General features: G+C 56.3%; 46 protein-coding genes, 3 tRNA genes and 2 pseudogenes (2 of these 51 running past the window's edge). 34 read left to right on the forward strand and 17 right to left on the reverse strand.

Going from position 1 to position 57,671, the window contains the following annotated elements; genetic code table 11:
• The 4 genes from gatC to dinB all read left to right on the forward strand — a co-directional run.
• Positions 1–47, forward strand: partial view of an Asp-tRNA(Asn)/Glu-tRNA(Gln) amidotransferase subunit GatC gene (gatC, locus tag F5897_RS00490; protein WP_183304099.1) — the 3' portion only. Its footprint begins 262 nt before the window's first position; 47 of the gene's 309 nt are visible here — the last part of the coding sequence; its start codon lies off the left edge, out of view; its stop codon occupies positions 45–47.
• Positions 48–49: 2 nt separating this feature from the next.
• The gene (gene gatA, locus F5897_RS00495; RefSeq protein WP_183304100.1) at positions 50–1,570 is read left to right on the forward strand and encodes an Asp-tRNA(Asn)/Glu-tRNA(Gln) amidotransferase subunit GatA; all 1,521 of its coding nucleotides are present in this window, start codon (positions 50–52) and stop codon (positions 1,568–1,570) included.
• 1 nt (position 1,571) lies between these two features.
• Positions 1,572–3,071 (forward strand): Asp-tRNA(Asn)/Glu-tRNA(Gln) amidotransferase subunit GatB, encoded by a 1,500-nt coding sequence (gene gatB, locus F5897_RS00500; protein ID WP_183304101.1) that lies wholly within the window; start codon positions 1,572–1,574, stop codon positions 3,069–3,071.
• 192 nt (positions 3,072–3,263) lie between these two features.
• On the forward strand, positions 3,264–4,502 hold the full coding sequence (gene dinB / locus F5897_RS00505; RefSeq protein WP_183304102.1) for a DNA polymerase IV: 1,239 nt from the start codon (positions 3,264–3,266) through the stop codon (positions 4,500–4,502).
• A gap of 55 nt (positions 4,503–4,557) precedes the next feature.
• Here dinB and F5897_RS00510 read toward each other — a convergent pair whose 3' ends face one another.
• Genes F5897_RS00510 through F5897_RS07965 form a run of 5 tightly spaced genes read right to left on the reverse strand, consistent with a single transcriptional unit; the run spans position 4,558 to position 8,314 of the window.
• Complete coding sequence (locus F5897_RS00510; RefSeq protein WP_183304103.1) at positions 4,558–5,400, reverse strand: DUF2017 family protein; 843 nt, start codon at positions 5,398–5,400, stop codon at positions 4,558–4,560.
• Positions 5,391–5,663: an ATP-dependent Clp protease adaptor ClpS gene (locus F5897_RS00515; protein ID WP_124824000.1), complete on the reverse strand. Its 273-nt coding sequence runs from the start codon at positions 5,661–5,663 to the stop codon at positions 5,391–5,393. Before F5897_RS00515 ends, F5897_RS00510 begins: the two co-directional genes overlap by 10 nt.
• A gap of 18 nt (positions 5,664–5,681) precedes the next feature.
• Positions 5,682–6,356 carry a DedA family protein gene (locus F5897_RS00520; protein WP_124824001.1) on the reverse strand — a complete coding sequence of 225 codons (675 nt, stop codon included), beginning with the start codon at positions 6,354–6,356 and terminating at the stop codon, positions 5,682–5,684.
• 15 nt (positions 6,357–6,371) lie between these two features.
• Positions 6,372–7,487 carry a 3-isopropylmalate dehydrogenase gene (locus tag F5897_RS00525; protein ID WP_183304104.1) on the reverse strand — a complete coding sequence of 372 codons (1,116 nt, stop codon included), beginning with the start codon at positions 7,485–7,487 and terminating at the stop codon, positions 6,372–6,374.
• Between the two features lie 35 nt (positions 7,488–7,522).
• A complete protein-coding gene (locus tag F5897_RS07965; RefSeq protein ID WP_124824003.1) occupies positions 7,523–8,314 on the reverse strand; it encodes a DsbA family protein in 792 nt (263 codons plus the stop codon).
• A gap of 190 nt (positions 8,315–8,504) precedes the next feature.
• Between F5897_RS07965 and thrS the strand changes: the two genes are divergently transcribed.
• The 4 genes from thrS (at position 8,505) to ruvC (ending at position 12,595) form a co-directional block, all read left to right on the forward strand.
• Entirely contained in the window at positions 8,505–10,421 is a 1,917-nt protein-coding gene (gene thrS / locus F5897_RS00535; protein ID WP_221221215.1) for a threonine--tRNA ligase, read from the forward strand.
• A gap of 95 nt (positions 10,422–10,516) precedes the next feature.
• Positions 10,517–11,014, forward strand: a complete 498-nt coding sequence (locus F5897_RS00540; RefSeq protein WP_233574336.1) for an HIT family protein — start codon at positions 10,517–10,519, stop codon at positions 11,012–11,014.
• Positions 11,015–11,082: 68 nt separating this feature from the next.
• Positions 11,083–11,847 (forward strand): YebC/PmpR family DNA-binding transcriptional regulator, encoded by a 765-nt coding sequence (locus F5897_RS00545; RefSeq protein ID WP_124824005.1) that lies wholly within the window; start codon positions 11,083–11,085, stop codon positions 11,845–11,847.
• A 121-nt stretch (positions 11,848–11,968) separates the two neighbouring features.
• A complete protein-coding gene (gene ruvC, locus F5897_RS00550; protein ID WP_183304106.1) occupies positions 11,969–12,595 on the forward strand; it encodes a crossover junction endodeoxyribonuclease RuvC in 627 nt (208 codons plus the stop codon).
• Here ruvC and F5897_RS00555 read toward each other — a convergent pair.
• A complete protein-coding gene (locus tag F5897_RS00555; RefSeq protein ID WP_124824007.1) occupies positions 12,592–13,344 on the reverse strand; it encodes a trimeric intracellular cation channel family protein in 753 nt (250 codons plus the stop codon). The genes ruvC and F5897_RS00555 overlap by 4 nt on opposite strands.
• Before the next feature lie 80 nt (positions 13,345–13,424).
• Here F5897_RS00555 and recO point away from each other — a divergent pair, with 80 nt between their 5' ends.
• From recO to F5897_RS00585, 6 genes are all read left to right on the forward strand, one after another.
• Positions 13,425–14,300: a DNA repair protein RecO gene (gene recO, locus F5897_RS00560; RefSeq protein ID WP_183304107.1), complete on the forward strand. Its 876-nt coding sequence runs from the start codon at positions 13,425–13,427 to the stop codon at positions 14,298–14,300.
• 125 nt (positions 14,301–14,425) lie between these two features.
• Positions 14,426–15,235 (forward strand): isoprenyl transferase, encoded by an 810-nt coding sequence (locus F5897_RS00565; protein WP_183304108.1) that lies wholly within the window; start codon positions 14,426–14,428, stop codon positions 15,233–15,235.
• A gap of 18 nt (positions 15,236–15,253) precedes the next feature.
• The gene (dusB, locus tag F5897_RS00570; protein WP_183304109.1) at positions 15,254–16,459 is read left to right on the forward strand and encodes a tRNA dihydrouridine synthase DusB; all 1,206 of its coding nucleotides are present in this window, start codon (positions 15,254–15,256) and stop codon (positions 16,457–16,459) included.
• A 6-nt stretch (positions 16,460–16,465) separates the two neighbouring features.
• The gene (locus F5897_RS00575; protein WP_183304110.1) at positions 16,466–17,716 is read left to right on the forward strand and encodes a deoxyguanosinetriphosphate triphosphohydrolase; all 1,251 of its coding nucleotides are present in this window, start codon (positions 16,466–16,468) and stop codon (positions 17,714–17,716) included.
• A 13-nt stretch (positions 17,717–17,729) separates the two neighbouring features.
• Positions 17,730–19,598, forward strand: a complete 1,869-nt coding sequence (gene dnaG, locus F5897_RS00580; RefSeq protein WP_183304111.1) for a DNA primase — start codon at positions 17,730–17,732, stop codon at positions 19,596–19,598.
• A gap of 3 nt (positions 19,599–19,601) precedes the next feature.
• Positions 19,602–20,429: an ATP-binding cassette domain-containing protein gene (locus F5897_RS00585; protein ID WP_183304112.1), complete on the forward strand. Its 828-nt coding sequence runs from the start codon at positions 19,602–19,604 to the stop codon at positions 20,427–20,429.
• A 66-nt stretch (positions 20,430–20,495) separates the two neighbouring features.
• Here the strand turns inward: F5897_RS00585 and F5897_RS00590 are convergent, their stop codons facing one another.
• The 4 genes from F5897_RS00590 to F5897_RS00605 all read right to left on the reverse strand — a co-directional run bounded on the left by F5897_RS00590 (position 20,496) and on the right by F5897_RS00605 (position 24,347).
• Positions 20,496–21,275, reverse strand: coding sequence for a hypothetical protein (locus tag F5897_RS00590; RefSeq protein ID WP_183304113.1), 780 nt, complete (start codon positions 21,273–21,275; stop codon positions 20,496–20,498).
• 21 nt (positions 21,276–21,296) lie between these two features.
• Positions 21,297–22,262 (reverse strand): ATP-binding cassette domain-containing protein, encoded by a 966-nt coding sequence (locus F5897_RS00595; RefSeq protein WP_183304114.1) that lies wholly within the window; start codon positions 22,260–22,262, stop codon positions 21,297–21,299.
• A gap of 79 nt (positions 22,263–22,341) precedes the next feature.
• Positions 22,342–23,070, reverse strand: a complete 729-nt coding sequence (locus F5897_RS00600; RefSeq protein ID WP_221221208.1) for a response regulator — start codon at positions 23,068–23,070, stop codon at positions 22,342–22,344.
• A gap of 5 nt (positions 23,071–23,075) precedes the next feature.
• Positions 23,076–24,347 (reverse strand): sensor histidine kinase, encoded by a 1,272-nt coding sequence (locus tag F5897_RS00605; protein ID WP_183304115.1) that lies wholly within the window; start codon positions 24,345–24,347, stop codon positions 23,076–23,078.
• A gap of 102 nt (positions 24,348–24,449) precedes the next feature.
• On the opposite strand from F5897_RS00605, the gene F5897_RS00610 reads away from it, so the two are divergent.
• The 8 genes from F5897_RS00610 (at position 24,450) to clpX (ending at position 29,849) form a co-directional block, all read left to right on the forward strand.
• Positions 24,450–24,523 (forward strand) — tRNA-Gly (locus F5897_RS00610).
• A 171-nt stretch (positions 24,524–24,694) separates the two neighbouring features.
• The gene (locus tag F5897_RS00615; RefSeq protein WP_124824019.1) at positions 24,695–25,174 is read left to right on the forward strand and encodes a Dps family protein; all 480 of its coding nucleotides are present in this window, start codon (positions 24,695–24,697) and stop codon (positions 25,172–25,174) included.
• A gap of 222 nt (positions 25,175–25,396) precedes the next feature.
• Positions 25,397–25,469 (forward strand) — tRNA-Asn (locus F5897_RS00620).
• Between the two features lie 160 nt (positions 25,470–25,629).
• Positions 25,630–25,704, forward strand: a tRNA-Pro gene (locus F5897_RS00625).
• A 57-nt stretch (positions 25,705–25,761) separates the two neighbouring features.
• The gene (tig, locus tag F5897_RS00630) at positions 25,762–27,081 is read left to right on the forward strand and encodes a trigger factor (protein ID WP_183304116.1); all 1,320 of its coding nucleotides are present in this window, start codon (positions 25,762–25,764) and stop codon (positions 27,079–27,081) included.
• A gap of 153 nt (positions 27,082–27,234) precedes the next feature.
• Complete coding sequence (locus F5897_RS00635; protein ID WP_124824021.1) at positions 27,235–27,819, forward strand: ATP-dependent Clp protease proteolytic subunit; 585 nt, start codon at positions 27,235–27,237, stop codon at positions 27,817–27,819.
• A gap of 9 nt (positions 27,820–27,828) precedes the next feature.
• Complete coding sequence (locus F5897_RS00640; RefSeq protein ID WP_246332164.1) at positions 27,829–28,476, forward strand: ATP-dependent Clp protease proteolytic subunit; 648 nt, start codon at positions 27,829–27,831, stop codon at positions 28,474–28,476.
• Positions 28,477–28,571: 95 nt separating this feature from the next.
• Positions 28,572–29,849: an ATP-dependent Clp protease ATP-binding subunit ClpX gene (clpX, locus tag F5897_RS00645; RefSeq protein WP_183304117.1), complete on the forward strand. Its 1,278-nt coding sequence runs from the start codon at positions 28,572–28,574 to the stop codon at positions 29,847–29,849.
• Between the two features lie 10 nt (positions 29,850–29,859).
• Here clpX and F5897_RS00650 read toward each other — a convergent pair whose 3' ends face one another.
• From F5897_RS00650 to F5897_RS00660, 3 genes are all read right to left on the reverse strand, one after another.
• Entirely contained in the window at positions 29,860–30,198 is a 339-nt protein-coding gene (locus tag F5897_RS00650) for a hypothetical protein (protein WP_183304118.1), read from the reverse strand.
• A gap of 23 nt (positions 30,199–30,221) precedes the next feature.
• Positions 30,222–32,831, reverse strand: a complete 2,610-nt coding sequence (gene valS / locus F5897_RS00655; protein WP_183304119.1) for a valine--tRNA ligase — start codon at positions 32,829–32,831, stop codon at positions 30,222–30,224.
• A gap of 85 nt (positions 32,832–32,916) precedes the next feature.
• Positions 32,917–33,516: a TetR family transcriptional regulator gene (locus F5897_RS00660; RefSeq protein WP_183304120.1), complete on the reverse strand. Its 600-nt coding sequence runs from the start codon at positions 33,514–33,516 to the stop codon at positions 32,917–32,919.
• A gap of 88 nt (positions 33,517–33,604) precedes the next feature.
• Here F5897_RS00660 and F5897_RS00665 point away from each other — a divergent pair, with 88 nt between their 5' ends.
• From F5897_RS00665 to F5897_RS00695, 8 genes and pseudogenes are all read left to right on the forward strand, one after another.
• A complete protein-coding gene (locus F5897_RS00665) occupies positions 33,605–35,221 on the forward strand; it encodes an ABC transporter substrate-binding protein (RefSeq protein WP_183304121.1) in 1,617 nt (538 codons plus the stop codon).
• Between the two features lie 30 nt (positions 35,222–35,251).
• A complete protein-coding gene (locus F5897_RS00670; protein ID WP_158608054.1) occupies positions 35,252–36,199 on the forward strand; it encodes an ABC transporter permease subunit in 948 nt (315 codons plus the stop codon).
• The gene (locus tag F5897_RS00675) at positions 36,200–37,012 is read left to right on the forward strand and encodes an ABC transporter permease (protein ID WP_183304122.1); all 813 of its coding nucleotides are present in this window, start codon (positions 36,200–36,202) and stop codon (positions 37,010–37,012) included. It abuts the gene before it with no gap.
• Positions 37,012–37,755, forward strand: a pseudogene (locus F5897_RS07980) (ATP-binding cassette domain-containing protein); the annotation flags it as partial. The gene F5897_RS00675 and the pseudogene F5897_RS07980, both read left to right, overlap by 1 nt.
• A gap of 228 nt (positions 37,756–37,983) precedes the next feature.
• A pseudogene (locus F5897_RS07985) lies at positions 37,984–38,499 on the forward strand (ATP-binding cassette domain-containing protein); the annotation flags it as partial.
• 415 nt (positions 38,500–38,914) lie between these two features.
• A complete protein-coding gene (gene ileS / locus F5897_RS00685) occupies positions 38,915–42,271 on the forward strand; it encodes an isoleucine--tRNA ligase (RefSeq protein ID WP_183304124.1) in 3,357 nt (1,118 codons plus the stop codon).
• Between the two features lie 2 nt (positions 42,272–42,273).
• Complete coding sequence (locus F5897_RS00690; protein WP_246332165.1) at positions 42,274–43,893, forward strand: bifunctional folylpolyglutamate synthase/dihydrofolate synthase; 1,620 nt, start codon at positions 42,274–42,276, stop codon at positions 43,891–43,893.
• Between the two features lie 2 nt (positions 43,894–43,895).
• Entirely contained in the window at positions 43,896–44,390 is a 495-nt protein-coding gene (locus F5897_RS00695; RefSeq protein WP_246332166.1) for a DUF4233 domain-containing protein, read from the forward strand.
• 113 nt (positions 44,391–44,503) lie between these two features.
• Here the strand turns inward: F5897_RS00695 and F5897_RS00700 are convergent, their stop codons facing one another.
• The 3 genes from F5897_RS00700 to F5897_RS00710 form a co-directional block, all read right to left on the reverse strand.
• Positions 44,504–45,724: an ATP/GTP-binding protein gene (locus tag F5897_RS00700; RefSeq protein ID WP_183304125.1), complete on the reverse strand. Its 1,221-nt coding sequence runs from the start codon at positions 45,722–45,724 to the stop codon at positions 44,504–44,506.
• Positions 45,725–45,881: 157 nt separating this feature from the next.
• Positions 45,882–48,263 carry a choice-of-anchor M domain-containing protein gene (locus tag F5897_RS00705; RefSeq protein WP_183304126.1) on the reverse strand — a complete coding sequence of 794 codons (2,382 nt, stop codon included), beginning with the start codon at positions 48,261–48,263 and terminating at the stop codon, positions 45,882–45,884.
• Positions 48,264–48,422: 159 nt separating this feature from the next.
• A complete protein-coding gene (locus F5897_RS00710) occupies positions 48,423–49,643 on the reverse strand; it encodes a hypothetical protein (RefSeq protein ID WP_183304127.1) in 1,221 nt (406 codons plus the stop codon).
• 418 nt (positions 49,644–50,061) lie between these two features.
• Between F5897_RS00710 and ndk the strand changes: the two genes are divergently transcribed.
• Together ndk and uvrB are read left to right on the forward strand one after the other, a co-directional pair.
• A complete protein-coding gene (gene ndk, locus F5897_RS00715) occupies positions 50,062–50,481 on the forward strand; it encodes a nucleoside-diphosphate kinase (RefSeq protein WP_183304128.1) in 420 nt (139 codons plus the stop codon).
• 83 nt (positions 50,482–50,564) lie between these two features.
• Entirely contained in the window at positions 50,565–52,604 is a 2,040-nt protein-coding gene (uvrB, locus tag F5897_RS00720; protein ID WP_183304129.1) for an excinuclease ABC subunit UvrB, read from the forward strand.
• A gap of 26 nt (positions 52,605–52,630) precedes the next feature.
• Here uvrB and F5897_RS00725 read toward each other — a convergent pair whose 3' ends face one another.
• Positions 52,631–53,254, reverse strand: a complete 624-nt coding sequence (locus F5897_RS00725; RefSeq protein ID WP_183304149.1) for a hypothetical protein — start codon at positions 53,252–53,254, stop codon at positions 52,631–52,633.
• Between the two features lie 57 nt (positions 53,255–53,311).
• Here F5897_RS00725 and uvrA point away from each other — a divergent pair, with 57 nt between their 5' ends.
• On the forward strand, positions 53,312–56,221 hold the full coding sequence (uvrA, locus tag F5897_RS00730) for an excinuclease ABC subunit UvrA (RefSeq protein WP_425485640.1): 2,910 nt from the start codon (positions 53,312–53,314) through the stop codon (positions 56,219–56,221).
• Between the two features lie 4 nt (positions 56,222–56,225).
• Positions 56,226–57,671 carry the 5' portion of an excinuclease ABC subunit UvrC gene (uvrC, locus tag F5897_RS00735; protein WP_183304130.1) on the forward strand. It continues 516 nt past the right edge of the window, so 1,446 of the gene's 1,962 nt are visible here — the first part of the coding sequence; its start codon is at positions 56,226–56,228; its stop codon lies off the right edge, out of view.

Raw genomic sequence — 57,671 nt, forward strand, 5'->3', positions numbered from 1 at the left:
CCGCAGGGAAATTCCAGGTCACCGCGATTCTCGGGGAGGAACAGTAAAGATGGATTACACAGCTTTAACTGCCGCTGAAATTTCTGCCGGGCTGCAGGCAGGGGAGTTTACCTCCGAAGCCGTGACGCAGGCGTTTTTGGAGCGAATCGCGGCAACCAACGAGGAGCTTAACTCCTTCCTGCACGTAAACGCCGCAGCGCTTGACGCCGCCCGTGACATCGATAAGCGCCGTGCCGCAGGTGAACAGCTGCCGCCGCTTGCGGGGGTGCCGCTAGCAGTGAAAGACGTGCTGGTGACAACCGATATGCCGTCAACCTCCGGCTCAAAAATTCTTGAGGGGTATATGTCGCCGTTTGACGCAACCGTGGTTGCTAAAGCGCGCGAAGCCGGCATGATTTTGCTCGGCAAAACCAACATGGATGAGTTCGCGATGGGCTCGGCTAACGAGACCTCAGCTTACGGTCCGGTGAAGAACCCTTGGAACCTCAAAAAGGTGCCGGGTGGTTCGGGTGGTGGATCCGCCGCCGCAGTCGCTGCATTGCAGGCACCTCTGGCACTCGGCAGCGACACCGGGGGATCAATCCGGCAGCCTGGCGCTTTAACCGGCACCGTTGGCGTTAAACCAACTTATGGTGGGGTGAGCCGCTACGGTGCGATTGCGATGGCTTCTTCGCTCGACCAGATTGGGCCGTGTGCGCGCACCGTGCTTGATGCCGGACTGCTGCACGACGTTATCTGTGGCTACGACTGGCATGATTCAACCTCGCTGCAGACGCAGTGGCCGTCAATGGCTGCTGCGGCGCGTGAGGGAGCGGATCCTGCAACCCTGCGCGGCGTCAAAATTGGTGTGGTGAAAGAGCTGCTGAGCGAAGCCACTCAGCCTGGCGTGCGCGAGCAGTTTGAAGCTGCGCTGGAGCTGGCGCGGCAGGCCGGTGCGGAAATCGTTGAGGTTTCAGCGCCGCACTTCGAATACTCAGTAGCTGCTTACTACCTGATTATGCCGGCAGAGGTTTCTAGCAACCTGGCGCGCTATGACTCGGTGCGCTTCGGGCTGCGGGTAGAGCCAGAAAACGGCGGCACCGTCGACGAGGTGATGGGCGCGACCCGCGCCGCTGGCTTTGGGGACGAGGTAAAGCGCCGTATTATTTTGGGCACCTACGCGCTGTCTGCGGGTTACTATGATGCCTACTACGGTTCCGCGCAAAAGGTGCGAACCCTGGTGCAGCAAGACTTCAACGCGATGTTTGAGCAGGTTGATGTGGTGGTCGCGCCGACCTCTAACACTACCGCTTGGGATCTGGGCGAGCGCGTCAGTGATCCAATGCTCAACTACCTCAACGACGCCACCACTATTCCGGCAAACCTGGCGGGGCTTCCAGGGCTCAGCCTGCCGGTGGGTCTGGCAGCAGAAGATTCGCTGCCGGTGGGCCTGCAGTTGATGGCGCCACAGTGCGAGGATGCGCGGCTTTACCGCGTCGGTGCGGCTCTAGAAAGTTTGATTACAGCGCGCGACGGGAAACCGTTTGCGGCACAGATGCCAAGCGATTTTGGCGCGGAAGCGGGTGCATAAAATGGCAAAAATTAAGCTGATGGACTATGACAAAGCGCTGGAGTTGTTTGAGCCGGTAATCGGGCTTGAGGTGCATGTCGAGCTGAACACCAAGACTAAGATGTTTTCAGCTGCTCCAAACTTCTTTGGTGGGGAGCCTAACACCAACGTCACCCCGGTTTGCTTGGGGTTGCCGGGCACGCTGCCGGTTGTGAACGAGCAGGCAGTGCGCTACTCAATCTCTCTGGGGTTGGCGCTGGGATGCCAAATCGCTGAGATTAGCGGCTTTGCACGCAAGAACTACTTCTACCCAGACATGGCGAAGGACTACCAGATTTCGCAGTACGATGATCCGATCGCGTATGACGGCTCAGTTGAAATCGAACTGGCGAGCGGGCGCGTTGTGCACGTGCCGATTGAGCGCGCGCACATGGAAGAAGACGCCGGCAAGCTAACCCACGAGGGTGGCGCAACCGGGCGTATTCAGGGCGCAACCCACTCACTGGTTGATTACAACCGCGGCGGTGTGCCGCTGGTGGAGATTGTGACGCGGCCGATTGTTGGCGGCGAAGCGGATACCCCAGAGATCGCAGCAGAGTATGTTGCAACAATTCGCGAGATTGTGAAATCTTTGGGGATTTCAGATGCGCGCATGGAACGCGGCAATATTCGCTGTGATGCAAACGTTTCGCTGCGGCCACGCGGCACCGAAAAATTCGGAATCCGCACCGAGACTAAAAACGTGAACTCACTGCGTTCGATTGAGCGTGCGGTGCGGTTTGAGATTCAGCGGCAGGCACAGATTCTCGCTGATGGCGGGGAAATTCTGCAGGAGACGCGGCACTGGCACGAGGACACAGGGGAGACCAGCCCGGGCCGACCAAAGAGCGATGCTGATGATTACCGCTACTTCCCGGAGCCTGATTTGGCGCCGCTGGCGCCATCTCCGGAATTAGTTGCTGAGCTGCGCGCCGCGTTGCCAGAGCACCCAACTGTGCGCCGCCGCCGACTGCGGGAGCAGTGGGCGTTTAGTGAACTAGAGTTCCGTGATGTGCTGAACGCGGGGCTAATGGACGCGGTTGAAGCCACTGTCGCAGCCGGTGTTACGCCGCAGACCGCGCGGAAGTGGTGGACCGGCGAGATTGCGCGTATCGCTAACGAGCAGGGCGCAGCTGCCGCTGATCTCATCACCCCGGCACAGCTGGCTGAGGTTGTGGAGCTGGTTGATGCCGGAACTCTCAACGACAAGCTCGCGCGCCAGGTTATCGGTGCGATTATTGCGGGTGAGGGCAGCGCTGCAGAAATTGTGGCACAGCGTGGTCTGGCGATCGTGTCTGATGAGGGAGCGCTAACGGCGGCCGTTGACGAGGCACTTGCGGCGCAGCCTGACGTGCTGCAGAAGATTCGTGACGGTAAGGTGCAGGCTGCCGGCGCGATTATTGGCGCGGTGATGAAAGCGATGCAGGGGCAGGCTGATGCTGCTCGGGTGCGGGAGCTAGTGCTGGAGCGCGCTGCGCAGTAGTTCACTGCTCGAATCTGGCGCAGGTAAGCAGCGGCTGCAGATAAACAGGTGATGGGTTTCTGGATAGCAGAGCCCATCACCTGTTTTGCGCGGTGTCGCGAGTGGTTGAGCGCTGTGGCGCTCGCTATTTTCAGGCAAGAAACAGCATAATTAGAACTTGCGTTCGATAGTTTTGTTCGATAAAATTGTGTTATGAAGCAGCGCGTGATTATGCACATCGACATGGATTGTTTCTTCGTGTCGGTAGAACGGTTGTATGACGCACGGCTAATAGGCCGCCCGGTAGCCGTTACCACTGACAACCGTCGTAGTGTGGTGTCGAGTGCGAGTTACGAGGCAAGAAAATACGGTGTTCGCAGCGCGATGCCGACTGTGCGGGCAAAGCAGCAGTGCGCCGAGCTTTTAATAGTGGAGCCGCACATGGAACGCTACCAGGCGGTTTCACGGCGAGTTTTTGAGATTTTTGAGCGTTTTACACCGCTGGTTGAAAGACTCGGTATCGACGAGGGTTTTCTTGATGTCACGGGCAGCCTTAAACTTTTTGGAGAGCCCCGCCACATAGCAGAGCAAATCAGAAGCACTGTGTGGCAAGAGCTCGGGGTGCCGTGTTCGGTCGGTATCGGGCCAAATAAATTTATCGCTAAAATCGCCTCGGTTAAAGCTAAACCTGACGGTGTTTACGAGGTCCCAGCAGCCGTAGCTCTGCATTTTTTGCATCAGCTCCCAGTTACTGAAGTGTATGGGGTGGGCCCTAAAACCGTGCAAAAACTTAACGCACGAGCAATTCACACCGTAGCTGACCTGTATCAGACCCCGCACAGCTCTCTGGTGCGGCTGGTGGGTAAAGCCATGGGTGATAAGCTCTATCAGCTAGCGCGCGGCGTAGACGAGCGGGAGATAGAAATCAGCAGAGACCCTAAAAGTATCAGCAACGAAAGCACCTTTGAGTACGACACTAACGACCCAGCCGAGATTACCGCCGCAATTTCCTTTCTGTCGCAGAAAGTGGCGCGCAGACTGCGTAAAGCTGGGATGCAAGCCGGCAGCATCGGGGTAAACGTCAGATGGCAAGATTTCACCTCCGGAGGCACGCATCTGAGTCTGGCGCAACCTACCAACTCTACCCAGGTGATTTACAACACTGCGATGCAGCTGGTAACGCAGTTCCTGACAGAGGGCCGAAAAGTGAGACTTTTAGGAGTGAGCACCGGAAAACTGGTTAAAGAAAACACCGCAGCGTTACCCCTGTGGGAAGAAGACAACCAGCGCTGGCACAGCATCGACGTTGTAGCTGACCAAATAGCAGAAAAATACGGCTCCGTGCCAATCACAACGGCGCGGCTTTTAGAATCAACGCAGCAGCAAGCAGAGGAAAACCAAAACAGCTTCGGCAACCGCGGACATGCGGGAGGGTTTCGTATCATCGACTGAATTTACTCGCGGTTAAAGCTAAAGAAAGCTGCGGCACATGCTGCGGCACAGGCAGCTAGTCCTCGCTGAGGAAAACCACCGCGGTCGATAACCCGTCAACAAAAATAGTGAGCCAGTCAAGCACCGCCGCGTGATCTGCAGCTAACTCGCCAGCCTCCGCAGCCCGTAGCGGCGACATTCCAGTCTCCGAAATCACCCGTGATGCAACAGACAAACGCACCAAATTTGTGATGCGCGCCCATCTAGCTGCGCCCACCGCATCAAACTCCAGCGTGTAAGGGTGAGTCTTCGCAATCAACTGCTGCAGCTGCTTTTTAACCCGCTCATCAGCCTCAAAATCAGGGTTATCTAAATCTACCTCGCCAGCGTTCTCCTGAATCTCCCGCAGCGTCTGTTCTAACTCCAGATTCTCAGCCAGATCCGCAGCATCCTCCGACCAGTTCTCGTAAAGCTCAGCCTCGTCAAAGGGGGAGTCCGTATCAGTGCTATCCTGCTGCAGCTCATCCTGCAAAAACAAAAAAGCATCGCTGCGTAGCTGCTGCACATCAGCCGCTAGCTGCTCATCAGAATAAAGCATCCCGTTGAGCTCCCCGATAATCATCGCAAGATCCGCCCGATGCTGCAGTAAGAGACCCCGCTCCTGTGTCATCCGCATAAACTTCGCATACTCCGGGTCAGCGGCAGCATCTGGGAAAAGCATCGCCAGGGCCGGATCTGCGGGCGCAGTCTCCGAGCCACCCAGATCCAACCCCGCAAATAGCGGATCCGCATCAGCTGAAATCTGCTGCAAATACTGCTCTAGCATCAAATCCAGCTGTGAAAACAGATTGCTCATAGAGCGCGCCTCGATACGGCGCAGCCGCATCACACAAAGTTCATGATGTAAAGCTAATTCCATGTCGACCCGCTCGCCTCAAGAGGAGCCATCTTCGCTTGCAAACCGTAGCTGTGCAAAGTTGTGACAAGCCGTTGGCAGTCATCCTCGAAACCCGCAAAAACTGTGGCATCACCGAGTCCAGAAATTTTTTCCACCGTGCTTTCAGCGTCGGGAACCGCAAGATGCAGCTCATGCACCAAAACCATGGTGACATACGACGCAAGATTGACGTCGTCATCAAAAATTGTGACCCGCCAGTAGCCGTTTTCGTGTGTCTCAGTCACCGCAGCCTCACAACCTGGTTATTTGGCCGCGCGATGTGCGCGGAACTTCTTGAACAACCACCACATCAGAAGCGCTGCAATGAGCGCCAAAATTACATACTTGAAATAGTCAATAAAACCGCTAACCTCTTGCCAGCGATCCCCGAGCAGATAGCCAGCAGAGACAAAAATTGTGTTCCAAATCAGGCTCCCAGCAGTGGTCAGCAGCGAAAACCGCAGCAGATTCATGCGTTCAACACCGGCAGGAATCGAAATCAAGGAGCGAAAAATCGGCAGCATCCGTCCAAAGAAAACCGCCTTATAGCCATGCTTATTAAACCAGGCAACCGTTTTCTCAACGTCGCTGCCGCTTACCAGCGGCAGCTTGTTAGCCAGCGCCACCATCCGGTCATGCCCCAGCTTCGCGCCAATCCAATAGAGGAACAAAGCGCCCACTAGTGAGCCCGCAGTCGCCCACAAAATAGCTTCAAACGGGCTGAACTTCGCTTCCGGCATTGCCGCAGTGAAACCAGCCAGCGGCAGCAGCACCTCGCTCGGAATCGGCGGGAAAAGATTTTCCACAGCAATTCCGATTGCGACGCCGGGTGCGCCGATGACATTCATGAGGTTGATAATCCAGGTCACGATAGGATCAAGCCAGCTGCCCTCGCCAGCACCGGTGAGCGCGGAAAAAATTGTGCTGTGGAACGTCATCTTCTTTAGCCTCGTCTAATTCAACCGTGCAAGGGCCTGCACCAGCGGCTCAGAAATCACGGTGGTGATAGTTTCAGGGGCGGCAACCAAAGCGGCAATGCGCGCTCCGATTTCTGCAGTGGTCAGCCCCATGCGCGGGCCAGCCAAAGCCGGCAGCTCGGCTAAAACCTGCGCAGTGGCAGCCTCAATCGCTGCGGCGGCTGATCCCTCACCCAAATGCCCCAGCAGCAGTGACAGCGCCAAAATCGCGCCAGCCGGATTCGCTACCTGCTGCCCGGCAATGTCAGGGGCGGAACCGTGAATCGCCTCAAACATGCTCGGAGCCGAACCGTCAAGATTGAGATTAGCGCTGGTTGATACGCCCATACCGCCCTGAATCACCGCCCCCAAATCAGTGACGATATCACCGAAAAGATTGTCTGTCACAACCACGTCAAAACGCTCAGGGCACACCGGCAGATGGAAGCACATAGCGTCAACGTGCACATAATCGACAGTCACCTCGGGGTAGTCTTGACCCACCTCTGCGACAACCTTCGACCACAGCTTACCGGCGGCGACCAGCACGTTAGTTTTGTGGCACAGCGTCAGCTTCTTACGGCGCTGCATCGCCAGCTTAAACGCGTACTCTACCACCCGGCGCACCGCCGCGTAAGTGTTCACAGACTCCTGCACCGCAACCTCAAGCGGCGTGTCAGCGTGCACAGTGAGACCCTCTGCAACATATGCGCCCTCAGTGTTTTCGCGCACGAAAACGATGTCGCACTGCTCTGGCTGCAACCCGGCAATTGGTGTCGGCACCCCTGGGTACAGGCGCACTGGACGCACATTAGCTGCCTGCGTAAAACGCTTGCGCATCTCTAAAATAATCCCGCGCTCGAGAATTCCGGGAGTTACCCGCGGGTCACCCATTGCGCCGAACAAAATCGCGTCAAACTCGGCCAGCTCAGCCGCCGCCTCCTGTAAAAGCTCCCCGGTCGCGAGATAGTGATCGGCTCCCATCGGAAAATACTGTCGCGCCGTACTGAAACCAAACCGTTGCTCGGCTGCATCCAGTACCGCAACCGCGGCCGCAATGACCTCGGGGCCGATACCGTCACCCGGCATAATCGCAATTTTATGAGCTGTCATAGTGCTTCCTTGAGGGTAGGCGCAGAGCTGCGACGTTAGTTAGAGCTGTTTTCGGCAATAAAGGTGCGGAAAGTTTCAAGCGGCTGCGCGCCGGTAATCGGGGTTTGGCCAATAGCAAAGAACGGCACACTGTTCACCCCGAGCTGCTGTGCCAGAGCGGTTTCTTCCACAACTTTTTGTTGCAGCTGTGGATCAGCCAAGCGCTCCTGGAACTTTTGTATGTCAGGAACCCCCGCGGTCTTCGCGAAAGCCACTAGCTCTTGCTCGCTCAGCTCCGGGTGACCATTGGTTGGGGCCTTGTCGAAAACTGCCTCCACAAACTCTTTAAACTTGCCCTGCTCTGCAGCTGCGTGTGCTGCCACTGCGCCCCGGCGGGAACCCTCATCGAAGAATGAAACCACGCGCACCTCGATGCGCATCTTACCGGTTGCAATGTATTCCTTGTGCAGGGTAGGCAGCGTTTCGCGAGTGAACTTGGCGCAGTAAGGGCAGCCCATGTCGATCCACTCCCGCATAACCAGCGGTGCATCAGCTTTGCCGATGGTCATGCTCTCCGGGTGGTTTGCGAGTACGTCATCGAGGCTCTGAGCACCCGCAACCTGTTGCGCAGCCTGCTTTTCGGCAGCGGTTTTGGAGTCAGACGTAGCAGCATCTGAGCTTGCCTCAGCGCTGTGCTGCGCGGTAGCAACAGCTTCGGAATCAGATTTGCTAGCTCCAGCACGCTGCCCGAGCATGAACGCTAAGACTGCCCCCAGTGCGACGATAACTGCCACCAGGACGTAGATAATCTTGATAAATTTCCGTTTAGTCTGTTCCGCTGTTTTCACAACAATAGCCTAGCGGAAAAGCCTTGCACAAAGATGTGTAAGCGGTAAGAAAATATCAGCAATCCCGGGAAATTCGCTGCTGCCGAAGGTAAACCAGAGTAAACTTGAGTGTCTAAACTTAATTATTCGATACGAGGAGTTCTGAGTGGCCGACGGGTTTGCACTTTTCACTGACCGGAACGTTGTCGCGATGCGCGTTAACGGTGAGTTGCGGGATTTAGCGCACACGGTGACAGACACCGACACGGTTGAGCCAGTCACAATCGACTCTCCTGACGGGTTGAATATTTTGCGCCACTCCGCGGCGCACGTGCTGGCGCAGGCGGTGCAGGCGATTAACCCGGAGGCAAAACTGGGCATTGGCCCACCAATCACCGACGGTTTTTACTACGATTTTGATCCTGCGGTGCCGTTTACCCCGGAAGATTTGAAGCAGATTAGTAAAGAAATGCAGCGCATCATTAAACAGGGGCAGCGCTTCGTGCGTCGCGTTGTGACTGAGGATGAAGCGCGGCAAGAACTGGCTGCGGAACCGTACAAGCTCGAACTGATTGGGCTAAAGGGCGCGGGTGACGACAACGAGAGTGTTGAGGTTGGTGGCGCGGAGCTCACCATTTATGACAATGTGGATCCTAAAACCGGCGAGGTTTGCTGGAAAGATTTGTGCCGCGGGCCGCACCTGCCCAACACCCGCATGATTGGTAACGGGTGGGCCTTGCTGCGCAGTGCCGGAGCTTACTGGCGCGGCAGCGAGAAAAACCCGATGCTGCAGCGTATTTATGGCACCGCGTGGCCGAGCAAAGAGGAGCTGCGCGACTATCAGACCCGGCTGGAAGAGGCGGCCAAGCGTGATCACCGCAAACTCGGGGTGGAGCTTGATCTGTTTAGCTTCCCAGATGAGATTGGTTCCGGCCTCGCGGTTTTCCACCCGAAGGGCGGCAAGATCCGCAATGAAATGGAAAATTATCTGCGCGAACAGCTGTTAGCAGCTGACTACGAGCTGGTAAACACTCCGCACATCACCAAGGGACAACTGTTTGAAACCAGTCAGCACCTGAACTGGTACAAAGACGGGATGTTTCCGGCGATGCACCTCGACGAGGTATGTGATGCTGCCGGTAACGTAGTGAAGCCGGGGCAAGATTACTACCTGAAGCCAATGAACTGCCCGTTCCACAACCTGATTTTCCGGGCGCGAGCGCGCAGCTACCGCGAACTGCCGCTGCGCCTTGCCGAATTCGGCACTGTTTACCGTTACGAAAAGAGCGGCACCCTTGCCGGTTTGACTCGGGTGCGCGGTTTGACCCAGGATGACGCGCATATTTATGTCACCGAGGAGCAGGTGGCAGATGAGATTAAGCGGCAGCTGGATTTCGTGTTTGAAACTCTGCGTGGCTACGGCCTCACCGACTTCTACCTGGAGCTGTCAACCCGCGATCCAGAAAAATCAGTGGGCAGCGATGAGCAGTGGCACACCGCCGAAACGATGCTCGCGAAGATCGCTGAGGAATCTGGGCTGGAATTGGTGGCGGATCCGGGCGGCGCCGCGTTTTACGGGCCAAAAATTTCGGTGCAGGCGCGTGACGCCATCGGCCGCACCTGGCAGTTGAGCACCGTGCAGCTCGACTTTAACCAGCCAGAGCTGTTCGAGCTGGAATACGCCGCAGCTGACGGCACCCGCAAGCGGCCAATTATGATTCACCGCGCTCTGCTCGGTTCGATTGAGCGCTTCTTTGCGATTTTGCTGGAGCACTATGCTGGTGCATTCCCAGTGTGGTTGGCTCCGGTGCAGGTTGTCGGGATTCCGGTGGCTGACGAGTTTGCTCCTTATCTCGGCGAGGTTATCGCCGAGCTGAAGCGGCGCGGGGTGCGTGCTGAGCTCGATGACAGCGATGATCGGATGCCGAAGAAGATTCGCACCCACACCAAGGCCAAGGTTCCGTTCCAGCTGATTGCCGGTGCTGACGATCGGCAAGCCGGTGCGGTAAGCTTCCGCTTCCGCGACGGCAGCCAGCTGAACGGGGTGCCAGTCGAGCAGGCCGTGAATCGCATTATGCAAGCGATTGCCGACCACGAGCAGGTAAACACCGCCTGGGAAAAAATCTAGTGACACAGCAGCAGGGCGGCTTTGCCGCTGGGCAAACATGGCAAACTCAGGCGGCGCAGGAGTTTGCTGCGGCCCCAGCTGACGGTTTCAGTCGGCTGTGGGTGCCACACCGCATGGTGTATGTCGCTGATACCACCCAGCCGCAGCAGCATGATTGCCCGTTCTGTGCTGCTCCCGCAGGAGACGATGCGACCGGGTTGATTGTGGCGCGTGGTGAGCACGCCTATGTGCTGCTGAATCTGTTCCCCTACAACGGTGGCCACCTGCTGGTTTGCCCGTACCGGCATATTCCGCTTTACAGCGATGCAACCGCGGCTGAAACCGCGGAAATTGCGGCGCTGACGCAGACTGCAATGCGGGTGCTGGAGCAGGTCTCCGGGTGTCACGGTTTTAACATCGGGATGAACCAGGGCGAGGTTGCGGGCGCTGGAATCGCTGCTCATCTGCACCAGCATGTGGTGCCGAGGTGGCGCGGAGACGCGAATTTTCTGCCGATCATCGGGCAGACTAAAGCACTGCCGGAGCTGCTGGCTGACACTCGCCAAAAGCTGGCCGCGGCCTGGCCGCACGCTGCTGGCAGCGATCCGCAATAAACGCAAACAGCTATCAGCGATCCGCAGTAAAATAGAACGTAATTTTAATTTAGTGAGAAGAGGTTATTGTGGCAGGTCACTCCAAGTGGGCTACAACTAAACACAAGAAAGCAGCGCTTGACGCGAAGCGAGCAAAGGCTTTCGCGAAGCTGACCAAGAACATTGAGGTTGCCGCGCGTGTGGGCGGCCCAGACTTGGAAGGCAACCCGGCGCTGGAGTTGGCGGTGCACAAGGCGAAGAAGCAGTCTGTGCCGAATGACAACATCGAGCGCGCGATTAAGCGCGGCGCCGGCCTCACCGGTGACACCGTAGACTACGAAACCATCATGTACGAAGGCTACGGCCCGAACGGTGTGGCGCTTTTGATTGAGTGTCTCACTGACAACCGCAATCGCGCAGCAACCGAGGTGCGTGTTGCGGTAACCCGTAATGGTGGCAATATGGCAGATCCTGGCAGCGTGTCTTACAACTTCGCGCGCAAGGGTGTTATCACCGTGCCGCAGGAGGGCACCAGCGAAGACGACGTGATGATGGCGGTGTTGGAGGCCGGGGTAGAGGAGCTCACTCCAACCCCGAACGGCGAGGCATTCGAGGTGCTGACTGATCCAAGCAGCCTTGACGATGCCCGCAAAGCTTTGACCGCCGCCGGCATCGAATACGATTCTGCCGAGGTAGAGTTTGTGGCTGACCTGAAGGTTGAGGTTGATGCCGAAACCGCACGGAAGGTTTTCAAGCTGATTGATGCACTGGAAGACAGTGACGATGTGCAGAACGTGTACTCAAACTTTGATATCAGCCCGGCTGTGCAGGCGGAGCTTGAGGCAGACGACTAAAGTGAAAATTTGTGGTGAAGCGGCGCAACCGTGGTGGCTGCGCCGCTTCCTGCTATCACCTGCGGTATTGTGGCAGCTTAAAGCGTACAGTTAGCAGTAACCAACACAGAGGGGGCAGCGAATGACACACGTGCTGGGAATCGACCCGGGGCTCACCCGGCTCGGCATGGGCATTGTGGAGCTGCTGCCGGGGCGGAAGCTAGAGTTCGTGCACGTTGAGGTGCTCACCAGTGCGCCTGACACCCCGTTAGAACGGCGGTTGCTGCACTTGGGCAGCGCAATCGAAAGGATTCTCGCCGGCTCTGAAAAGCCCGCCGCGATTGCGTTGGAACGGGTTTTTGCGCAGTCGAATCTGCCGTCGGTTATGGGGGTCGCACAAATCTCCGGAATTGTGCTGTATCACGCCGCGAAATACGGGGTGCCAATCACGATGTACACTCCTAACGAGGTGAAAAGCCAGGTTACCGGCTATGGTGCAGCCGATAAAACCCAGGTGACACAAATGGTGACTAAAATTCTGCGGCTGGCGCAGCCCCCGAAACCAGCAGATGCCGCGGACGCCTTGGCATTGGCGATTACGCACGCGTGGCAGCTGTCGCGCGGCAAAGCAGCTGCGGCACCGACCCTGCAGCAAGCGGTTGCGAAACAGTTGCGAGGCAGGGCGCAGCAGCAACCAACCGCTGCACAGCTGGCGTGGCAGGCTGCCGAGGCGAAAAACGGCAGACGCCGTCAGAATGGTCGCCGCTAACTCGCTGAAGGTGTGGGATTCGGGCCCTCAGGATCAATCAAAGGCAGCTGATCAAGCGCAATTGTGTGGGTGCGGATCGCGGCAACCGTCTCTTCCACTTCCCGCTGCTTACGCCGGCGTTTACGGTCAAACGCTCGCTGCTCCGGCAAGCTCCACCCAAAGCGCATTGCAAGCAAGCGCAGCACCGCGGTCAGCACCACGCACACCAGTCCGGTGATGGTGACATCGACACCAAAGTGAATCAGCGTCACGGTAATCCCGGAGCCGACTATAGCGGCCACGGCGTAGAGCGATCCAACATGCATCACCGCAATCGGCATATTCAGTAACACGTCACGAATCATGCCGCCGCCAACTGCAGCGGTCACCCCGATTAGCATCGCGGGCAGCTCTGGTAGCCCGAAAGACAGTGCCTTGGTGGTGCCGAGCGCGGTGAAAGCGCCCAGGGTGAGGGCATCTAAAATGTTGATGACCGGGTCAGCTCTGACAAACAGTTTCTGCAGCAACATTCCCACGGTTCCGGCAATTAAACAGGTCAAAAGATAAATGTTGGTGGTGAGTGTCGCCGGAGTGATGTTGAGCAGCACATCACGGATAAAACTGCCGCCAATGCCCACAACGATTGCGATTACCGCGACCCCCAATAAATCTAGGCGTCGAAAGCCGGCGGCGTACATCGCGCCCTGGATACTGCCGAGGGCAACAGCTGCGAGATCCAGTGCGAGGGGAATAGCGAAAGTTTCAGTCACCCCACAATTTTGCCAGGGTTTTTCTGGCAAACAGATAGGAGGCGCGCCGCGGCACAATCACAATGCGTTACGCTGTGCATATGGCAATTTTTCGGGACCGTGCTGTGGTGCTGCGCACACATAAATTGGGGGAGGCGGATCGCATCATTACGCTGCTCACCCAACAGCATGGGCTGCGTCGCGCGGTGGCGCGCGGCGTTAGAAAAACAGCCAGCAGATTTGGTGGCAGGTTGGAGCCGTTTTCCCTCGTCGACGTGCAGTGTTATGAGGGTCGTAGTCTGGACAATGTGAGTCAGGTGGAAACCGGCAAGCTCTACGGGGTCACGCTGTCACAGGATTACGAAGCTTACATGGCAGCTAGCGCAATTTGTGAAACTGCGGTGCAACTCACAGAAAATGAGCAGCACCACAGCCCGGCACACTTTCGTCTGGTAGCGGGAGCGCTCGGGGCTTTAGCCGCGCAACAAGCACCGCCTCCTTTGCTGCTCGCAAGTTATTTGTTGCGTGCGCTGGCAGTGGCGGGATGGGCCGCGCAGTTTCACACCTGTGTGGAGTGCGGCGCAGAGATTTTATGCACCGCTACTCCCGCTGACGCCGCTGATGCCCCCACCGGTGCAGACGCTGGCGTAGCTGCCTCCGCTGGCGGCGCGGTTTTTAGTTTTGAACTCGGCGGTGTGCTGTGCACAAGCTGCGCACAGGGGGAGCTGCAGCAGCAGCAGCAGGAATCTCTGGCAACGCACACCGTGCCACAACCGGATACACCCCCAGCTGCTACTGCGCTGGGTGAGGCTCCCTTCATGAGCGCTGCGGCTTTGCAGCTATTGCAAGCACTGCAACAGGGCGCCTGGGAACAGGCACGAGCCGCAGCTCCGGCGGTGCAGCGCAGTGTGTCGCAAACCGTCGAAAAATACGCGCAGTGGCATCTGGAGCGCCGGCTGCGCTCGCTGCTTGGATAAGCATAGTTAGCTACAATTGTGCTCGGAAAAAGGGCGCTAAGTTATGGTGTGCGATATTGCGACGAGATTCAGGAGCAGCCCGCCTCGATTCAGTAAAATAGAAAGGTTACAGAAAAGAGGGGCACATGGCCGACAGAAAAACCACGCTGCTGCCGGTGGATTGGACAGGGCACACGCCGCCGGCTGAGCTCACCGCCGTTCCAGCGCACGTCGCCATTGTGATGGACGGCAACGGACGCTGGGCAAACAGCCGCGGCCTCACCCGCATCGAGGGGCATAAAGCCGGCGAAAAAGCACTGCTCGACGTGGTTGCCGGAGCCATTCAGGCGGGGGTTAAACACCTCACCGTGTATGCCTTCTCAACCGAAAACTGGCGCCGCTCACCAGAAGAAGTACGCTTCCTGATGGGCTTTAACCGCGACGTGCTGCGCGGCAGACGCGACCAGCTACACGCCTGGAACGTCAGAATGCGCTGGGCTGGCCGTAAACCACGACTCTGGCGCTCCGTGCTGAAAGAACTGCAAACCGCCGAAACGCTCACCAAACACAACACCGGCCTGACACTCACAATGTGCATTAACTACGGCGGTCGCGGCGAGCTCGTCGACGCGGTGCAGCAGATTGCCGCGGCGGCGCAGGCAGGGCGGCTTGATCCACACCGCATCACCGAAAAAACCATTGGCAAATACCTTTACGTTCCGGAGCTGCCGGATGTCGACCTCTTTCTGCGCACATCCGGAGAAATGCGCACCAGTAACTTTTTGATGTGGCAGTCTGTATACGCCGAACTGATGTTTGTCGACACCCCGTGGCCAGACTTTAACCGCGAACAGCTGTGGCAGGCGCTCGCAGCTTTCGGTGGCAGACAACGACGATTTGGGGGCGCGGTGGATCAGCCCGCCCAGCTGCCGTCCCCTCCGGCACCACAGAATTAACCGCAACCGAAGGAAAACATGAATCAAACCGTGCCTCCGAAACCGCTCCGCATTGGTTCACTGGAATTTGATATTCCGGTTGAGCTGGCGCCGATGGCAGGAATCACCAACACCGCTTACCGGCGGCTGTGCCGCGAATACGGTGACGGAGTGTTTGTGAGTGAGATGATTACCAGCCGCGCGCTGGTGGAGCGCACCCCCGCAACACTGCGGTTGATTCAGTTTCACGAGTCTGAGACACCGCGGTCAATGCAGCTTTACGGCGTTGATCCGAAGACCATTGCAGACGCGGTGCGGATGGTGGTGGCGGAGGATCTCGCCGACCATATCGACCTGAACTTCGGCTGCCCGGTGCCGAAGGTGACGCGTAAGGGTGGCGGCTCGGCGCTGCCGTGGAAGCAAGATTTGTTTGCCGCGATCGTGCAGGCTGCGGTGCGTGCTGCGGGTGATGTGCCGCTGACGATTAAAATGCGCAAGGGCGTCGACAGCGACCACCTGACTTTCCAGGACGCCGGAAAAATGGCTGCCGATGCGGGTGTCAGCGCGATTGCTTTGCACGGTCGCACCGCAGCTGATCACTACTCTGGCAAGGCCGACTGGGATGCGATTGCACAGCTGGTGCAGCTGGTTAGGGAGCGCAACCCGGAAATTCCGGTGCTCGGCAACGGCGATATTTGGTGTGCCCAGGACGCCATCGACATGGTGGAGCACACCGACTGCGACGGCGTAGTGGTGGGTCGAGGCTGTCTCGGGCGGCCCTGGCTATTTGGTGATTTAGAGGCGGTGTTCCGTGCGCGCCGGGGTGAAATCACCTGGGAAGAGGCACGGCAGCGCACGGCTGCGCCAGCACTCGGTGAGGTGATGGCTGCGGTGCGGCGGCACACCGAGCTGCTGATTGATTTTTTTGGCGGAGACGAGCGTCACGCTTGCCGTGATATTCGCAAGCACATGGCCTGGTATTTTAAGGGCTACGGCGTGGGCGGCGATGTGCGCCGGGCGCTTGCCGGGGTTGAGTCGCTAGAGCACATGGCAGAAATTTTCGGCACGATGGATCCGCAAATGCAGTATCCGGGAGAGGGTGCTGAAGGCCCGCGCGGGCGTGCCGGGCGGCCGAAGCGTCCGCACTTGCCGGAGGGGTGGCTGGATTCGCGCACCTGTGACAGCGCCAGCTTCAGTGCGCTGCTGGAGGCGGAAACCGACGAAGCTTCAACCAGCGGCGGGTAGACACAGATGAGCATAGTGAACTACGCTGCGGCGGATTTTGAACGCTTTGTGCCTGAGCAACATAGCTCGGGGCGCAGCGATTTTGCGCGCGACCGGGCCCGCTTGATTCATAGCTCTGCGTGGCGCAGGTTGGCGGCAAAAACACAGGTTTTAAGCCCCACCGCCGGGATTGACTTTGCCCGCAACCGGCTCACTCACTCGCTGGAGGTGGCGCAGATTGGCCGCGAGCTGGCGCACGCCTTCGGGGTTAGCGCTGACCTGGTTGATACTGCATGTATGGCACACGATTTGGGGCATCCGCCGTTTGGGCACAACGGTGAGGTGGCTTTGAATGAGTGGATCGATGGCAGCGGCGGTTTCGAGGGCAATGCGCAAACGTTGCGGCTTTTGACCCGGTTAGAGGCTAAACACTTTGATGCTGCTGGGCAGAGCGTAGGGCTGAATTTGACCCGTGCTGCGCTTGATGCAAGCTGCAAGTATCCGTGGCCTAGGCAGGACGCTGACGGCGGCGAGGTGCGTAAAAAATTCGGGTATTTCGATGAGGACGCGCCGGTGTTTGAATGGCTGCGGCAGGGTGCGGTGCCGGGGCAGAAATGTTTTGAGGCGCAGCTGATGGATTTGTCTGACGACATCGCCTATTCGGTGCATGATTTTGAAGACGCAATCGTCAGCGAGTTTCTTGACCCGCAGCTTTTAAGCTGGCGTTCCGGGCACGATGTGCTGCTGCAGGAGGTCGCGGCGTGGGCCGGTGGGAAATTTACGGTTGCGGAGCTCGGGGATGCTTTTGAGCGGCTTGCTGGGCTGCCGACCTGGGTAGCGCAGTGGAGCGGCACGCGGCAGGATGCGGCGAAGCTGAAGAACTTCACCAGCGATCTGATTGGGCGTTTTGCCGGCGCCGCGATTACCAGCACCCGGGAAAGCTACACGGCAGACAGTTTCGCGCGTTACGGTGCGCAGGTTGTGGTGCCGCGCGAGATCCGCGCCGAAATTGCGGTGCTGAAGGGCATCGTCGCCGCCTATGTGATGACCATCGGCAAACGCAAACCGACCTACCGCCGGCAGCGGGAGCTGTTGCAGGAGCTGCTGGAGAAGCTGTGGCAGGAGCCGGAGCATTTAGAGCCGCAGTTTGCCGCTGATTTTGCAGCTGCCGCTGACGACGCTGCGCGGCGGCGGGTGATTGTGGATCAGGTTGCCTGCCTCACCGATCAGGCAGCTATCAGCTGGTATCAGCAACTGTGCCAGGTGCCTTTGGTCTAGTAAGATTTTGACTATGGCAGGACGCATCTCAGAGGCGGATATTGCTGCGGTAAAGGCGCGCAGCAACATTGTCGATGTGATTTCTGACCATGTCACCCTGAAACGCGCCGGGGTTGATTCTTTTAAGGGGCTGTGTCCGTTTCACGATGAGCGCACCCCGAGTTTCACGGTTAGCGTCGGGATGGAGCGCTATCACTGCTTCGGCTGCCAAGAATCTGGTGATGTGATTGCCTTTCTGATGAATCTGCAGCATCTGAGCTTTGTGGAGGCTGTGGAATTTTTGGCGGATCGCGCCGGCTACCAGCTCACCTACGAGCAGAGCGCGGCTGAGCCGCAGGGTCCCTCCAAAACCCGCCTTTACGCGGCGCATCAGGCAGCAAAAGAGTTTTATCAGGCACAGCTTTTTAGTCCTGCCGGCACGGTGGCGCGGGAGTTTTTGCACGGTCGTGGTTTTGATGAGGCGGCGTTGCGGTTCTTCGAGGTCGGGTATGCACCTGATAGCTGGGATGCGCTCACGAAGCACCTGACACAGCAGGGTTTTACCGCCGCGGAGCTGCTCGCCGGAGGTCTGGTGTCGCAGGGTAGCCGCGGGGTTTATGACCGCTTCCGAGGGCGCCCAGTGTGGCCGATTAAAGAAACTACCGGGCAAACTGTGGGTTTCGGGGCGCGCAAAATTTTTGAGACTGATCAGGGGCCGAAATATTTAAACAGCCCGGAGAGCCCGATTTACCATAAATCACGGGTGCTTTACGGCATCGATCTGGCCAAAAAAGCGATGGCCCGAGATAAAAAAGCCGTGATTGTGGAGGGTTACACCGATGTTATGGCGTGCCATTTAGCGGGGGTTCCTTACGCGATTGCTACCTGCGGCACCGCTTTTGGGCCAGATCACATCGCGGTGCTGCGGCGGGTGCTCGGAGATGACGCCGGCGCCGAGGTGATTTTCACCTTCGACCCGGATTCTGCGGGGCAGGCGGCAGCGCTGAAAGCGTACGGGCAGGAGAGCAAATTTAATGCCCAAACCTATGTTGCCAATAATCCTTCCGGGTTGGATCCGAGTGATTTGCGACAGCATCAGGGCGATTCCGCGGTTGCGGTGATGTTTGAAGATAAAACACCGCTTTTTGAGTTTGCGCTGCAGCACGCGATTAACGGCTACGACCTCAACTCTGTCGCTGGCAGGCACCAGGCGATTAACAACGCCTTGCCGATTATTTTGCGGATCCGCGATCGCAGTCTGCAACCGGCCTATTTGCGCGAGTTAGCGCGCATGGTGGGTGTCGATATGGCGGTTGTGAAACAGCAGTTACAGCAGCAACTGCGTGCCGGAGGTTCCGGGGGTGCCGCAGTGGCGGTGCGCGGCGGTGCGCCGCAGCCCGCAGCGCACTACACCCTGGCGAGCCTGCCGCGTGACGAGGATACGCGGCGTGAACGCGACGCTTTGATGGCGATGCTGCAGCGTCCGCAGGATATCGGTGCAGAGCTGCTACGCGAAGCTACCGGTGCTTGGGTTGGTAACTCGGCGTTGCAGCAGGTGCAGCAAGCAATTGCTCGGGCTTTGGCGCAGCAGCAGGCAGTAGCAGGCGCTGCGCTGCAGCCGTGGGTGGAGCAGGTTGCTGCCGTCGCGCTGCCGGAGGTGCAGGTGCTGGTGCGGGAGCTGGCGCTGCAGCCGCTGCCAGAGAAATCTAGTGAAAGGCTCGGGCACTACGCGAAACAGATTGTGATTTCGCTGCTGGTACACGACCTGAACAAAGTGCGGCAGGAATTATTGCTGCGGCTGCAGCGTTTACCCGATAGTGAGATGGAGCAGTCAAGAATCATTCAGCAGCACCTGGTGCAGGTTGACAGCGCCAAAAGGCAGTTACAGGCGGAGATAGGTTAGTTTATGAGTGTGCAAGTTTCAGACCTGACCCTGGCTTATCCGCCGCATGGCGGTGTGCCCGGTTTTGAGGCTTTAAGCGGGGTTACTTTTAGTGTCGCACCGGGTGAAACGCTGGCTGTTTTGGGTGAATCTGGCGCCGGAAAAAGCACCCTTTTAGCGGCGCTGAGCGGGCGCGGCCTGTTAGCTCCGAAGGGGGAGCGGTTGCAGCTAAGCGGTGGCGACGCAACAGTTTTGGGGCGTTCGTTAGCTGGGTTGCGACGCAAAGCTATTGCGGAACTAGCCGCAGAGATTGGCTATATTTCGCAGCAGGCGGGCGCGAGTTTGCCGGGGGAGATGCGGGTTGCTGATATTGTGGCCGCGGGCCCGCGCCGTCGCAACAAAAAAGTTGCCACCGATGCGCTGGCGCGGCTGATCACCACAATGTTTGAAATTGTCGACTTGCCGTTGGAAATGCTCGGTAACTATCCGAGCGAACTGTCTAAAGGGCAGCGGCAGCGGGTTGCGATTATCTCAGAGCTCACCGCCGCACCGCGGCTGTTGATTGCTGACGAGGTCACCAACGGAGTTGATACTAACACACGCCCTAAAATCACCGAACTGCTCAGGTGGTATCGGGAGCAAACCCGCGCCACCATGCTGCTGGTGAGTCACGATATTAGTTTGCTAGAGCAGCTGGCAGACACCGCGTTGGTGTTGCGTGCCGGGCAGGTGGTTGGGTTTGACAGTCTCAACAGTGTGTTCCGTAACGTGAAACACCCATATGTTGCGCAGCTCGCTGACGCTTTGCGCCGTACCGCATACGATGAGGCTGCGGCCCGTCACAAAGAATAATGCGGGGTGGTGAATCCAGCTGCGCCGTGATCCACCACCCAGCAAGGCAGTTACAGTTACCAGGTGTTACTTCGCGTCACGCTTATTATTTACCAGATAAGCTGCGACTAGCAGCAGCACCGCCCAGCCTCCCAGCACTGCGGCATCGAACCACAGCGGCTGGCTATTTTCAAGCACGTGGAAGCCGATTTCGCGGGTGTTACCGACCGCATGGTTGGTGATGTCGTTGATGCGGTTTAACGGTGACAGCAGGGAGAGGAAGCCGAACACCTCGGCGTTGAAAGCCACCACCAAGGAAATGAGGGTCTCAATCACCATCAGCAGCGCCAGCGGGATTGCGATTGCCGCAACTTTGCTGCCGGTGATAACGCCGATGCAAGCCGCCATCAGACTGTAAATGCACACCGTTAGCGCGATTTGCAGCATGAAGTGGGATTCTTCGTTTACGAAGCTGGCGTGTGGGAAGAGCGCCACCAGGAGAATCGAAATTGCGATGCTCACCAGCAGGCACAGTGCCAAGAACAGGTATGACAGGGCCAGGCGGGCGGTGAACCAGCTGCTGCGGTGATGCTGCGTCAAGAAGGCCTGCGCCTGCATTTTGGTGGAAACCTCGCCGGCGACGGTGGCGCCGAGCATGGTGATTGCGATGAGGATGAAGATGCTACCGCCGTTGGCAAAATCTGCCCAGTTGACGGTCACGGTGTCAGCGGTGTTCTCGCGCATCAGCAGGCTGACCAGTAGATACAGCCCTGTCACACCAGCGATGGTGCCGAGCAGTAAAATCCCGTACACGTAGCTGCTGCGCAGTGAGGTGAATTTCTTGAGTTCTGATTTAAAAGCTTTCATTGTAATACCTTGTCTACTGCCTTAGTTGTGAGTCCCGCGGGTAATGCTTGCCGCCTGGGTTTTGTATTCTTGCGCGGTTGCGGTTGCGGCGAGGAAGCGCTCTTCCAGGTTTGCCTGCTGGGTGTAGAGCTTGGTGATCGCAATGCGGTTTTCGAGGGCAATTGCGGCGATTTGGGCGCGCAGCTCTGCCTCGTTCACGGTGCCGCTGACAGTGATCGCAAGCTCTGGGCGGTGTGGATCAGCGGTCGCGGAAATGCCCCGCTGCTGCAGCGCTTGTTGCAGCGCCGCAAGGGAGGCGGTTTCGGCGTGCACGGAGGTGCCGTCAGCCAGGAAGTCAGCCAGCGTGTATGAGCCGATCAGCTCGCCCTTGCCGATAACCACCAGACGGTCAGCGGTCTGCTGCATTTCACCGAGCAGGTGTGAAGACACCAGCACTGCTTTGCCGGCGGCCGCAAACTCGCGGATGGTGTGCCGCATCCAGCTCACGCCTTCCGGGTCTAGCCCGTTTACAGGCTCGTCGAGAATCAGGTGCTGCGGGTCTCCGAGCAGCGCCGCAGCGAGCATTAGCCGCTGCTTCATGCCGAGGGAGTAGCCGCCGGCGCGCTGCTTGATTGCGCTTTCTAGACCCACCATCTCGATGCACTCCCAGACTCGCTTATCGCCGATGCCAGCGCCGTAGGCGAGTGCCTGCAGGTGTGACAGGCCGCTGCGTCCCGGATGGAACCAGGTCGCGTCGAGCATCGCACCAGCGACAGCCGGCTTGTTTGCGAAATCTTTGAAGCTGCCGGTGGATCCGTCAGTGTTGGTGAAGGTCACAGTGCCCGCAGAGGCTTTATCGAGATCCAGCATGGCGCGCATCGTGGTTGATTTACCTGCGCCGTTAGGGCCGAGGAAGCCGGTTACTGTGCCGTCAGGAACCTCGAAGCTGAGGTTTGAGATAGCTTTTTTCTTACCGTAGTATTTGCTGAGATTTTCAACTTTGATCATGCTTCAATTCTCGCGGCTACGCGGGTATGAGCGCCATCGTGACAGAGTATGAAAAACCAGCTCATGCTGTGGTATGAGCCTATTTGCCGGTGAGCAGCTCCTGCGGTGAGACAATTCCCGCGCCGAGCGCAAACAGCACCGCGTGCACCCTGTCGCGCGAGCAGGTTTTGTGCAGAATATTGCCGATGTGGGTTTTCACAGTCGGCAGTGAAATAAACAGCTCCGTGGCGATTTCGTTGTTGGTGTAACCCTTCGCGATGAGAATCAGAATTTCAGTTTCTCGCTGCGTTAGGGTAGCTGCCAGCTCCACCAATCCCGGCAGCGGGGTTAGCTGTCCTGCGGAGCTGTGAGGCTGCTGCGGGTTTTCGCGCAGCGCTGTAATCAGGGTGGCGGTTGCCTGGGGGCTGATAATCGCTGAACTGTCACTGACCGTGCGCACCGCGGTGAGTAGATCCTCCGGCTGCGTATCCTTTAGTAAAAACCCGCTGGCGCCAGCCTGCAACGCACCGAGCACGTAGTTTTCGCTATCGAAGGTGGTGAGAATAATGACCCGCGGTGTTTTGCCGTCGGGATACTGTGCAGTGTCTGCGGTGAGCTGACCGGTTGCCGTGATACCGTCGCAGTCGGGCATTTGCACGTCCATCAAAATTACGTCAACCGGCTGCTGCTGCGCCAGCTCGATAGCTTCGTTGCCGTTGCCCGCTTGCCACGCTACGGTGATGTCGTCTTGCGACTCTAGCACCATCGCAAAACCGGCACGCACCAGCTGTTGATCGTCAACAAGCGCAACTCTAATCAAACTGCTCATAGCTATTATTTTGGCAGGGGGATCCGCAAATCAACGTGGAAACCGCCCGGGAAAGTCAGCGATTCGCCCCAGTAGCACTCGCCGCCGTACAGCAGCACTCGCTCTTTAATACCGGTAAGACCCCGGCCGGCGCCCGGAATTTTGGGTCGCTCGTGGCTGTTGCCGCGAGAATCTGCGGTGATGTGGATCTGTCTCGCCCGATCCTTCGCAGTGCCATAGTCAATCACCAGCCGCGCAATTCCCGGAGACGAGTGTTTTAACGCATTAGTGATGAGCTCCTGCACGATACGGTAAACCGTGAGATCGAGCGCCTCATTAAGCTCCGGCACCTCACCCAGAATCTGAGTTTCGAGCTTCAGCTCCAGGGAGCCCGCCTCTTTAAACAGCTGCTGCAGATTGTGCACCCCGGGGTTGGTGGCGGTTTCGCGCTCCTCCTGGGGGCTGCGCAAAACTGACAGCAGCTGGCGCATTTGAGAGAGCGATTCGCGGCTGATTTCGGAAATGGTGGTGAGGGCCTGCACCGCCTGCTCCGGTGATTTTTTGGCGGCGAAACGGCCGCCGTCAGCCTGCGCGATAACCACAGTCAGCGAGTGGGCGATAATGTCGTGCATTTCGCGCGCGATACGGTTGCGTTCGGTGACCGCCGCGAGCTCCGCTTTGGCTTTCAGATCACTGACCTCTTGGTTGCGCTGGAAAATTGTGCGGCCGAACTGCCAAAACAGCTGAATCAGAGCCGCGATAAACAGCAGCATCACCGCAATCGCGGCAACTCCGACGAGCATTTCTCGCTCCGACAGCGGTGGCAGCTGCATTCCCGTAAGGTGGCGGAGATAGAGATCACCGGCGATGTGGTAGGCGATTGTGAAAAGGGTGCCGGCGTAGATTAAGAACAGCCAGCGCAGGCGTTTGCGCGGCACTTCAGCGGCGATGAAACGGGTTTCGTAACACACCACAACAATCCCCAGAAACACCGGGAAAGTGAGTGACAGTGAGATGATGAAAAGCCCCGCTGCTACCACTCGAATGCCCGGCAGCAGTCGCACCCGCTGCAGCAGCAGCCCAACGTAAGTGATGACGGTGCCGGTTATCAGCGTGAAGCCCATCAGTGGGTAAAAGTTGCGGTACGGGTTGAGCTCCTGGGCGTCACTCATAATTACCGCGCTGAGGTTAAAGCTCATCAGAAAAGGCAGCGCTACCGCCCAGATAATTGCACTCCACCACAGCCGGCGGTTACGATACCAGGGCTGCGGCGGGGCGGTGGGGAGTGCGGTGTTCATGTCTTTTAGCCTACTTGGTGTGGGGCCCGCTTCGGGTCGTGCTGCGGCATGAATTTGTGGAGTTTGCCCTGGAACCGGTAATGCTGTATATTTATTAAGTCCGCGGGTGTAGCTTAATGGTAAAGCCTTGGTCTTCCAAACCAATGACGCGAGTTCGATTCTCGTCACCCGCTCCAAATTAAACCCCGGTTGGAATAATCCGCCGGGGTTTTTCGTTGCACTGGGTATGCTCACAACCAAGTATCAGAGCACGTTCATCGGTCGTGATTAGTAAGTGCTTACTTGCTTGTATGCCCAAAAAATAGGGCGTAGTGTGAGGGTTAATAGCTTTTAGAAAGGAGCTCATCATGGAGCAGCAAACACTTAGCCACGGTATTTCAGCAGAAACCGCAACCGGAGTTTCACTTTTCCTCACCCCGGTGGTGCGTAACCTGATTGCGCTCGCGGTGAACGCCAAGCAGGCGCACTGGCACCTGCGCGGCATGAACTTCATCGCGCTGCACGAGTTTTTGGATCAGTTGCACGATCACGCAAACGACGGCGCTGACGAGGCCGCAGAGCGAATCATCGCCCTTGGCCTGCCGGTTGACGCGCGGCTAGAAACGGTCGCCGCGAAAGCCACCAACCCGACCCTGACCGCAGGCTTCCAGCAGGCAGAAGACGTGCTGCGCGAGATGCTTGCGCAGCTTGACGCCACTCGCGTGGTGCTGCAGCAGGCAATCGACGGCCTCGGTGAGATTGACGCCCCAAGCCAGGATGTCGCCATCGCCCTGACCCAGCAGCTCGATAAAGACCGCTGGTTCCTGAGCGCACACCTGGGCGCCTAAACACGGGTGCTGTAGCGCAGCTGGATGCCAAAAACCAGGAGGTCTAAGACTTCTGGGTGCTGCGACTTAGGCTGCGATTAGCGGTTTGCGGGGTGTGGATCGGGTAGCGCGATCCACACCCCGCAGCAGCTGCTCAGAAAACCAGGTGCGACACACCGTAATCGGCGATTTGCAAACTTTTTGAAAATGGTTGTATAGTTTAAGAGTTGCCAGAAAGCACATTCCCCTGTAGCTCAGTTGGCAGAGCGAGCGGCTGTTAACCGCTAGGTCACTGGTTCGAGCCCAGTCGGGGGAGCGCTAAACTCCGAAATCTGTTTCCGAGTTTATTTCCGCAAGGAAGGCCGTGTTGTAGAAACACACTGCACAGCAATAATAAGGTAAACTTGGTAGGGTTGTGCGAGTGCTGAAAATCAGCAGGCGCAAGCACTGTTCCTAGTCGGTTCGCCGACATTTTTCGGGATGTAGCTCAGCTTGGCTAGAGCGTCCGGTTTGGGTCCGGAAGGCCGCAGGTTCGAATCCTGTCATCCCGACTGGAACGGTGTGAGCACCGCGCATTAATAATAACTAATCAACACGAGAGGTCCACCTTGGCGACTAACAAAGCAGAAAAGCTTACTCCGACTCGCGCTAAGCTGACAGTCAACCTCACAGAGGAAGACCTGAAGCCATTCTTGAAAGACGCGTATCAGGCAATCGCAGAGCAGGTTGCAATTCCTGGCTTCCGTAAGGGTAAAGTTCCTGCCCCAATCATCGACCAGCGCGTTGGCCGCGAGGCAGTTATCCAGGAAGCAGTAAACAAGTCACTCGATCACTTCTTCCAGGCAGCTCTCGAAGAGTCAGGCGAGCGCCCAATGGGTCGCCCAACCGCTGACGTTGAGAAATGGCTTGACGCTAACGATCCAAAGAGCGAACTGGTGCTGGTGTTCGAGGTTGAGGTGCGCCCAGAGTTTAAGCTGCCGAAGTACGAAAAGTACGAGCTTGAGGTGGCTGACGCAGAGGTGGCTGACGACGCAGCCGAGACTGAGCTCAACAAGCTGCGCGAGCGTTTCGGCAAGCTGGTTACCGTAGAGCGCGCTGCTAAGAAAGACGACTACGTCGCAATCGACCTGGTGGCTCGTATCGACGGCAACGAGGTTGATCGGGCAGAGGGCGTGTCATACCAGGTTGGCGCTGGCAACATGCTCGCCGGCATGGATGAAGCGCTGGAGACCCTGACCGCTGGCGAAACCACCACCTTCACCTCACAGCTGCTCGGCGGTGAATATGAGGGCCAGGATGCCGAGGTAGAGGTTACCGTAACCGCTGTGCAGGAGCGCGAGCTGGCAGAGGCAAACGACGAGTTCGCACAGCTGGCAAGCGAGTTCGAGACTCTTGCAGAGCTGGAGGCAGACATCGCAAAGCACGTGCAGCAGAAGGCTGTTTTCGAGCAGGGTGCAGAGGCACGTGACCTGTTTATCGAGAAGCTGATCGCTGACGCGAAGATCCCGGTTTCTGAAGAGCTGGTTGCTGAAGAGGTGGATCGGCACCTCGAGCAGGAAGGCCGCCAGGACGATGCTGAGCACCGCGCTGAGGTGACCGAGCAGGCTGGCAAGCAGCTGCAGCTGCAGTTGCTGCTGGACGCAATCATCGAGGCTGAGAACGTAGAGCCTACCCAGAATGAGCTGAGCGCATACATCATGCAGTCTGCACAGCAGTACGGCATTGAGCCAGGTCAGTTCATTCAGATGCTGAGCCAGGGTGGCCAGATGGGCGCAATCGTTGGCGAGGTAACCCGCAACAAGGCACTGGCTATCGCACTTGCCAAGGTTACCGTGAAAGACAAGAGCGGCAACGTAGTGGATCTCTCAGAGTTCACCCGGGTTGATACCGGTGAAGAGGCCGCAGCTGCAGAAACCGCTGCTGAGTAAACTTAGCTAAGCGTCTTTAAAGGGCAGCAAAGCGTACCGCTTTGCTGCCCTTTACGCTACCGCAGCGCTGCGGTGTATGCTGGCGGCGAACCGCGCAGCATTTTGCACCACAACACTGTAATCTCGAAAGAGTAGAAAAGAACGGAGTGCGCTATGACACAGCAGCAAGCACCTAATACTGTTTTCGATCGTCTCTTAAAAGACCGCATCGTCTGGCTCGGCTCAGAGGTGCGTGACGACAACGCAAACGAGATTTGTGCAAAGATTCTTCTGCTTGCAGCAGAAGATCCGGAATCAGACATTTATCTTTACATCAACTCCCCGGGTGGCTCTATCACCGCGGGCATGGCGATTTATGACACCATGCAGTTTGTGCCAAACGATATCGTGACCGTGGGCATCGGGATGGCAGCTTCGATGGGGCAGTTCCTGCTCACCGCTGGCACCCAGGGTAAACGCTACATCACCCCGAACGCACGCGTGCTATTGCACCAGCCGCACGGTGGCTTCGGCGGCACCGCGAGTGACATCCAGACACAGGCGCAGCTGATTGTGTCGATGAAGAACCGTCTCGCAGAGATTACCGCGAAGAACACCGGCAAAACCGTGGAACAGATTAATGCTGACGGTGACCGTGACCGCTGGTTCACCGCAGAAGAGGCACTTGAGTACGGTTTTGTTGATTATATTCGCGAGAGCGCGAGCGATGTCACTGGCGGCGGCGGAACTAAGAAGTAGGGCAAGGTTATGACTAACGATTTTATTCTTCCAACCGCGGTGCGGCACATGCCTCAGTCACGGTATATTCTGCCGAGCTTTGAGGAGCGTACTGCTTACGGCTATAAGCGGCAAGATCCTTACGCGAAGCTCTTCGAAGATCGCATCATCTTCCTCGGTGTGCAGGTTGATGACGCTTCGGCTGACGACATTATGGCGCAGCTGCTGGTTTTGGAAAGCCAAGACCCAGAGCGTGACATTATGATGTACATCAACTCCCCGGGCGGGTCTTTCACCGCGATGACCGCAATCTACGACACCATGCAGTACATTAAACCGCAGGTGCAGACCGTGTGCCTCGGGCAGGCGGCGTCAGCGGCCGCAGTGCTGCTGGCAGGCGGTGCCCCTGGCAAGCGCTTGGCGCTGCCAAACGCACGGGTGCTGATCCACCAGCCATCTAGCGGCCAAGCAGGTCACGGTCAGGCTTCAGACATCGAGATTCAGGCGGCGGAGATTATGCGGATGCGCGAGTGGCTGGAAGAAACTCTCGCGAAGCACTCCAAGCAGCCTGTTGAGCAGGTCAAAAAAGATATCGATCGTGACAAGATTCTGTCGGCTGCGGAGGCGCTTGAGTACGGTCTGATTGACCAGGTGCTAGAGAGCCGGAAAGCAAAATAGGGCGAGAAGCTGCCGTGTCGTCTCACAACGGCGCGGCAGTTCGCTATTTTGGAGCAGTTTGATTAGGCTCTGAAATACGAACATAAGGAGAACCCGTGGCGCTAATTTCAGACTCCAGCGACTTGCTGAAATGCTCGTTCTGCAGTAAAACACAAAAACAGGTGGGCCAGCTTATCTCTGGTGCCGGTGTTTATATCTGTGACGAGTGCGTGGCAGTGTGCACTGAAATTATTGCCGAGCGCACCGCGGAAGAAGCGGTGAAAGAGGTTAGCGACTCTCCGCTCGCGCTGCTAAAGCCACGGGAGATTGCGGCATTCCTTGACGACTACGTCATTGGGCAAGATCGCGCGAAGCAGGCGCTGGCGGTTGCGGTTTACAACCACTATAAGCGGGTCAAAGCTAGCCGGCAGTTAACCGGAGCCGAGGCGGCCGAGCAGCGCATTGAGTTGCAAAAATCTAACGTGCTGCTGATTGGTCCGACCGGTACCGGAAAAACCTATTTGGCGCAGGCGCTGGCGAAAAAACTGGGCGTACCGTTCTCGGTTGCTGACGCCACCGCGCTAACCGAAGCCGGGTATGTTGGCGAAGACGTGGAAAATGTGCTGCTGGGGCTGTTGCGCGCCGCAGACTTTGACATTAAGAAAGCCGAAACCGGCATTATCTACATCGACGAAATCGATAAAATTGGCCGTAAAGCTGATGGGCCGTCTGTGACCCGTGACGTCTCGGGGGAGGGCGTGCAGCAGGCACTGCTGAAAATATTGGAGGGCACAGTTGCCTCTATCCCGCCCGAGGGCGGCCGCAAAGAACCAAACTCTGAGTACCTGCAGTTAGACACCAGCAACATTCTGTTTATTGTTGCGGGGGCATTTGCGGGGCTTGAAGATATTATCCAAAAACGTTTGGGGCGCGGCGGTATCGGTTTCGGCGCCGAGATTGGCGCCAACATCGACAACGCCAATATTTACAGCCAGGTGGAGCCGGAAGATCTCACTAAGTTTGGCATCATCCCAGAGTTTATTGGGCGCCTACCGGTTGTGACAACCGTGGATCCGCTTGACGAAAACGCGCTCGTGAAGATTCTCACCGAGCCGAAAAACGCGCTTGTGAAACAGTACAAAGAGCTGTTCTCACACGATAATATCGAACTTGATTTCACCCCGGATGCGCTGCGCCAGATCGCCCAGCAGGCACTCGCACGCGGCACCGGAGCGCGCGGGCTGCGCTCAATCATGGAGCGGGTGCTGGCACCGGTAATGTTTCACGCGCCGAGTGATCCTGACATCACGAAGGTGTTAATCACAGCAGACGCGGTAACCGGCAGCGATGAGCCGCGGGTGCTGCGGCGCAAACGCGGCACTAAAACCGCCTAGGCGATGTGCGCTACAGCAGCCAGTCGTCGTCCTCGTCCGCACTGTCAATAACTGCACTGTATGCGGCAGCATCGTGAGCACTGCCGCCGGTAGGAGTCTCCGCGCCGCTGGGCTGGAGCGACCAGGCGGAATCTAAGCTGCGCCACACCGGGGCGCCGTTGTGCAAGGTTAGCACCTGCTCTGGGCGCAGCGTGCAGCTGAGGTAAGCTGCGCCCTCCAGCCAGGTTAGCTTCCAGTATGCGGGTGCTGCTTGCGTAGCTGCGGCGGTGGATCCACCCTCCGCAGTCTCACACGCCAAAATCGCGGCGTGCAGCGGGCGGGGCACCCCGTTTGGGATACTGTGCCCCACCCGCCAACTTGTGCCGAGACGCACTAGCTCTCAACCGGCGCCAGCTCAACGCCGCGAATTTCGACGCTGTCACCGCCTGGCACAACCGTGAGAGTTGTGATCTTGCCGAGCTCTTTAATATCGCTGAGCACTGCCTCAAACTTTGCGGTGAGCTCTGCCGGAGCGGCAATCTCCGCGGTGATTACCGGGGTGCGCTGTGACACCTTCGCCTCGCTTTTCGCGCCGCGAATCCCGATAATCGCGGTGCCGGCAAGCGCCAACAGCTCCGCGTCAGCATCGCTGCCAGCATAGCCTGCGAGAGTGTCTGCGCAAGGCCAGCTCGCGGTGTGCACAGAGCCCTCATTAAACCATGACCACACCTCGGCGGTTGCGAACACCACGAACGGTGCCAGCAGTCGCACCAGAGCGCTCAACGCCAGCCGCAGCGCCGCAATCGCAGACAGCTGCGCGGCACCGGTGCCGTTGTGGGCACGGCCCTTCACCAGCTCCAGATAGTCATCACAGAAAGTCCAGAAGAAGGTTTCGGTGAGGTCTAGTGCCTTCGCATGATCATACTGCTCAAATGCGGCAGTTGCTTGCGCGGTCACCGCCGCCAGCGCCGCCAGCATGCTCTTATCAAGCGGTGCGGTAACCAGCTCCGCCAGCTCAGCGTCACTCTTGCCCGCAACCTCGGTGGCATTAAAGCCCAGCACGAACTTTGCGGCGTTCAAAATTTTAATCGCGAGCCGGCGGCCAATCTTAATTTGCGTCGGACGCTGCGGATCGAAAGCGGCATCAACCCCGAGCTTCGCAGACGCGGCCCAGTAGCGCACCGCGTCAGCGCCATGCTGCTCCAGCAGCCCCAGCGGGGTCACTACGTTGCCCTTCGACTTAGACATTTTCTTGCGATCAGGGTCGAGGATCCACCCTGAAATGCCGGCGTTCAACCACGGCAGCTGGCCGCTCTCAAGCTCGCTGCGCAGCAGAGTGCTGAAAAGCCAGGTGCGGATAATGTCCTGCCCCTGGGGCCGCAAATCAAACGGGTAGACGAGGTTAAACAGCTCCTGATCCTGCTCCCACTTGCCAGCCAGCTGCGGGGTTAGCGACGAAGTTGCCCAGGTGTCCATGACGTCAACCTCGGCGGCAAAACCGCCCGGCACATCGCGCTGTGCAGCGGTGAAGCCAGGTGGCACATCAGTTGATGGATCAACCGGCAGCATTTCTTCGGTCGGCACAATCACGCGGTTATAGTCAATCTCGCCCGCAGCATCGATGCCGTACCACACCGGAATCGGCACTCCGAAGAACCGCTGGCGGCTAATTAGCCAGTCACCGGCTAAACCCTCAACCCAGTTTTCGTAGCGCACCCGCATAAAATCAGGGTGCCAGTTAAGAGCTTTGCCGTGCGCGAGCAGTCGGTTACGCAGCTCAGCATCCTGCGCAGAGTTTTTGATGTACCACTGCCTGGTGGACACAATCTCCAGTGGCTTGTCGCCCTTCTCAAAGAACTTCACAGGGTGGGTGATTTTACGAATCTCACCGGTTAGCTCACCAGATTCTTGTAGCAGTTTGACGATTGTTTCTTTCGCGCTGAACACAGTTTTGCCGGCGAGCTCAGCGTAAGCTGCGAGACCGCGCTCAGAAGTGATAGCCGCCGGCGCGTCAGCGAGAATGCGGCCGTCAAAACCGAGCACGCTGCGCGTTGGCAGCCCCAGCTCACGCCACCAAATCACGTCTGTGACATCACCGAAAGTGCAAATCATCGCAATGCCGGTGCCCTTGTCCGGCTGCGCCAGCTTGTGCGCCACAACCGGCACCTCAACGCCAAACAGCGGTGTGGTGACGGTGGTGCCGAACAGGTTCTGGTAGCGGGCATCGTCAGGGTGTGCCACAAGCGCAACACAGGCAGGAAGCAGCTCTGGGCGAGTGGTGTCAATCGCGATTTTCTCGCCGTCAGGGCGAGTGAAAAGCAGCGTGTGGTAGGCGCCCGGCTGGTCGCGATCCTCCAGCTCTGCCTGCGCAACCGCGGTGCGGAAGGTCACATCCCACAGTGTTGGAGCCTCATCAAGGTAGGCTTCGCCGCGGGCAATGTTGCGCACGAAAGCCAGCTGTGAGGTGCGGATGCTGTCGCTGCTGATGGTGCGGTAAGTCTGCTTCCAGTCAACGCTGAGGCCGAGAGTGCGCCACAGCGCCTCAAACTGTTTCTCATCTTCCAGCGTCAGCTCTTCGCACAGCTCAATAAAATTGCGGCGTGAAATCGGCAGCTGATTGGCCGCTTTGCTGCTCTTGTTGTCGCCGCCGCGCTGCGGTGGCTCGAAGTTTGGGACGTATTCCAGGCTCGGATCGCAGCGCACCCCGTAGTAGTTCTGCACACGGCGCTCGGTTGGGAGGCCGTTGTCGTCCCAGCCCATCGGGTAGAACACTCGCTTGCCGCGCATCCGTTGAAAACGCGCCACGGTGTCGGTGTGGGTGTAAGAAAAAACGTGCCCCACATGGAGGGAGCCTGAAGCGGTCGGAGGCGGAGTGTCGATGCTGTAAACGCTGTCGCGCTCAGCTCCGTCACGGTTGAAAGCGTAGGTTTGCTCCTGATCCCAAATCTCACCCCATTTGGTTTCTAGACCTTCGAGAGCTGGCTTTTCGGGGATCGCTGTCATTTATCCGTCTTCTCCTGGGGCTTAGCGTCAAACACAGCGTTTTCAGCCGGCACGACGATACTGATACTCAAAGAACTATTTTATGTTAAAAATTTGCGAAAGTGGATTCGAGCGGCTCCAACGCGGCTTTCACATGGGCGCTTAAAACTCCGCGATTTGCCCCGCTGTCAGCCCACCCAAGTACGGCACCGGCGAGCGCCCCAACACACATCGAACTCAGCGGCAGCAGTTTTGCGTGGGAGGTGGCGGGGGAGAGCTCCTGTAGGGTCTGGGTGATTGCTTGTGCGACACGCGTAAGGCGCGGCGCGGAGCTTTCGAGCACCGCCACCGGGGAGCCAATCAGCTCATAGTTGTGGTAAACCCAAGGCACGCGGTTGCTGTCCCAGTCGCTGGTGGCAGCCATTGCAGCACCGGTGAGGGCCTCGTGAAAACCGTAACTTTGACTGCGTTGATGCAGCTCGGTGATAAAAGTTGTAATCGCCGCGTCGGTTTGGAGCCAGAAAATATCGCTCTTGACACGGAAGTAATTAAAGAAAGTAGAGCGGCTCGCACCAATCGCACTGGTAATCATCGCCGCGTTGGTGGCCTCGTAGCCGTGAGTCATGAACAGCTCGTAGGCTGCTTCCTGTAAATCAGTGGCGCTTGTGGCCGGAGGACGGCCACGACTACGTTTGTTCTCTTGCACACCTTAAGAATAACAAAGCACTTTTTTATGCACTAGGTACAATAAAGCTGCGGTATGCTTAAGGGGCAACCTAAACACGGAGGTAAATGTGGGTTTTGCAAAGAAAACAAGAAAAGCAGTAATCGCAGCAACAGCAGCTGCAGCATTATTTGGGCTGACCGCCTGCCAAGCAGCAGGCGATAACGCCATGGTTAATACCGCAGCCCCAGTCACCTGGGCAATTGCCGGCAACAATCTCGATGGCGGGCACATGGATCCACACCGCAGCCAGCTGGATGCCAGCGCAATGCTGGGCCGCCTGGTATTGGATTCTCTCACCTACCTGGATGAGTCAGGCACCCTGCAGCCCTGGCTCGCGACCAGCTGGGAAACCAGCGCGGACGGCAAAAAAGTAACGTTCAAACTGCGTGAGGACGTTACCTTCACCGACGGCGAAAAGTTTAATGCCGCCGCGGTGAAAGCAAACTTTGAGCACATTATGGCTGCCGAAACTGAGTCGGCGGCTGCCAACGACATGCTCGGCGGTGACGCTTTCGTGGGTGTTAATGTCATCGACGAATACACCGCCGAGGTGGAGTTCAACCGCCCGTTCGCACCGTTTTTGACGTTCAGCGCAAATAGCAACCTCGGGTTCTACTCACCGCGGGCACTGGCAACCAGCGCTGACAAACTGCCGGCAGCCGATCCAGCAGCATATATCGGCACCGGCCCTTGGAAGCTTGTCGAATACGTAGCGGGTTCCAGCATTAAATACGAACGCAACGAAGCATACACATGGTACCCAGAAGGCTTCAAGCCGCTCGAACAAAACGCTAAAACCCTGGAGGTTGCGCTCGTTGCAGAAGACAATCTGCGGGTTGCTCGCGTGAGCAATGGCGAAGCTCTGCTCGCCTCAGAGCTGTCACCGGTGGCGGTTGAAAACAGTAACCTCAGTGTGCACAAAACCCCTGCGCCGGGGATGCCATACTCACTGTACGTTAACACCACCCAGTTCGGCAGCGACGACAAAGCAGTGCGTAAAGCGCTGGCATTGAGTGTGGATCGTGAAGCAATTGTTGATGCCGTGTTCGGCGGTTCATACGATGCTGCGGGGGCCGTCTTTAGCCCCTCCACACCACTCACAACCGTCGGTGATACTGCGGTGCAGCATGATGTAACCGCCGCTGCAAAACTGCTTGACGAAGCCGGCTGGAAACTGCCAGAGGGCAAAGAAATCAGGGAAAAAGACGGTAAACCGCTGACCCTCAGCTACATTAGCTGGACTCCGCGCAGCGAAGACAAGCAGGCCGTTACTGATCTACTCGTGGATCAGTGGCGTGCGGTCGGCATCGAGGTGAAAAATGAGCTGCTTGAGCCGGGCGACTACAATGAGCGATACGGCGCCGGCACCTTCAACCTCACCGACTGGGCATACGGCTCAACCGACCCGGATATTCTGCGCAACCATCTGCATAGCGAGGGTTTTCAGAACGCCTCATTCGTGAAAAACAGCGAGATTGACGCCAAACTGGAAGCAGCCGCTGCGAGCAGCGATGACGCAGAACGTACTAAGCTGTACGACGAGCTTGCTGCTTGGGTGCAAACCGAAACCCCGATCATTCCGGTTTACACCCCTGCCGCAATCTCTGTCAGCAGCGATAAACTCGTGGGGCTGCACTACGATGCCAACGGCTGGCCGCTGCTGCTCTCAGTCGCGGTTAAGTAACCCCGCATCAACAACTCACGAAGGAACACGGTGAACACGGTTATCGGTACAATACTCGCCAGCATCTGGCAAATTGCGTTAACCGTGTTCATCGCTGTTTCCGTGAGTTTTTTTGCACTGGCCTTGGTGCCTGGTGACCCTGTCGATATCCGGCTCGGGCCGCTTGCTAAAATTCCCGCCGCGCAGCGCGAACAGATCCGCATCGAGCTGGGGCTTAACGAACCGCTGTGGCAGCAGTATCTCACTCACCTCAAAAACTTACTCACCGGCAACCTGGGCTACTCCTACAATCAGCACCTGGAAGTGAGCACAATTATTGCGCGGCAAGCCGGGCACACCCTGCAACTGGCAACCGTGGCGTTGTGTCTCGCTGTTACGCTGGTGCTGCTCGGGCAGGCGCTGCTGCGCTACAAAAAACCCTGGGGGCAACCAGCGGGACTGCGCGACAAAATCTTCAACCTGGTAAACGTCATCCTCACCGCTACCCCTAATTATTGGCTCGGGTTCTTGCTACTGATGCTGTTCTCAGTGTGGCTAAAATGGTTGCCTTCCGGGGGAGTGGGCAGCTGGCAAGCGATTATTCTTCCAGCGGTAACTCTCGCCCTACCCGTCGCCGGAGTGCTGGGGCAACTGGTCAATACCGAGCTGAACGCGGTCGAAAATACCCAGTTTGCGCTGAGCAGTCGCGCCCGCGGTGTCAGTCGCGCCCGGTTCGCTTGGAGTCACGGAACCCTGCACGCGGTGCCTAGCGTCGGCGCCGTCACCGTAAACATCATCGGATCGGTGCTGGGCGGCGCAATCCTCGTCGAAACAGTATTTGCCCGGCCGGGACTCGGCCGAGTTGCCCTCGACGCGGTACTGGCGCGAGACATGCCGGTGGTGCTGGGGTTGGTGGCGCTTTCCGCACTGGTTTTCGCGGTGCTGTCGCAGCTGCTCGGCACGCTCATCACTCTAACCACAAAGCGTCGGGGTCACTAGATGCGCTCCAGAATTCAGACACAGCGAACCGTGAGTCTCGTGCTGAGCCTCGCCGGGCTCTTAATGCTGACACTCACAGTTACCGTACCGCAATTAATTACGGGGGTGGATCCGCTGGCCACCAACACCGCAGCCGTGTTCTCACCACCCAGCGCCGCACACCCCTTCGGCACTGACCAAACCGGGCGCGACGTGTTTAGTCGTGTGATTTACGGCGCCCGCACCACAGTGTTGAGCGCGGTAATAGCAGCTGCCGCCGCCGCGCTTGTGGGAGCCGCTTGGGGCGTGATGCTCGCGTTTCTGCCGCGGTCACTGGGCCAGCTCGGTGCCCGCGTGCTAGATGCCACCATGGCCCTGCCAGACTTTCTCATCGCGTTGCTGATTATGGCGTACACCGGCCCGGGTGCGGTTGGGGTAACTCTCGCCGTCGCGCTCGCAACCATGCCCGGTTACGCGCGTATCGCGCTGCTGCAGGCCCGCTCCGCTATCACCGCGGAGGCACATCAAACCGCTCGGGTGCTGGGCATCGGTAAACTCCGTAGGGCGTTCGTATATGTGCTGCCGGAAACTCTGCGCCCGATTATCGCGGTGGCGGTGCTCGGGGTTGGGTTTGCGGTGCTGATGATTGCGGCTTTGACCTTCTTGGGGTTGGGTTTGACCCCGCCAGATCCAGACTGGGGCGCGATGCTGAGCCAGGGCAAGCTTTTTGTGAATCGCGGCTGGTGGGCAATTGTGTTCCCTGGGCTGGCGCTGCTGGGCACCGTGGCGTTATTCACCGTGCTCGGCAAAAAACTGGAAGCGAGGTGGAGTTGATGGCTGCTCAACCACTGTTACGTCTGGAAAACCTGCGCGTCACCACGTCCACGGGTGAACAGCTGCTCGCAGTTGATGAGTTCACAGTTGCCGCTGGTGAAACAGTGGCGATAATCGGCAACTCGGGAGCTGGTAAATCACTTTTAGCTAAAGCCGCGGTGGGGCTATTACCGCCGGAACTGAGCAGCTCCAGCACCCGCCATGAACTGTGCGGGGTGAGGGTGAGTGCTGCCGCCGGTCATTTTGCGCGGCATCGCAACCGCAGCGCGGTGGGTAGTGAAAACCTGTCGGCAAGCGCAGCAACCCCCGAAGGCAGCATTGACGACATTCGCGCGCTGCATGTCGGCTACATTAACCAGGATGCCCAAGGCGCGATGGATCCGCTGCGCAGCATCTACAACGCAATCTCCGAGCAGCCCCGTGAACAGCGTCGCCGCGCTCCTAAAACACGCAAAAATCAGCCGCCGCATACCCCGCCCTTGAAAGAACTGGCACACCGAGTGCTCAGCAGCGCAGGATTTCAAAACCTAAACGCCAAAGCGGTGGGGCAGCTGTTACAGCGTAAACCGGGAGCCTTCTCCGGAGGAATGCGACAGCGGGCCCTAATCGCCGCCGCGCTCGCGGCACAGCCACAGCTGCTTGTGGCTGACGAGCCCACGAGCGCGCTGGATCCACACATCGCCGCCGCGGTGCTGCGCGAGCTGGTTGCTGCCAGCCACGGTAAAGGATTGCTGCTAATCAGTCATGACCTGGCGGCGGTGCAAGCCCACGCTGATCGAGTGCTGGTGATTGCTGCGGGGCATGTGGTTGAACAGGGAGCAGCAGCCCAGCTGTTAGCTGCCCCAAAACACCCGGTGACCCGCGCGCTGGTTGCCGCAGCCCGCGGCGCCCGCGAACCGCAGCAAATGGCACCACAGTCGCCGCCGCGCAGCAGTGTCGCGCGAGCTGCTGCCGAGTCTACCGTGTCGGAAATGGCCGCGACGCAGGAGCTTGCTACAGAGCAGCCAAACACCGCGCTGGTGCCAGAAAACGCTGCAAATTTTAGCTTCAGTCTGCGGCAGGCAGGATACCACCGCGCGCACCCTGTGCTTGATGAGCTCAGCGTAGCAATCCCTGCAGGGCAGTGCGTCGCCTTTATTGGTCCCAGTGGCAGCGGCAAAAGCACCGCGGCCAAAACCCTGCTGGGGCTGGTACCGCACATCACAGACATGCGCCGCAGCCACAATCCCAAAATCGCGTGGGTGCCACAAGATACCCGCAGCTCTCTGCTGCCGCGCATGAGCGTCAAACAGGTGCTGCGCGAAGCAAAACCACAGGCAACACCCGCAACCCTCACCGAGCTGCTAGCAGCCGTAGAGCTCGACACCGCACTCAACACCAAAGTGGCGCAGCTCTCCGGCGGTCAGGTGCAACGCCTGGCAATCGCCCGCGCTCTCGCGCGTGACCCCGAACTGCTGCTGCTAGACGAACCGGTCAGCGCCCTCGACGCCAGCATCAGGCAAACCATGGTTGCACTGCTGCAGCGCATCCGTTCCCGCCACAACCTCAGCATGCTGCTCATCTCCCACGAACTAAGCAGCGTCGCCCAGCTCGCAGACACAGTCTACGTTTTCGCGGGCGGGAAAATCGTGGAGCGCGGATCCACCACGGCAATATTCGCCCACCCTCAGAGCACCGCCGCCCAGCAGATGCTGCTAGAATATAACTCAATGCGATGAACCGGCAATCACCGGGGAGCACTCGGAAGAACGGAGCCGCCCAAAGCGGCGCCAATTAGACCCGGGCGGGGCAGACACGACACGTCTTAAATTAAGGGGCCGCGAGCAGTTGCCGCGGCAAAGCAGGGTGGTACCGCGGGCATTGAGCTCGTCCCAGCACAACACGATAAATGCTGGAGAGAAAATGACCTTCCCTAAAAAACAAACACCTGAAACTTTCGTTCCGGAGTCGAGCGGCGTCGCCGCAGCCCCAAATTTCCCGCAACTAGAAGAGCGGGTGCTAGCATTCTGGAAACAAGACAACACCTTCAAAGACTCCATTACCGCCCGTGAAGGTCAGGGCGAGTGGGTTTTTAACGATGGTCCGCCGTTCGCAAACGGCCTGCCGCACTACGGCCATCTGCTCACCGGCTACGCCAAAGACGTGTTCCCGCGGTTTCAAACCATGCGTGGTAAAAAAGTCGAGCGGCGCTTCGGCTGGGACACCCACGGGTTGCCGGCCGAGCTGGAAGCGATGAAGCAGCTCGGGCTGACAGAAAAACACCAGATTCTTGAGATGGGCATCGACAAATTCAACGCTAAAGCCCGCGAATCAGTGCTGCAGTACACCCGTGAATGGGAAGACTACGTGACCAGGCAAGCACGCTGGGTGGACTTCGAAAACGACTACAAAACCCTCAACATCGAGTACATGGAGAGCGTCATCTGGGCGTTCGCAGAGCTCTACAAAAAAGGCTTAGCATATCAGGGGCAGCGGATCCTCCCATACTGCTGGCGTGACCAAACACCGCTGTCGAATCACGAGCTGCGTATGGACGATGATGTCTACCAGATGCGGCAAGACCCGAGCGTCACCGTAACCTTCCCGCTGACTGGCCAGAAAGCCGCCGAACTGGGGCTTGAAGGCGTCCGGATGCTCGCCTGGACCACCACTCCCTGGACCTTGCCAACCAACTTCTCAGTAGCAGTCGGGCCAGAGGTCAGCTACGCCGTGGTGCCAGCCGGTCCGCTCGGCGCAGCTGATGGTGGGGCGGCAGGAGAGGCGCAATACCTCGTGGCTGCGGCTCGCGCGACCGCTTACGCCAAAGAACTAGGCTACGCTGATCCAGCAGCATTAACAGCCGCAATCACCCGCACCCTCACCGGCCAAGAGCTTGAATACGTGCAGTACCAGCCGCTGTGGGACACCTTCGCCGACGCCGAGACCTGGGGCACCCAGCATGCCTGGATCATCACCGTCGCCGACTACGTCTCAACCGAAGACGGCACCGGTATCGTGCACCAGGCGCCAGCCTACGGTGAAGACGATATGATCATCAACGAGCGTTACGGCATCCCGGTCATTCTGTCGGTTGACGACGCCGCAGAATTCCTGCCGGTGTTCCAAAACGGGCCGCTCGCAGACATCGTCGGGGTGCAAGCCTTCGCCGCGAACCGCACCATCATCAACGTTTTGAAACAGCAGCAGCGTCTGTTGCGCGAAGCCAGCTATGAGCACAGCTACCCACACTGCTGGCGCTGCCGCACTCCGCTGATGTATAAAGCCGTGTCAAGCTGGTTCGTGCGCGTTACCGAGCTGAAAGACCGGATGCTAGAAACCAATGAGGCTATCAACTGGGTGCCAGCTAACGTCAAGCACGGGCAGTTCGGCAAATGGTTGGAGGGAGCTCGCGACTGGTCAATTAGTCGCAACCGTTTCTGGGGCACCCCGATTCCGGTGTGGGTGAGTGACAATCCTGAGTATCCACACGTCGAAGTTTACGGCTCGCTGGCGGAGCTGGAAGCCGGATTTGGTACGTTGCCACGCAATGAGCAGGGAGAGGTGGATCTGCACCGCCCATACATCGACGAACTGGTGAAACCGAATCCCGCAGATCCGACCGGCCAGAGCAAGCTGCGCCGCATTGAAGACGTGCTCGATGTGTGGTTTGATAGCGGCTCGATGCCGTTTGCCCAGGTGCACTATCCGTTTGAAAATCAGGACTGGTTTGACACCCACCAGCCGGCCGACTTCATCGTGGAGTATATCGGGCAAACCCGCGGCTGGTTCTATGTGCAGCATGTGCTGGCAACCGCACTGTTTGACCGACCAGCATTTAAGAACGTCATCAGCCACGGCATCGTGCTTGGCAGCGACGGCAACAAAATGTCGAAATCGCTGCGCAACTACCCTGACGTGAACGAGGTGTTTGAGCGTGACGGCTCAGACGCGATGCGCTGGTTCCTGATGGCTTCGCCAGTGGTGCGCGGCGGTAACCTCATTGTCACCGAGGCTGGCATCCGTGAGGGCGTGCGGCAATTCCTGCTGCCGCTGTGGAATACCTGGTACTTCTTCAGCCTGTACAGCAACGCCGACGGATGCACCCCGGTGTTCGACACCACCAGCACCGATCCGCTAGACCGGTATATCCTGAGCAAGCTGCGGGTGGCGGTGGCAGACACCGAGGCCGCGCTGGAAAACCTCGACACCACAACCGCAGCCGCGGTGCTGCGAGACTTCGCCGAGGTGCTAACCAACTGGTACGTGCGCGGTAGCCGCGAGCGCTTCTGGGAGGGCACCACCGGGGAGCACGGCAAAGCCGCAAACCAGGCAGCGTTTAACACCCTCTACACAGTTTTAGAGGTGCTGTGCCGTGCTGCTGCGCCGCTGGCGCCGCTGACAACCGAAGATATTTGGCGAGGGCTTACCGGGGGGCGGTCAGTGCACCTGTGCGACTGGCCAGCAGTGGCTGAGCTGCCGCTGGACGCTGAGCTGGTAGCCGCGATGGACGAGATCCGCCAAATTACCTCTCAAGCACTGAGCCTGCGTAAAGCTAAGCAGCTGCGAGTGCGGTTGCCGCTACAGCAGCTGACCGTGGTGAGTGCGCAAGCTGCCGCGCTGCAGCAGTTTGCCGCGATTCTGCGTGACGAGCTGAACGTCCGTGAGGTGCAGTTTATGCAGCTGGAGGCTGACACCGCCGCAAATTACGGCATCACCTCAACACTCAGCGTTAATGCGCGCGCTGCCGGCCCGCGCATCGGCAAAGCAGTGCAGCAGGCGATTAAGGGCGCCAAAACAGGTGACTGGCAAGAGACTGAAACCGGGGTTGTAGCTGGCGGGGTGGAGCTGATTCCGGGCGAGTACGAGCTCACACTCACAACCGCCGGTGCAGCAGCTGACACCGCGTTAGCGCTCACCGCGGGCGGCGGTTTTGTGCTGCTTGACACCGAGGTGACCGCGGAGCTTGCTGCCGAGGGGCTGGCACGTGACGCGGTGCGTGCAATTCAGGAGGCGCGTAAAGCGGCGGGGCTGAACATCAGCGATCGCATCACCCTGGAGCTCACCGCAGAAGACTGGGCGGCAGCGGCGCTGCAGACTCACCAGGAGCTGATTCAGCAGGAGACCCTGGCTAAAACCATTAAGGTTGGCAGTGGATCAGCCGGCGCGCTGCAGACTCAGGCTGCGGCGAGCACTGCGGCCTTTGTGCAGCTCGCTGCCAATGCGCTGGGCACAGAAAAGGCTCCGCTGCTGGTGGAGCTTAGCAAAGCTGGCGAGGCCTAACCATGAGCTTTAATGAGGACGCGTTTCGCGAGGATGACGGTGGCGTGATCCACACCACAGCTGCTGATGAGCAGCAGCAGACCGCAGCTGACCCCTGGGAGACTGCCGCCGCGGCAGCGGGGGTGAGTGCGGATAGCGCGTTGGCTGAGGCGAAAGCCATGGCAAAACTGTTGAATCCGCTGCTCGACGACGATGACGCCGCAGATGACGGCGCAGCTGTGCAGCGGCTGGATGACTCCCTGGATGCTGTGCAACAGAATCTGTTTCAGGCTGAGGCAGAACAGGCAGCGGAGCAGGTTTTCCAGGAGCTGCTGTGCCGTGTGGGAGAAGCTAATCCGCGGCCACGCATCGAACCGGTGCGGCGCTTTGCGGAGCTTGCAGGTTTGCCGCAAGCTAGCTATCCAATCATTCAGGTTGCCGGAACCAATGGTAAAACCTCAACCAGTCGGATTATCGCCGCGATACTACAAGAACACGGCATGCGTACCGGGCTCTTCACTAGCCCGCATCTGCGTGCGTTTACGGAGCGGTTTCAGATTGATCTGGCTCCTATTGACGGGGTGGATTTGGCGCTGGCTTGGCAGAGCCTGCAGCCAGCGTTGGAGGTGGTTGATGCCGAGCTAGATGCTGCCGGGCAGGGGAGAATCACGTTTTTTGAAGCGCTGGCGGTTTTGGCTTTCGCAGCTTTTGCAGATGCTCCGGTCGAAGTCGCTGTGATTGAAGTTGGTATGGGGGGTGAGTGGGACGCCACGAATATCGCTAATGCTGACGTTGCAGTTTTCTCTCCAATTGCCCTTGATCATGTCGGTATTCTTGGTGATACCATCGCCGAGATTGCAGCCACTAAAGCTGGAATTATGAAGCCTGGGGCAGTAGCGGTTACCGCGCAGCAGCCGATAGAAGCTTTTGCTGCATTAGATGCGCGGGCTAAGGAACTAGAGATTCCACTGTTGCGGATCGGTGTGGACGTGGCACTGCGCGCAAATCAGCAGGCAGTTGGTGGACGTCTGGTGACGTTGGAGTCGGCGACAACCGGCGCGGTTTATGATGATTTGCTGGTTAATCTCTGGGGTGCGCACCAGGGTGAAAATGCCGCTTTGGCTGTAGCAGCGGTAGAGGCTTTCCTGGGGCGGGAGCTGGATCGTGAAATTGTGGAGACCGCGCTGGCCGAGGTGACTAGTCCGGGGCGTTTACAACTCGTCGCGAAGTCTCCGGCTGTGCTGGTAGACGCGGCTCATAATCCGCACGGTGTGGCGGCACTGACAGCTGCATTCGAAGAGAATTTTGAGTTTGCTGACGGGGTGTGCGTGGTTGCCGGTGTTCTGGCTGATAAAGACACCCTGGGAGTTTTGCGCGGTTTGGCGCAGCTGGCCGACAGGTTAATTTTGGTGCCAGTGGAGTCGCCGCGCAGTGTCAGTGCTGTGCAGCTTGCGCAATTGGCGCCGCAGCTGGTCACTGCGCAGCTACCTGCAGCAGCGATAACGGTTGCTGAAAACTGCTATCTTGGTTTCGAGCAGGCTCGTGACTGGGCAGCGGCTGGAGCACAGCGCGGAGTTTTGGTTGCTGGCAGCGTGCTGTTGGCTGGCAGCGCCGTGGAAGTTGCAGAGACCGAAGGGTGGTAACAATGATGGATCCGCAGCAGCAATCATCACAAGCAACTGGTGACAGTGCCGGGCAAGGAGAAAAAGAGCCTGCACTAGTGCTGTCGCCATCGGAGCGTATCGGTTATACTACCGCGACTAAACTGTCTGGCGGCTCTCGTCATGGTTCCACTCAGCGGGCGTTGGCGAGCGTGGTGCTGGGCTTCGAGATGGTGATTATTTTCTTGACCGGATTGACGCTTTTCGGGCTTAACGTTTTTCAACCGCGTGAGGCGGGGCTGATCATCGGCGGGGTGGTGTGCCTGATGTGCATTATTGCGTTGGCTTTGATGCGTAATCACGTCGGAATTATTTTGGGGTGGATCGTGCAGCTGTTGCTAGTGATTGGCGGTTTCTGGTTGCCAGCGATTTGGGCGGTTGCCCTGATGTTCGGTGGATTATGGGTTTACTGTATGGTTCGGGGAGCTGCGATTGATAGAGCTCGCGAAGCTTATCAGGCCACTTTATCAGGCGCATAAAGCTTTGTCGGCAGCAGCTGCTCACAGCAGAGAGCACAGCTCTTGAGCTTTTTATAAGGGGTGAGGCCCGCACGAATTGTGCGAGCCTCACCCCTTATAGACTAAATAGTGTTTTAGGATTTGCTGCGTAAGAAAACCCGAGCTCTTTCTGCAGCAGCGAGATCAGCGTAAAATCCCTGCAAAGCGTTTGATAGTAATTTGGCACGTTTTTTGGAGATTGCGCTGTGGTCTTTGAGTTTTGTTCCGAGATGTTTAATCCCGCGTTCCACTCCGGCTGACCCTAAGAGAGATAAGCCCCAACGCAGCGGTGCGGGAAGTATTTTAATTTTTCCGCTCATCAGCGCCAACGCTGCCACACTTGCGCCCTGAATTAACAGGGAGCTGAAAGTTCCTGGAAGATTCAGGCGTTTAGCCCATTTAGCATGCCGTTCGAAGGGCAAGATTGCAGCGAGCGGCAGCAATATTTCTACGCCGTGATTGTGCTGCGCGGCGCTGAGCAGCAGGAAATCTTCCCCGACTGATAACGCTTCTCGTGTCTGGATAAAAGATTCGATAGTTTCCCGCAGATCGGTGAGCTGTGATGCCGCATTTTTGAGCAGTAACTGCTTGAACTGATAGACATCGATTGCTGGAAGTAAATCAGCCTTGGTGAGTGCGAAAATCCAAATCCTCGGAAATTCTAGTAGTGGTTTGCCGTTAGGCAATACCTCATCACGCACCTGCAGCAAACCTGATATATAGGTGTTTAATAGCTGCTGCAGGTAAACAGCTTCTTCGCCTTTGTGCTGTTGTAGTTTCGCTCCATCAACCAGCAGTAAAGCAACCTGTGAGCCAAGCAGCGACCGAAAAACCTCACCTCGGTGCCGCGCTTCTGCCGCATTTGCAGCGGGTTCTTCAAGCCATTCTCCGGGGTAGTCATGCCATACTAAACGCATCGCATCAAAAGGCTTTTCTGAAGCAGGATTTGCGGGAAGATTTTTCTTACGTTTTGAAAACAGTGAGCCTGGAGCTGTTACGGTTTGCTGTTGGGACTCTTCTCGCAGCCTGATTGTGAAAGCGTGAGCGTTCATATTAAGATGCGTGGTGACGGCCGGATATGCTCCAGTGTCTCTTAGCGTCGTGTAGTTATGGTAAAGCTGCGCTGCTTCGCCTTGATTTTCCGCAATCACCGCATAAGGTTTTTGCAGTACGTAGTTTGGTTCCTGGGTGGCGCCATAAAAAGCAGACAGCAGGGTTGTTTTGCCGCTGCGTGCAGTGCCGAAAACCGCAATCTGCTGGGAGTTAGCGCTTTTGGGTTTCAGATTTCGTTTAATATTTAGTGTGGTTTTTTCCATAGCAAAAATCGATTCTGTAGGGGCTTTTATCCAGGTTAAAGGGTATAAAAGTGTAAAAACTGAGAATCGTTCTGTTGCTTTTCAGGTTAATTGTTGTAAAAAATGTTTTTGGGTGTGACCGCTTAACTGCGGGCACACCCAAAAAACGTTTCTGCTTTTAGTGCGCTGTTCTGGTGCGCTTAATGCGCATTACACCAAAACTGCTGAGCGCCAATAGCAGAGCCACCGTGGCAGCTGCCTGGTAGCCGTTTTCACCGGTTTCTGCCAGGCTGCTCATCCCCGCAGCAGCGAGATCTGCGGCGGTTGGAACACACGGTTTACCGGCTTTAGTTTGCCAGACCGTTTTATCACCGGCAGCTCCAACTCGAGGGCCGAAATCGAAGTGGCCGTTGGTTGCTCCTGCGGTGCTGTTGACATTGAAAACCAGCGTTCCGGAGCCGTTTACTGTCTTACCATTATTTAGTACGGTCGTCATTCCGATGGTGACGCGATACTGCCCAGGTGTGTCAAATACCCAGTTTGGGTGCACGTGGGAGTTCCAAGCCAAGGAAACGCTTCCAGAACCTGAGTTATGGGAACCGGAGAACCATTTTTGGCCTACCGTGTTACCGAATCCGCCAGATGTGAACACTTCCATTTTCCCTGGCCCTGAGAATCCGGTGAGGGAAAGAGTTGTGCTGCTGCCTTTGGCTTGTTCGATTAAGCTAGGGTGTTGAGTGTTAACACCGAGCCACGGCACATTCGCTACCTGAGTGGAAGAAATCATCCAGACATCGCTGCCGCCGCTAATCGCTCCGATGCTGCCAGAGGTTTTAGTTTTCCCCGCAGCTCCGATACCGAAACTGATGCTGTTGGGGTTAACCCATGCTGCAGGCGCGGTACGATCATCCTTCAGGCTGCCGTGCAGAGAAATTGGACCAGCGCCACGGATAACCTTAGGGTAGCAGCCGTTGTCTATTTCTGCCGCTGGTTTGGGAGTTAGATTAGCTTGTGGCGGCTGTTGGGTTCCTGCCGTATCGGTTGTCGCAGCGGCAGATGCAGTGTTGTTTGCAGCTGCAGAGTCAGGGCTTTGATTATTTGCGGTAAGTGGCAGGCCGACCACCCATGTGTAGGTTACTTTATCGCTTTCTACCTTGACTCCCTGGGCGTTTTCAGCGGTGGCATGCAATTGCATTGTGTAAACACCCGGTTTCTCAAAAACCCAATGCCCGTGTTCGTGCGCGGGCGTCTTTTGATGCAGTGATGCCCCAGTTCGAACTTCGTATTCGCCATTGTTGAGCGCACTGGTTAAGCCACCTAGTCTTTTGTTCTTTAATAAGAAGACTTTCCCTGGTCCGGTGACCTCGTCAAATTTAAATTCGATATTTCGATAATCTCCGCCGAGTGACAAACTATCCCAACCTGGGAAGAGTAGTTTATCTTGGTTATTGCCGTTTTCGTCTAAGAAATAGCCATTCTGGAGACCAGTCAGCTGCGCTAGAGTACCTTGCAGATCTTGCTGAGCCTCTGGTTTTACCGCAAGAATGACATCCGCTGCAGGGCGGCTAACTGGTGCACCGTTTGAATCATCTAGGACATCCAGTTTAATGCTGTTATTGTGCGCTGTGAGATGGAAAGCATCCACATGACCACTGTCGATAACGGTTTTAGTGGAGTTTGGCGGATATACATCCTCTAAGCTAGGTGCAACCGGGCTGGAATCATCAGTGGGCGGAATTTCTGGGTCAGTTGCGGGGTTATCGCCGTCGTTACCGCTATTAGTGTTGTCATTAGAATTGGAACCGTCGTTAGCGTCATTATTGTCTGGAGTTGCCGCATCATTATTTCCAGCGTCAGGTGTGGAGTCATGATCGTTGACCTGCCACGGAGCTCTGGTGTCAGACTCATTTTTATGAATGAGAATAGCAAGAGTGAATTCGGGTGAGGTTTGTGGTGCTTGATCTTCTCCGATTACCGTGGCGTACGCGGTTATTTTATAGAGTCCGGCGTGTGTGAAGTACCACTGCAAGTGCTTGTGTCCCGGAATCGGGATATCAGTGCCGTTTTCGATAAAGAACTGGCCTCCGGGAAGGAAGGGAATAATCGGAGCTGTCTCGTCACTTGGATTATCAAAAACTGCAATTTTGCCCGGGGCTTCAATGTTTTTAACAGTGACTTTTACATCTGTGCCTTTGCTGTAACCGTGTGCAAAACCAGGATGCATGAAGTTTTCTGGGCCGTCTTCGGTGTTTCCTAGGGCATAGTAGCCTTCTTTTCCGTAGATTCCCAGCGGCGCAAATGAGTAGCTGTCTGAATAGGTGTCCGCGCCGAATACAATTGTTGTTTGGTCGTGTGCGTGCAGCACGTTACGTAAACCATGCTTGATAGCAGTGCTCGGGTTACCATCGCTGTCTGGGTAGACGTAGATGGCATCTGTGTGACCATCTACTAGCTCTGTGCCTCCCTGTGCGTTAGCACTGCTAGTGAAAGGTGCTAGCAGTGCTAATAAGAGAGTTGATACTAGCGTTGTAGCTAGTAATTTAAATCTTTGCAGATTCATTTCACCTCCGTTGTTTGTACATTTTGATACTAATGGTAATCATTATCAATATCAAATAACACGGGGAGTGAAGGGTAAAAAATTACTTTGCCCGAACATTTTAATGTTCAGGCAAAGTAATTTTGAATTTGATTTAGTCTAGCGGTGTTAGAGCTAGTCTTACTTGCGCTTTGTGACACCTAGGGCGGTGCCAGTTGCTGCCAGTAGCAGTGCGCTGAACGCGATGGCTTCATGAGCTGCACCGGTTTTAGCTAGCGTCTTTGGCTTTTCCAGATGCTTTACAGAACCGCTTTGTGCTCCGGAATCTTTGGGGTTGGCGCTTGAGGCTGGGGAGACATCGATGCTAATTGTTGCATCTGCAAAGCGTCCATCGCCGGCAAGACTCACCCGATATTTGACCTGTTCTACTGCTCCGACAAAATTGGATGCTGGGTAAAAGTCAATTTTTCCCTGATTGACCTTAAAAATACCGCCATTAACTTGCAGTTCTGCAACTTCGTTACCCTGCTTATCAAGCAAGTACAAACCCGCAAGCTGATCCAAATTTTCGAGGAACCGATCGTTGGCGAGCACATCCAAACCGATTAATGGTGTCTCAAAGGGAGTGGTAGCACTGTCATGTTCTGCAAAAAGTCGGGAAACTACTGTTACATTGATAGTTGATTCAGTGGCTGAGCCGTTTGATGCGATGACACGGTAGCGGACCTCTGGAACTTTACCGTAGTAGTCGTTGCGCGTATCGAATCTTACTTTTAAGCCAGTCGCGGCTTCGCCGACAACGGTAAATACTCCCTCGGTAAGGGGGTAATCGCCATCAACGACGGTGTTATCCGGTTTTAGAAATTCGATTTTTTCGGCTCGCAAGCCCAAAAGACTGTCATTAGCGAGCACGTCTAGTTCAACAAATCCGGGATAGCGGATGGTGGCGGTATCAGGGTTGGCTGTGATTGATTTCACCGTAACGGAAATTTGCGCGGATGAGCAAGTGCCGTCGGTAAATCTAATCTGGTATTGAACCGGATCAAGCTCACCGGTGTAGCCGTTACGTGTATTGAAGTAAATTTGATTGTCTGCTTTAACTTCAAAAACACCTTTATTTGTAGATATTAGCTTTGTTGTGATACTGTCTTTATTGAGGAGGTAGATTTCTGCCACCTCACGCCCGGCGATGTTATCGTTCTCAATGACGCGGAGTGTTGTTTCGCCTCCGTAAGGAACGCTATATGCGTCAGCAATAGCAATTCCTGCGGTGTCGGTGCAAGCTCCGGTGTTCGCTGCAGCAACTGTAGCGGTGCCGATAATCGCTGAACCTACAATGGCTGATGCTACAACTGCAGCAGCAGCTTTTGGGTATAGCTGATTTAGGGTATACGAGAACATGTTAAATTCCTTGTTCTAGGGGGATAAAAGGGGGGGGGGAATTTAACTCTAACTCGCCGGGCTTTTTATGTCAACGGGAAAACGCGCTAATTTTGCACAAATGTGCAGAGATTGTTTGTAGGTCGCATATTTTCTATTGATTAATAGCCTTTGATTAAAGTGTTACTGTTGATGTTTATTGTCAGTATCTGGGCGTTTGAAGGTTTTTTAGTGAAGTTGCACATTTGGCCACAGCACAGTTTTGCTGTTGGTAGGTGTTTGACTCTTTGCGGAATAATAACGTTTTATAGTGGCACAGGCGAGAGGTTGCTGCGCTTGCTGTTTGAAACTTTTGTTCCCAAATGATTGCTATGCCGGTGCTGTATTGTCAGTTTTCGTGCCGTAAAATAAGTACTGGATTAAGTAATGGAGGAGCCCAGTGTCTGAAGCAACCCTAGTTTTGATTAAACCTGATGGCGTGAAACGTAACCTAACGGGTGAAATTCTGCGGCGAATTGAACAAAAAGGTTACAAAATAACTGCCTTGCAGATGCTGCATGCAACTGAGAAACAGTTAGCGTCACACTACGCTGAACACGCTGGTAAACCATTTTATGAGCCGCTTTTGGAGTTTATGAGCTCCGGTCCGCTGGTCGCTGTGCGAGTTGAGGGCGAGCGAGTTATTGAAGGTTTCCGCGTGCTCGCAGGCACCACTGACCCGACAACAGCTGCCCCCGGCACAATTCGAGGAGATCTGGGGCGTGATTGGGGGCTCAATGTGCAACAAAACTTAGTTCATGGCTCAGATAGTCCCGAATCAGCGGCGCGAGAGCTCGCGCTCTGGTTCGCCACAGCATAAAAATACTGCGCTATCGGGCGCAGCCTCGTCTACAACTGCGTTTAAGTTGAAACAGTGACCCCTTAAGGAAGCGGGAAAGATAGATGCAGCCAGCGCGGTCAGTAAAACCTTTTGAAGTTGTAAGTCAGTATCAGCCAAGCGGTGATCAGCCTAAAGCTATTGCTGAGCTTGCCGCACGGCTTAAAGCGGGCGAAACAGATGTGGTGTTGCTGGGCGCTACTGGCACCGGTAAATCAGCAACAACCGCCTGGCTGATTGAGCAAGTGCAACGCCCCACGCTAGTGTTGGCGCATAACAAAACACTCGCTGCGCAGTTGGCTAATGAGTTTCGGCAATTGTTGCCTCATAATGCTGTCGAATATTTTGTCTCCTACTACGATTATTATCAGCCAGAAGCATATGTGCCGCAGACTGATACTTTTATCGAAAAAGACTCAAACGTTAATGCGGAGGTGGAAAGACTAAGACATTCCACCACAAATTCACTGCTGAGTCGACGTGACGTTGTAGTGGTTTCAACTGTTTCATGCATTTATGGATTAGGTAAACCCGAAGAATACTATGAAGCAATGTTGCCGCTTGCTGTTGGTGATGAAATAGATCGTGAGGTGCTAATCCGCAAGCTCATCAGCATGCAGTACAACCGTAACGATATTGACTTCGTGCGCGGAAATTTTCGAGTCAGAGGTGACGTTATCGAAATTATTCCAATGTATGAAGAACTAGCAGTACGCATTGAAATGTTCGGTGACGAGATTGAAGCGTTGAGCTTTCTCCATCCGGTTACGGGCGAAGTTTTGCGGCAAGTAGATGCGGTGAGTGTGTTTCCGGGATCACACTATGTGGCAAGTGATGCGGTTGTAAAGCGGGCCATCAAACAGATTAGTGAAGAGCTTGAAGAGCGCTCTGCTGAACTGAAAAAACAAGGCAAATTAGTTGAAGAACAAAGACTGCGGATGCGCACCACGTTTGACTTAGAAATGCTGGAGCAGATTGGTTTTTGCAGCGGTATTGAAAATTATTCACGTTATATGGATGGTCGTGCAGCAGGAGAAGCTCCGCACTGCTTACTCGACTATTTCCCAGAAGACTTGCTTGTGGTGATTGATGAATCACACGTCACGGTGCCGCAAATCGGTGCTATGTATGAGGGAGATGCATCACGCAAACGTACGCTCGTTGAGCACGGCTTTCGGTTGCCGAGCGCACTTGATAACCGACCGCTGCGGTTTGATGAGTTTCAGGAGCGTATTGGGCAGGTGGTTTATCTTTCTGCAACGCCTGGTAAATATGAACTGGAGCGTGCCGATGGGGTAGTGGAACAGATTATTCGACCAACCGGTTTGGTGGATCCAAAAATCGTGGTGAAGCCGACGGCGGGACAAATTGATGACCTGTTAGAACAGGTGCGGCAACGTGTTGCCCGTGACGAAAGAGTTTTGGTTACAACTTTGACCAAAAAAATGGCTGAGCAGCTTACCAGCTTCATGGAAGAAGCAGGGGTTAAAGTTCGTTATCTGCATTCTGATGTTGACACACTGCAGCGAGTTGAGCTGCTAAGCCAGCTACGTGCCGGAGTTTTTGATGTCCTGGTTGGCATTAACCTCCTACGTGAGGGGCTTGATTTACCCGAGGTTTCACTGGTCGCCATCTTAGATGCTGATAAAGAAGGGTTCTTGCGTTCAGCAACCAGCCTGATTCAGACTATAGGGCGCGCAGCGCGTAATGTTAGCGGCGAAGTGCATATGTATGCTGATAAAACTACGGCGGCTATGGAGCAGGCGATTGAGGAAACCAATCGTCGCCGCGAGCTGCAACTGTCGTACAACAAAGCGCACGGAATTGATCCACAACCGCTGCGCAAAAAACTCAGTGATATTACGGAAATGTTAGCTCGTGAGGCCGCTGATTCAGACGCTCTAATAAGAGATACCGGAGCTGCGAAACTGCAAAATAAGACAGAGCAGCTATCCGGGACAGCAGAGCTGGAAACGCTTATTGCTGACCTTACTGCGCAAATGTTAGCCGCTAGTGCGGAGCTGAAATTTGAGCTTGCGGCACGGTTGCGTGACGAGGTAAAGGATCTGAAACAGCAACTGCGGCGAGTGCGTCAGGGTATCTAAGCGTATCAACTGTTGCCGGAACCCGTTTAGCGGGTGTAAACATCGAGATGATTTCCAACGGTGCCACGATCATAGATTTTTCCCTGCGCTCCGAACGGGGTGTCGAACACTGTGCCCAGAGGCGCATCTCCTGCTAGCACGATGAAACCAGCGCCATCGGAGACGAATCCAGCATCGCTAACGTGTCGGCCAGGGATCTGCAAGCCCCCGCCTGGCAACACCTGTTGACTATAGTACGTGAATTTGTAACCGCCCCAGTTAATCACCCCGCGGAACATCAAATCATCCAGCGAAAATTGTGCTGGAGCCGGGGCGGCAGCGGCTTTTTTCTCAAGCTCTAAAGCGGTTGCCTCGTGCAACCTGTCTAGCCTTGCAGTTAGCAGCGAGTGGCCTTGAATTTCAAGGGTTTGAGCAGCGTTGTGAGGTGCATACGGCGTCGCAAGTGTTTGCGGTGTAGTCGAAGCGAAGGAGGAGGTTGCAGCCAATATAATTGCTGCCGTCACCGCAACTGTGCCGCGCATACGATGTAGAGTGCCGGTTCCTTGAAATTTAAAAGTATGTCCCTCAAAAGCACTAAAATGATGCGGCACCAACTGGGTTACAGCGGTGCTCTGTATATCTGCCCCTGCGCTCTTGTATTGCTGCCTCATCTTGTTTCAACTCTAGCAGCACACTTTATTTTCGGGGTGCACCGCTACAATGAAAAGGTGAATAAAATAGCTTCGCAGCCGGCTGTTGTGCTTGATCCGCAGCAACAAATTAAAGTCAGTGGTGCACGCGTGCACAATCTACAAAACGTTAGCCTGCAGATCCCTCGGGGGAGTCTGACAGTATTCACCGGGCTCAGCGGGTCGGGCAAATCGAGTCTCGCTTTTGACACGATCTTTGCGGAGGGGCAACGCCGCTATGTGGAGTCTTTGAGTGCCTACGCCCGGCAGTTTTTAGGGCAGGTGGATCGTCCCGACGTGGATTTTATAGAGGGTCTGAGCCCGGCAGTTTCCATTGATCAAAAATCAACTAACCGAAATCCGCGCTCAACTGTGGGCACCATAACTGAAATATATGATTATATGCGACTGTTGTGGGCACGGGTCGGAATTGCGCACTGTGCTGAGTGCGGTGAACTAATTCAGTCGCAAACGGTGCAGCAGATTGCGGATCGCCTTTTGGAGTTACCGGCAGGCACCAGATATCAACTTCTGGCACCGGTCGTCGTGAAGAAAAAAGGCGAATTTGTTGAACTTTTTGCAGAATTAGCCGCGGCAGGTTTTGCACGTGCGATTATCGACGGAGAGTTACATCAACTTGCTGACCCACCAACCCTTAAGAAACAAGACTGGCACTACATTTCGGTGGTGGTTGATCGTTTAGTAGCAAAACCAGAAATTGCTGCGCGGCTGACCGACTCTCTAGAGACCGCTTTACGTCTGACCGGTGGCATAGTTGAGGTTGATTTCCCGACTCGCTCTGGGGAAGCAGCAGCTCGCGAACCTTTGCGCTTCAGCGAACATCGCAGCTGCCCCAATAATCACCCCGTGCAGATAATGGAAGTGGAACCTCGCACCTTTTCATTCAACGCGCCTTTTGGAGCCTGCGCAGAGTGTTCGGGACTCGGCGTGAAAATGCAGGTTGACGAAGAGCTTATCCTAGCTGACCCGGAGCTAACACTGCGTCAGGGTGTGCTGTTACCGTGGGCATCCTCGGGTAAAGGGATGATGCAGTACTACGAGCAGGTGTTAACTGCGCTTGCTGCTGAGCAAGGGTTTGACCTCGACACACCGTGGAAAAAACTCAGCAAAACAGTGCAGAAAATGCTGCTGCACGGGAAAAATTACAAAGTGCGGGTAATGTACAAAAATAAGTACGGACGCGAGGTTAGCTATCGCTCCGGCTTTGAGGGAGTGATACCCTTCGTGGAACGCCGGCACAAAGAATCCGAGAGCGACAGTGCACGCGAACACTGGGCTGCTTTTTTACGCGACGTACCCTGTTCTTCGTGCCAGGGGGCTCGACTGAAGCCTGAAGTGCTGGCAATTACCGTGAATGGAAAATCAATTTCGGCGGTAACTGAGCTGAGCCTTGCTGATGCTCAGGATTTTTTTGCAACAGTAGAGCTGACAGCAAGGGAAGCGAAGATAGCGGCTCAGGTGCTACGTGAAATTCGAGCCCGTTTTGAGTTTTTAGTTGAAGTTGGTTTGGGATATCTAACGTTATCTCGTGCTGCTGGCACTCTTTCCGGGGGCGAAGCGCAGAGGATTCGGTTAGCAACGCAAATTGGATCCGGGCTGACGGGCGTACTGTATGTTTTAGACGAGCCCTCAATCGGCTTACATCAGCGAGATAATCGGCGGCTTATCGAAACTTTGCTGAAATTGCGTAATCTTGGTAACACCTTAATTGTTGTCGAGCATGATGAAGAAACGATTGCCGCAGCAGACTGGATAGTTGATATTGGTCCGGGAGCAGGGGTTGAAGGAGGCACGGTGGTGCACTCCGGCCCGGTTGCGCAACTGCTTGAGAATCAGCAATCGATTACCGGGGCTTACCTGTCGGGACGTCAAGCCATTACTACTCCAGCAAACAGGCGAAAAATTGATGCCAAACGGCAGCTGGAGGTAGTAGGAGCTCGCGCCAATAACTTGCAAAACGTCTCCGTGAAGTTTCCGCTCGGTGTGCTCACCGCGGTTACGGGGGTGAGCGGTTCGGGTAAATCAACTTTGGTTAATGACATCCTTTATCGAGTGCTCGCAAATAAACTAAACGGAGCGCATCAAGTGCCTGGCAAACACACGCGGGTTAATGGGTTGGAGCTATTAGATAAGGTTGTGCATGTTGATCAAGCACCGATCGGTCGCACTCCGCGTTCTAATCCGGCAACCTACACCGGTGTTTTTGAGAAAATTCGTAAACTTTTCGCAGAAACCCCCGAAGCAAAAGCACGGGGATATCAGGCTGGGCGTTTTAGTTTTAACGTCAAAGGGGGACGCTGCGAAGCTTGCAGCGGTGATGGCACCATTAAGATAGAAATGAATTTTCTGCCAGACGTTTACGTTGCTTGCGAGACTTGTGGCGGCAAACGTTTTAATCGTGAAACCCTGCAGGTAAAGTACAAAGGCAAAAACATTTCTGAGGTGTTGGAGATGCCAATCGCGACTGCCGCAGAGTTTTTCAAACCAGTTTCCGCGATCCATCGCTATCTGCAAACTTTGGTAAATGTGGGTCTGGGTTATGTGCAACTCGGACAAAGCGCCACTACGCTCTCGGGTGGCGAAGCTCAGCGAGTGAAGCTTGCTGCTGAGCTGCAGAAACGTTCAAATGGAAGAACTATCTACGTGCTTGACGAGCCCACCACCGGCCTGCACTTTGAAGATGTGAGAAAACTGCTGCTGGTGCTAAACGAGCTGGTAGATAAGGGGAACACTGTAATTACCATTGAGCATAATCTAGATGTTGTGCGCAGTGCAGACTGGATTATTGATATGGGTCCGGAAGGTGGATCAGGGGGAGGTACTGTGCTTGCTACCGGAACTCCAGAAACAGTTGCGGCTATCCCAGCAAGCCACACAGGGCGTTTTCTCGCAGAAGTGTTGGCGGCACACCCGAGCCCAGTAAAATAAGCAGATGCAAGATAACCGCAGTGCATTTCGCCCAGCACCGGGAGAAATCCCGAAATCCCCGGGAGTTTACCGTTTTCTAGCTGTTGATGGCAGCGTCCTTTATATTGGTAAAGCGAAAAACCTGCGGCAGCGTCTGGCTAATTATTTTCAGCCACTGCACACACTCGCGCCTCGCACAATGCAGATGCTGCAGCGTGCCGCAGCGCTTGATTGGACTGTTGTAGGAAGTGACACTGAAGCTCTAGTGTTGGAACAACAGCGAATCAGGGCTGAATTGCCGCCGTACAATGTGGTGTTCCGAGATGATAAGAGTTTTCCATATCTTGTGGTAACGCTCGGTCATGAAGCGCCACGCTTGGAAATTACGCGCCGTAAAAACATTCGCGGTGCAAAATATTATGGGCCTTACCCTAAACTGTGGGCACTGAAGCAAACCTATGAACTACTAATCCAGGCTTTCCCTATTCGTACTTGTAAAGACAGCGATTATAAAGCGGCTATGGCCTCTGGAAAACCATGTTTGGCCGGGCAGATTGGGAAGTGTCACGGTCCCTGCAGTGGCAGAGTAACCATTTCTGCGCATCGTGAAATGGTTACTGAAATGGTGAATTTCTTGAACACCTTAGACAGTAGAAAAGTAGCGCAGTTGCAGCGCAGTATGCTGGAAGCGGCAGCTGCTCAAGAATTTGAAAAAGCTGCAAAATTACGTGACCAGATGCTAGCGCTGCAGCAAATTCTAGAGAGTAACCACGTGGTTTTGCCGCAACTTTCTGCTGCAGATTTCTTTGCGCTCTACAGCGATGACCTCACCGCCAGCGTGCACCAGTTTATTGTGCGAGACGGGCGTATTCGGGGGGAGCGTAGCTGGTTGGTGGATATTGAACTCGAGCAGCAACCAGGCGATCTGATGGCGCAAGTGCTGCAAGATGCGTATCAAGATAATGCCGCGGCTCCGCAAATTTTTGTTTCCGTGCTGCCGAGTGAGTTGGAAGCGGTGCAGGAGATACTGAGACAAACGCGGCCACGGCGCGGAACCGTCAAAATCACGGTGCCAGAGCGCGGTGACACTGTGCAGCTGTTGCAGACGGCAACCAAAAATGCCGGAGAGCAGCTGCAACGATACAAGTTGAAACGTGCCAGCGATCTGACCAGCCGCACCGAGGCTCTGGCGGGTTTGCAAGAGGCCTTAAAGCTAGATCGTCCACCGCTGCGCATTGACTGTGTGGATGTGAGTCACATGCAGGGCACCAATGTGGTAGCCGCGGTGGTTGCCTTTGCTGATGGACTGCCACTGCAAGACGCTTACCGGAAGTATAAAATTTCGCAGACGCGTGATGACACTGATTCGATTCACCAGACCGTTAGCCGCCGAGCCGCGCAGTGGCTGCGAGAAGAGGCTGAGCTGCGTAGGGAGACAGCTGCAGCACTTCAACAGGTTGCCGCGGCGGGT

This window comes from Canibacter oris (genome assembly GCF_014197205.1).
Lineage (GTDB): Bacteria > Actinomycetota > Actinomycetes > Actinomycetales > Microbacteriaceae > Canibacter > Canibacter oris.

Bases quoted from the DNA above. Each gene is read 5' to 3' on its own strand.
- F5897_RS00725 (WP_183304149.1), bottom strand. From the start codon at position 53,254: ATGAGGCAGCAATACAAGAGCGCAGGGGCAGATATACAGAGCACCGCT.
- F5897_RS00600 (WP_221221208.1), bottom strand. From the start codon at position 23,070: ATGAGCAGTTTGATTAGAGTTGCGCTTGTTGACGATCAACAGCTGGTG.
- thrS (WP_221221215.1), top strand. From the start codon at position 8,505: ATGCGCGTTAACGGTGAGTTGCGGGATTTAGCGCACACGGTGACAGAC.
- F5897_RS00605 (WP_183304115.1), bottom strand. From the start codon at position 24,347: ATGAACACCGCACTCCCCACCGCCCCGCCGCAGCCCTGGTATCGTAAC.
- F5897_RS00585 (WP_183304112.1), top strand. From the start codon at position 19,602: ATGAGTGTGCAAGTTTCAGACCTGACCCTGGCTTATCCGCCGCATGGC.
- F5897_RS00590 (WP_183304113.1), bottom strand. From the start codon at position 21,275: ATGAAAGCTTTTAAATCAGAACTCAAGAAATTCACCTCACTGCGCAGC.
- F5897_RS00565 (WP_183304108.1), top strand. From the start codon at position 14,426: ATGGCCGACAGAAAAACCACGCTGCTGCCGGTGGATTGGACAGGGCAC.
- F5897_RS00700 (WP_183304125.1), bottom strand. From the start codon at position 45,724: ATGGAAAAAACCACACTAAATATTAAACGAAATCTGAAACCCAAAAGC.
- ileS (WP_183304124.1), top strand. From the start codon at position 38,915: ATGACCTTCCCTAAAAAACAAACACCTGAAACTTTCGTTCCGGAGTCG.
- F5897_RS00710 (WP_183304127.1), bottom strand. From the start codon at position 49,643: ATGTTCTCGTATACCCTAAATCAGCTATACCCAAAAGCTGCTGCTGCA.
- F5897_RS00640 (WP_246332164.1), top strand. From the start codon at position 27,829: ATGACTAACGATTTTATTCTTCCAACCGCGGTGCGGCACATGCCTCAG.
- F5897_RS00615 (WP_124824019.1), top strand. From the start codon at position 24,695: ATGGAGCAGCAAACACTTAGCCACGGTATTTCAGCAGAAACCGCAACC.
- F5897_RS00510 (WP_183304103.1), bottom strand. From the start codon at position 5,400: ATGGAATTAGCTTTACATCATGAACTTTGTGTGATGCGGCTGCGCCGT.
- F5897_RS00695 (WP_246332166.1), top strand. From the start codon at position 43,896: ATGATGGATCCGCAGCAGCAATCATCACAAGCAACTGGTGACAGTGCC.
- gatA (WP_183304100.1), top strand. From the start codon at position 50: ATGGATTACACAGCTTTAACTGCCGCTGAAATTTCTGCCGGGCTGCAG.
- dinB (WP_183304102.1), top strand. From the start codon at position 3,264: ATGAAGCAGCGCGTGATTATGCACATCGACATGGATTGTTTCTTCGTG.
- gatB (WP_183304101.1), top strand. From the start codon at position 1,572: ATGGCAAAAATTAAGCTGATGGACTATGACAAAGCGCTGGAGTTGTTT.
- F5897_RS00575 (WP_183304110.1), top strand. From the start codon at position 16,466: ATGAGCATAGTGAACTACGCTGCGGCGGATTTTGAACGCTTTGTGCCT.
- ruvC (WP_183304106.1), top strand. From the start codon at position 11,969: ATGACACACGTGCTGGGAATCGACCCGGGGCTCACCCGGCTCGGCATG.
- F5897_RS00595 (WP_183304114.1), bottom strand. From the start codon at position 22,262: ATGATCAAAGTTGAAAATCTCAGCAAATACTACGGTAAGAAAAAAGCT.
- F5897_RS00705 (WP_183304126.1), bottom strand. From the start codon at position 48,263: ATGAATCTGCAAAGATTTAAATTACTAGCTACAACGCTAGTATCAACT.
- uvrB (WP_183304129.1), top strand. From the start codon at position 50,565: ATGCAGCCAGCGCGGTCAGTAAAACCTTTTGAAGTTGTAAGTCAGTAT.
- F5897_RS00675 (WP_183304122.1), top strand. From the start codon at position 36,200: ATGCGCTCCAGAATTCAGACACAGCGAACCGTGAGTCTCGTGCTGAGC.
- F5897_RS00635 (WP_124824021.1), top strand. From the start codon at position 27,235: ATGACACAGCAGCAAGCACCTAATACTGTTTTCGATCGTCTCTTAAAA.
- F5897_RS00525 (WP_183304104.1), bottom strand. From the start codon at position 7,487: ATGACAGCTCATAAAATTGCGATTATGCCGGGTGACGGTATCGGCCCC.
- valS (WP_183304119.1), bottom strand. From the start codon at position 32,831: ATGACAGCGATCCCCGAAAAGCCAGCTCTCGAAGGTCTAGAAACCAAA.
- recO (WP_183304107.1), top strand. From the start codon at position 13,425: ATGGCAATTTTTCGGGACCGTGCTGTGGTGCTGCGCACACATAAATTG.
- dnaG (WP_183304111.1), top strand. From the start codon at position 17,730: ATGGCAGGACGCATCTCAGAGGCGGATATTGCTGCGGTAAAGGCGCGC.
- F5897_RS00690 (WP_246332165.1), top strand. From the start codon at position 42,274: ATGAGCTTTAATGAGGACGCGTTTCGCGAGGATGACGGTGGCGTGATC.
- F5897_RS00520 (WP_124824001.1), bottom strand. From the start codon at position 6,356: ATGACGTTCCACAGCACAATTTTTTCCGCGCTCACCGGTGCTGGCGAG.
- dusB (WP_183304109.1), top strand. From the start codon at position 15,254: ATGAATCAAACCGTGCCTCCGAAACCGCTCCGCATTGGTTCACTGGAA.